Below are 57,671 nucleotides of genomic sequence, written 5' to 3'. Positions count from 1 at the left end.
CGGGCTCGCGAATGCGGGCGGCGTCGACCTGCAGCATCCGCCGCTCGCGTATCGGTGGGGGCTGTTCCAGGGCGAGAAGATCGACGAAGCCGTCGATGCCGTGTACCGGCGCGCGCTCGACGACGTGCTGCTGCCGATCGCCGCGAGCCGGATGGAGGCCGCGCTGCGCGACGCGCGGCCCGACGAAACCGACTACGCGTATGCGGCGCTTAAGGCGTACCTGATGCTGTACGACAGCGCGCACTACGATCCCGCGTTCGTACAGGCCGTCGTCGATCTGGAAATGGAGCGCTCGCTGCCGCCCGATTTCTCGCCGGCCGAACGGTCCGCGCTGCGCGCGCATCTCGCCGCGCTGTTCGGCAACCGCGTCGCGGTGTCGCCGTATCCGATGAACGAGCGGCTCGTGGCCGACGTGCGCGACCGGCTGCGGCAGGTGCCGTTCTCGCAGCGGCTGTACCGGCAGCTCACGCGCACGCTGCGCCCGGCGACGTCCGCGTTCGACTTCAGCGTCGCGCGCGCGGTCGGCCCCGACGCGTCGCTGGTGTTCCGCCGCCAGGGCGGCAAGCCGCTGTCGGAAAGCGTGCCGGGCCTCTATACGCGCAACGGCTATCGCAACGTGTTCGCGCCGCGCCTGGCCGGCGAAGTCGAAGCGTACGGGCGCGAGGAAGTGTGGGTGCTGAACCTCGGATTGTCGGAGATCCCCGGGCCGAACGACGCGGCCGCGTTGGCGCGCGATATCCGCCAGCTCTACTTGAACGACTACCTGAAGATCTGGGACGACTATCTTGCCGACATCAAGCTGCAGCGCACGGCCACGCTCGCGCAGAGCATCCAGGTGGCGCGCGCGCTGTCGTCGGCCGATTCGCCGCTCACGCGGCTGATGGTCGCGCTCGCGCGCGACACGGCGCTCGGCGATGCGCCGGGCGGGGCGCGCAATCTCGCGGCCCGTGCGCAGGACAAGGTCGACGAGGCGCGCAGCTCGCTGTCGCAGATCTTCGCGGGCCAGGCAGGCGACGCGACTCCGTCCGCGGCGGCGCCCGCGAGCCCCGAGCAGATCGTCGACAGCCACTTCGCCGGCTTGCGCGCGTTCGCGCCGGGCAGCGGCGACCAGGCGCAGGGATTCGACACGGTGCTGAAGTCGATCGACGCGCTGTACACGTATCTGACGGCCACCGACGACGCGCTGCGCAGCGGCGCGCAACCGCCGCCATCCGACGCGCCCGCGCGGCTGCGCGCGCAGGCCGGCCGCCTGCCGACGCCGTTCCGCGAAGTGCTCGACGACCTGTCGAACGTCGCGAACGGCAGCGTCGCGACCGTCGAGCAGCGCAGCGTCGCGCTGCGGGCCGGCGCGAATGTCGGCGATTTCTGCCGGCAGGCGATCGCGGGCCGCTATCCGTTCGCGCGCGGATCGTCGCGCGACGTCGCGCCGGCGGATTTCGCGCAGATGTTCGCGCCGGGCGGCCTGATGGACGATTTCTTCCAGAAGAACCTGCAGTCGATCGTCGATACGACGTCGCACCCATGGCGCTTCGCGAACCGCAATGCGGACGCCGATCCGGCGGCGGCCGCGATGCTCGCGTCGTTCGAGAAGGCCGCGGTGATCCGCGACGCGTATTTCGGCGGCGGGGCGCGCACCGCACAGTTGAAGGTGCAGATCCAGCCGCTCGAAATGGACCCGTCGATCACGGAGATGGTGCTCGACGTCGACGGGCAGATCGTCCGCTACGCGCACGGCCCGCTCGTGCAGAGCGCGGTGGACTGGCCGGGCCCGCGCGGCAGCAACCAGGTGCGGCTGCAGGTGTCGGCGCAGGCCGGCGCGGCCGACGGCTTCACGACCGGCGGGCCGTGGGCGCTGCACCGGCTGTTCGACCGCGCGGCGGTATCGGCCGGCCACGGCTCGGACCAGATGATTGCGCGCTTCACGGTCGACGGCAAACCGATCGTGCTGCAGGTGAATGCGGGCAGCGTCCGCAACCCGTTCAGGCTGGCCCAGATGGAGTCCTTTACATGCCCTCCGAAGCAATGAGCCCCACACCGCCGCTCACGAGCACCGCCGGCGACGCGCCGGCCTGGTACGGGAAGATTCCCGGCGCCGGCGACTTCGTGAACAGCCGGCTGCCGCATGCGCTCGCGCTGTGGTGGGAACGCTGGCTCCAGCAGGGGATGGCCGCGATGCGCCAGCTCGGCGCGGACGAGATCGAGCGCCATTACACGGTCGCGCCGGTCTGGAATTTCCTGATCCCGACGGGCGCCGGCGCGTCGTGCGTGCAGCCGGGCTGCCTCGCGCCGAGCTGCGACCGCGTGGGGCGCTACTACCCGGTGATCGTCACGCTGCCGATGCGCGCGGCCGATTACTGGAACGGGCTGCCGGACACCGCCGACGCGTTCTACTGGCAGGTCGGCCATGCGCTGCTCGACGCGATCCGCCATGCGCGCGCGCCGGGCGATCTCGAACGGACACTCGAACGCGTGCGGCTCGTGCCGGGCAGCGGCAGGTACGCGGAGCGCGTCGACGGCATGCCGGCGACGCTGTCGGAGCAGCCGGCGCCGGCTGCGTGGCCGGGGCTGTCCGGCTATTTCGATCCGCACGGCGGCACCAGCTTCTGGTGGACCAACCGCGCCGACGGATCGCCGCTGCGCACGCATGCGCATACGGGCACGCCCGACAACGCGCTGTTCCTGACGCTGTTCGGCGGCGGTCAGCAGCCCGGCTGAAGCGCGGCGGGCAGAAGGCACACGGTTTCATGAGGTGGACATGAAGGACGCTGGATCGAGAGACAACGAGCACGACACGGCGACACGCGGCGACGCATCCGAATTCACGGTGCGGCCGCTGCCGCTCGGCCATCGCCTCGGTGAACTGCAGCTCGACGAGGTGCTGGGGATCGGCGGCTTCGGGATCGTTTATCGCGCGTTCGACCGCACGTTGCGGCGCGCGGTCGCGATCAAGGAATACATGCCGTCGATGCTCGCCACGCGCGGCGGCGACTACACGGTGTCGCTGCGTTCCGAGCGGTTCGCGCAGGCGTTCGACGCGGGGCGCGGCGCGTTCCTCAACGAGGCGCGCCTGCTCGCGCAATTCGATCATCCGGGGCTCGTCAAGGTCCTGCACTTCTGGGAAAGCCACGGCACCGCGTACATGGTGATGCCGTTCTACGAAGGGCGCACGCTCAAGCAGCTGCTCGACGGCGGCATGCGGATCAGCGAGACGCAACTGCGCAACATCGTCGGCGCGCTGCTCGGCGCGCTCGACACGCTGCATCGCGCGCAATGCTTCCATCGCGACGTCGCGCTCGACAACGTGCTGATCCGCCCGAACGGCAGCGCGATCCTGCTCGACTTCGGCGCGGCGCGCAAACGGATCGGCGATCTCGTCGACGACGGCGCGATGATGATCAAGCCCGGCTACGCGCCGATCGAGCAGTACACCGACGATCCCGCGTTCAGCCAGGGGCCGTGGACCGATCTCTACGCGCTCGGCGCGGTAATGCACGCGATGATTACCGGCGAATTGCCGCCCGCGGCCGTCGTGCGCAGCATCAAGGACACGTACCGGCCGCTCGCGTCGCGCGAGTTGCCGGCCGGCGAGGTATACAGCCCGGCGTTTCTCGCGGCCGTCGATCATGCGCTGCAGCTGCGGATTCCGGATCGGCCGGAATCGGTCGCGGCGTTCGCGGCGGAGCTCGGGTTGCGGGACTTCGACCGGACGGGCGCCGGGTATGGCGCGGCGGTCGTGCCGCCGGTGGGGGATGCGGGCAGCGGCGGGGAAGGGAAGACGGAGGCTTCGGTGGGTTCCGCTGCGGCGGGCATCGCGTCGGCTGCTGCTGCCGCTGCTGCTGCGATCGGCGAGGGCGGGACGGCTTCGGGCAAGACTGTGTCGGATGTGCAGTCGTCAACGCCTGAGCGTCAGGACGGTATGTCGACGCCGACGGACACCGCATCTGCTGCATCTGCCGTGTTCGGTGCCAAGCCGGGGGTGGGTGCGCCTTCAACGTCGAAGACCGCTGCGCAGGGCGCCGCGATTGCGGCAACGGGCGCGCTGGCATCGTCGGCCTCGCATGCTTCGCAGCCCGCGGCGAAGCCGGTTGAATCCGGTGCGCCGAACGGAAACGCCGAGCGTGCAACGGAGCCAGCCGCTGCCAGAACCGATACGCACCACGAAGCGGATACACGATCCACGCGTGCCGACGCAGACATCGGCAAGCGCAGCGCAGCGGATTCCGGGAACACGAACGGGAACGCGTATGCGGCTGCCGGTGCCGCCGATACGACTGCACCGCATTCCGCCGCATCGGCATCAAGCCGGGCATCCGCGCCGTCCGGCACCCAACGCAGCCCCGTACCCGCAGGATCGCGCCGCCGCATACCGGTCTACGTCGGCGGCGCGCTCGTCGCGCTGATCGCCGTCGGCCTCGCAGCGAGCTATCTGTCGCGTCCCGCGCGTGTCGCCGACGAGGCCGCACCGGGCGCGAGCCAGCCGCTGGCCGGCACGTCGTCGCCCGCCAGCACGCCGGACACCACGCTGGCCCAGCACGGGCCGACGCCGATCGTCGTGCCGCCGTCGAGCCTGCCGGCCGGATCGTCGGCTCAGGTTCCGCCGCCGCCCGTTGCCGCCGCGCCGGCCAGCACACCGGCCGTCGAGGCCACCGTCCCCACACCGCAGGTCGCGACCGCCGTCACGAACCCGGCCCCGTCGCAATCCGGCTCCAGTTCCGCCATCGCGCCCGCCGGCAGCCTCGACACGTCGGAGCGCGTCGTCAGCGTGCCGCCGTCGGAAGCGGCCGCGCGACCGGCGACGACGCCGGCCCCGAAGCTGCCGTCGGAAGCCGAGACGGCCGTCGCCGCCGTAAACGTGCTGCCTGCCGAGCAACGTCCGCCGAAGACGCAGGAAACCGTCCAGGTGCGCTTCAACGTGCGGCCGTGGGGCGACGTGTACGTAAACGGCGCGCGGCGCGGCGCGAGCCCGCCGCTGCGTTCCGTGTCGCTGACGCCGGGCGTCTACCAGATCGAGATCCGCAACGGCTCGCTGCCGCCGTTGCACCGCACCGTGGCGGTCGATTTCGGCAGCAAACCGATCAATATCGACTATGCATTCGAATGACATCAGCCAGGCGGCGCTGGCCGCCGTCGCGCTTTCCCCGGGGCCGCCCGGCATACCGTGGGCAACGCCGCGCGCCGACCTGATCGGCCGGCTGCTCGCGGACGTCGCGCCCGATGCGCCGTGCGGCGCGAATCTCGAATACGACGCCGAGTTCCTGCAGTTGCAGGAGTGCGCGACGCCGCGCGCCGAGCAGCAGTACGGCGACACCGTGATCCCGGCCGAGGCGCCCGACTGGGGCGCGGTCGAGCGGCTGGCGCTTGCGCTGTCCGCACGCACGAAGGACCTGCGCGTCGTTGCGCACCTCGCGCGCAGCTGGATCGAGCAACACGGCCTGCCCGGCTATGCGGACGCGCTCGCGGTCGTCGCGAACCTGCTCGAGCGCAGGTGGGACGACCTGCATCCAAGGCTCGACGCCGACGACGAACCGGACCCGACACCGCGGATGAACGCGCTCGCCGACTTGGCCGGCGCGCACGACTGCGCACGTGCGGCGCGCCGCCAGCCGCTGTTCGACGGCGGCCCGAGCGTGCGCGATGCCGAACGGCTGCTCGACGGCCGCGACGAAGCCGGCGGCCGCGCAAGCCTGATTGCCGCGCTGTCGGCCGTGCGCGGCGACGGCACGACGCCGCTCGACGCTGCGCGCGCCGCGTTGCAAGCGCTGGACACGATCCGCGCGTGCGTGATCGACAAGCTCGGCCGCGAGTGGGCACCCGATCCGGGCGATGCGGAGAAGGCGTTGCAGCGGATCGTGCGCGAAGTGCCGGTGCCCGAATCGCAGCCGGGCGCGTCGGATGGAGCGAACTCCACGCCGCAGGCCGCATCCGGTGACGCATCGCAGGCCGGCACCGTGCCGGCCGCGCCCGCTGCGATGCCGAACGCGCACGCATGGCGCGATGCCGAGCTAACGAGCCGCGACGACGTACGGCTCGGCCTCGACAAGATGTGCCGCTATTTCGAGCTGCACGAGCCGAGCCATCCGGCGCCGCTGCTGCTGCGGCGCGCGCAGCGGCTGCTCGCGCTCGACTTCTACGAAATCATCCGCGATCTCGCGCCGGAGAGCCTGCCGAAGCTGGACCTGCTGAGCGGAGAGCGAAGCGAATGAACCGAACGAAGCGAACGAGGGAAGCCGCCACGCGGGCGGCGGCAACGTACCGCGCAACCTGATCGACGTGAAGGAGTGGACGATGACTGACAGAACCAAGGCAGCGGGCAGCGGACAGAAGTTCATCGCGCGCAATCGGGCGCCGCGCGTGCAGATCGAGTACGACGTCGAAACCTACGGCGCCGAGCGCAAGGTGCAGCTGCCGTTCGTGATGGGCGTGATTTCGGACCTGGCGGGCAAGCGCGCCGAGCCGCTGCCGGATCTGCCGGAGCGCAAGTTCCTCGAGATCGACGTCGACAACTTCGATGAGCGGATGAAGTCGGTCGCGCCGCGCGTCGCGTTCCAGGTGCCGAACACGCTGACGGGCGAAGGGATGCTCAACGTCGACATGACGTTCGAGCAGATCGACGATTTCTCGCCGGCCGCGATCGCGCGCAACGTCGACGCGCTGCGCCGGCTGCTGGAAGCGCGCACCGAGCTGTCGAACCTGCTGTCGTACATGGACGGCAAGCACGGTGCCGAACAACTGATCGAGCGCGCGATCAACGATCCCGACCTGCTGAAGACGCTCGTGCGCAATCCGCACGAATCCGCGCAGCGCGGCGATGCGACCCAACCGGAGGCCCGCGATGAATGACCCCGTCCAAACCCGCGCCGACACGCGCGACGCCGCGCAGCCGGCCGTCGCGCACGACGAGTTCGCCGCGCTGCTGCAAAAGGAATTCAAGCCGAAGACGGCAGAAGCGCGCGAATCGGTCGAGCGCGCGGTGCGCACGCTCGCGCAGCAAGCGCTCGAACATACGGTCGGCATGACGACCGACGCGTACGGCAGCGTGAAGCAGATCATCGCGGAGATCGACCGGAAGCTGTCCGACCAGATCAACCAGATCCTGCATCACGAGGAGTTCCAGACGCTCGAAGGCGCGTGGCGTGGCCTGCATTACCTCGTCACGCATACCGAGACCGACGAGCTGCTGAAGATCAAGGCGCTGCCGGCATCACGCAACGAGGTCGCGCGGATGCTGAAGCGCTACAAGGGCGTCGCGTGGGATCAAAGCCCGCTGTTCCGCAAGATCTACGAGGAGGAATACGGGCAGTTCGGCGGCGAGCCGTTCGGCTGCCTGGTCGGCGATTTCCATTTCAACCACAGCCCGCCCGACGTCGAAATGCTCGGCGAGCTGTCGAAGATCGCGGCGGCCGCGCACGCGCCGTTCATCGCCGGCGCGTCGCCGGAGCTGATGCAGATGGATTCGTGGCAGGAGCTGTCGAACCCGCGCGACCTGACGAAGATCTTCCAGAACACCGAATACGCGGCGTGGCGCAGCCTGCGGCAGTCGGAGGATTCGCGCTACGTCGGCCTCGCGATGCCGCGGTTTCTCGCGCGGCTGCCGTACGGCGCGCGCACCAATCCGGTCGACGAATTCGACTTCGAGGAAGACACCGACGCCGCGAACCACGACCGCTACACGTGGGCAAACTCGGCATACGCGATGGCCGCGAACATCAACCGCTCGTTCAAGCAGTACGGCTGGTGCTCGTCGATCCGCGGCGTCGAATCGGGCGGGGCGGTCGAAGGGCTGCCGAGCCACACGTTCCCGACCGACGACGGCGGCGTCGACCAGAAATGCCCGACCGAGATCGCGATCAGCGACCGCCGCGAGGCCGAGCTCGCGAAGAACGGCTTCATGCCGTTCGTACACCGGAAGAACTCGGATTTCGCGGCGTTCATCGGCGCGCAGTCGCTGTACCAGCCGGCCGAATACCACGATCCCGACGCGACCGCGAACGCACGGCTGTCCGGCCGCCTGCCGTACCTGTTCGCATGCTGCCGCTTCGCGCATTACCTGAAGTGCATCGTGCGCGACAAGATCGGCTCGTTCCGCGAGCGCGACGACATGGAGCGCTGGCTGAACGACTGGATCATGAACTACGTCGACGGCGACCCCGTGAACTCGTCGCAGGAAACCAAGGCGCGCAAGCCGCTCGCGGCCGCGCAGGTTGTCGTCGACGAGGTCGAGGACAACCCCGGCTACTACACGTCGAAATTCTTCCTGCGGCCGCACTACCAGCTCGAAGGGCTCACCGTGTCGCTACGGCTGATCTCTCGGCTGCCGACCGCGAAAGCGGCGAACGAATGAGCGAAGAAGTGAGCTGAAAAATAAGCGGAAAGCGGCTTTCAACACGGCATTCAACCTGAATTCGAACCGAAACGGAGACGGCAATGGGCGTAGCAATGTTTATGAAGGTGGACGGCGTGACCGGCGAATCGGCGGACGCGCAGCACAAGGGCTGGACCGACATCCAGTCGTTCACGTGGGGCGCGAGCCAGCCGGGCGCGATGGCGAGCGGCAGCGGCGGCAACGCGGGCAAGGCGAGCTTCAACGATCTCGTCGTCGCCGCGTACATGGACAAGGGCGCACCCGCGATCATCAAGAACTGCGCGAACGGCAAGCACCTGTCGACGGTCGAGATTTCCGCGTGCAAGACGGGCGGCACGCAGGTCGAGTTCATGCGCGTGACGCTGCAGGAGGTGCTCGTCACGTCCGCGCAGGTGGCGGGCGTCGATCCGGGCGATGTCGCCGACCGGCTGATGATGCATTACGCCTTCCAGGCTGCGAAGGTGAAGAAGCAGTACTGGCAGCAGAACGACAACGGCGGCAAGGGCGCCGAGGTGACGGTCGGCTGGAACATCAAGGAAAACACCGAGATGTGACGGGCCGGGCAGGCACGGAGACGACGATGGACGACCCGCGAACCCGTGACGGACGCGAGGGCCGGGACGGCAGCCTGCGCGACCGGCTGCAGCCCGCGCTGCTCGACCGGCTCACCGACGACGCGCCGCAGCGCGCAACCGAAGCGCCCGGCGCGCAATGGATCGGCACCGAGCGGCTGCGCGCCGCCGTGCTGCGCGATCTCGCGTGGCTGCTCAACACGCGCAACGCCGAGGACGGTTTCGTCGACTGGTCGGCGTTCGCGCACGCGCAGGCGTCGGTGCTCAACTACGGGATGCGGCCGCTCGTCGGCAAGCCGATGTCGGGCGTCGAGCGGATGTCGGTCGAGGCGTCGATCCGCGATGCGATCGTTCGCTTCGAGCCGCGCATCGCACCCGACAGCGTCGAGGTGCGCAGCGTGATCGACGCGCCGGGCGGCCGGGCCGGCGAACGGCGCCACAACGTGCTGCTGTTCGAGATCCGCGGCACGCTGTGGTCGATCCCGCATCCGCTCGAATTCGTGCTGCGCTCCGACCTCGATCTGGAAACGGGTGCGATGTCGCTGCAATCCGTGGCGGGGGCCTGACGCGATGGATACGCGCCTGCTCGACTACTACAATCGCGAACTCGCGTATCTGCGCGAGCTCGGCGGCGAATTCGCGCAGCAGTTCCCGAAGGTTGCCGCGCGGCTGCGGCTGCATGAATCGGGGCCGCCCGACCCGTACGTCGAACGGCTGCTCGAGGGTTTCAGCTTCCTCACCGCGCGCGTACAGCTGAAGATGGACGCCGAATTCCCGCGCTTCACGCAGGCGCTGCTCGATGCCGTGTATCCCGGTTACATCTCGCCGTTACCGTCGATGGCGATCGTCCGGTTCGCGCCGCTGATGAACGAAGGCAGCCTTGCGCAGGGCTGGCTGCTGCCGGCCGGCACCGCGCTGCGCGCGCGGCCGGCCGGGTCCGAGCAGACCGCGTGCGAATTCCGTACCGCGCACGACCTGACGCTGTGGCCGCTCGAACTGACCGATGCGACCGTCACCGGCGCGCCGTCGTGGCTGCCGCGCGGCGCCGTCGCGGCGCGACAGGACGTGCGCGGCACGCTGCGCATCCGGCTGAAGGCGCGCGGCGGTGCGAAGCTGTCGCAACTGCCGCTCGACCGGCTGACGTTCCATCTCGCGGGCCCCGAGCGCGACGCGCTGCATCTGCTCGAACTGATCGCCGCGCATGCGCTCGGCGTCGTGTGTCACGACCCGGCGCAGCCGCCGCGCTGGCTGCATACGCTCGACGCCGACGCGATCGTCCACGAGGGTTTCGATCCGGCGCAGGCGATCCTGCCCGACGACGGCCGCAGCTTCCACGGCTACCGGCTGCTGCGCGAGTATTTCGCGTTTCCGGCGCGCTTCCTGTTCTTCAGCATCGGCGGGCTGCGTGCCGCGCTGGCGCGCGCGACCGGCGACGAGTGCGAGCTGACCGTGCTGTTCGATCGCCACGACGCGGCGCTCGAAGCGGCCGTCGACGCGCGCCATCTCGCGCTGAACTGCACGCCGGCCGTGAACCTGTTCGCGCGCCGCGCCGATCGGATTCCGCTGCAGCCGGGCGCTCGCGAGCATCATGTCGTCGTCGACCGCAGCCGGCCGCTCGACTACGAGGTCTATGCGGTGCAGCGGCTCGCAAGCGAGCAGCGCGACGACGGCCAGTCGCGCGAATTCCGGCCGTTTCACGCATCGTTCGCCGGCGATGACGGCAACCACGGCGCGTACTACACGGTGCGGCGCGAGCCGCGGCTGGTGTCCGCGCAGGCGCGCGCGAACGGCACGCGCACCGGCTATGTCGGCAGCGAGACCTATGTATCGCTGGTCGACAGCCAGTGCGCGCCGTACGACGAAACGATGCGCTACCTGTCCGCCGATACGCTGTGCACGAACCGCGATCTCGTGCTGCTGCAGCCGCCCGGCGACGCGAACACGTTCACGTTGCGTGTATCGGCCCCGGTCGAGCGCATCGTCGCGATCCGCGGCCCGTCACGGCCGCGCCCGCCGATCGCCGATGCGCAGACGGCCTGGCGATTGATCCGCCATCTCGGACTCGCACGCCACACGCTGACCGATCTCGACGACGACGAGGGCGCGCATGCGCTGCGCGAGTTGCTCGGCCTGCATGCCGACCCGGCCGACGCCGCGATGCGTCGGCAGATCGACGGCGTGCAGCGCGTCGCGTTCTCGCCGGTGTTCCGCCGGCTGCCGGCGCTCGGGCCGCTGATGTTTGGGCGCGGCGTGCAGGTCGACGTGACCGTCGACGACCATGCGTTCTCCGGCGACAGCCCGTTCCTGCTCGGCGCGGTGCTCGAACAGTTCTTCGCGCGCCATGTGTCGATCAACGCGTTCGCCGAATGCGTGCTGACCAGTGCGCAGCGCGGCACGCTCGCGCACTGGCCCGCGCGCATCGGCAGGCGGCCCGCGATATGAAACGCGATACGACTCCCGGCGTGCAGCCGACCGCCGGCGACGCCCGCCGCGATGCGTGGTGGGCTCGCTTGCGGGCCGCGCCGCACGGCTACGACCTGTTCCAGGCGCTGCGCTGGCTCGACGCGCTGTCGCCCGGCCGCGCGCCGCTCGGCCATGCCGCGCGACCGCGCGACGAGCCGGTGCGGCTCGGGCAGCAGCCGTCGCTCGCATTCGCGGCGTCGATGCTGGCCGGCGTGCACGAGAACGGCACCGCGCCGCCGCGCATCGCGATCCACGGTTTCGGGTTGTTCGGGCCGAACGGGCCGCTGCCGACGCACCTGACCGAATACGCGCACGAGCGCGCGGCCCAGCACGACGACCCGACGTTCGCCGCGTTCGCGGACCTGTTCCATCACCGGCTGATCCTGCTGTTCTACCGCGCGTGGGCCGACGCGCAGCCGACGGTGAGCCTCGATCGCCCGGAACGCGCACGGTTCGACGGCTATATCGCGAGCCTGATCGGGCGCGCGGCGCGCGGCGACAGGCCGGCCGCTCAAGCCGGTGCCTTGGCCACGGCAACCGCCGACACGCTCGCGCCGCATGCACGCTATTTCCATGCCGGCCATCTCGTGCGGCACACACGCAACCCGGAAGGGCTCGTGCAGATCCTGCGCCAACATTTCGGCGTCGATGCGCGCATCGTCGAGCACGTGCCGCAGTGGGTCGCGATCGAACGCTCGCAGCGTTGCACGATCCGCGCGACGCGGCCGACGTTGCGTGTCGGCGCCGTCGCGCTCGGCGTCGCGGTGCGCGATGCGCAGTCGCGCTTCCGGATCGTGCTCGGCCCGCTATCGCTCGACGCGTACCGCCGTTTCCTGCCGGGCGGCCCGCATGCCCGGCAGCTTGCGCAATGGGTGCGCGAATACGTCGGCATCGAGTTCGACTGGGACTTGCAGCTCGAACTGGCCGCCGACGCGGTGCCGGCGATCGCGCTCGGCGGGCGGCAGGGAATCGGCCGCACCGCGTGGCTCGGGCAGCGTCTCGAACCGGGCCCCGCGCGCGACCTCGTCGTCCGCTACGACGTGCGGCGTGGCGGTGCCCCCCTTCATCGCGAAACCGCCTAAACGGGAGCCGTCATGTCCGATATCGGCCGCGTCAACCTGTTCGGAAAACTGAATCCGTTCCTCTACGAGACGCTCGAGCAGGCGACCGGGTTCTGCCGGCTGCGCGGCAATCCGTACGTCGAACTCGCGCACTGGTTCAAGCAGATGCTGCAGCGGCCCGACGGCGACCTGCAGCGCGTGCTGCGCCGCTTCGACATCGACACGGATGTGATCGACCGCGCGCTGGTCACCGCGCTCGACCGGCTGCCGCGCGGCGCGGGCTCGGTGTCGGACCTGTCCGTGCACATCGACGACGCCGTCGAACGCGCGTGGGTCTATGCGACGCTGAAGTACGACGCGACACGGATTCGCGGCGCGGTGCTGCTGCTCGCGATCCTGAAGACGCCGCAGTTGCGCAACGTGCTGATTGCGATCACGCGCGAATTCGAGCGCATCGTGCCTGATCTGCTCGCCGACGAACTCGAATCGATCGTCGCCGGCTCGCCCGAGGCGCAACCGGCCGCGCAGGCTACGAAGGCTGGCAACGCATTGCGCGCCGCGCCCGCCGACGGCTCGGCGCTTGCGCGCTTCGCCGTCGACCTGACCGAGCGCGCGCGGGCCGGCGAGATCGATCCCGTCGTCGGCCGCGACGCCGAGATCCGCCAGATCGTCGACATCCTGCTGCGGCGCCGCCAGAACAATCCACTGCTGGTCGGCGAGGCCGGCGTCGGCAAGACGGCCGTCGCGGAAGGCTTCGCGCTGCGGATCGCTGCCGGCGACGTACCGCCGTCGCTGCGCGATGTCGCGCTGTACCTGCTCGACATCGGGCTGCTGCAGGCCGGCGCGAGCGTGAAAGGCGAGTTCGAGAGCCGGCTGCGCGGCGTGATCGACGAAGCGATGTCGTCCGAGCGGCCGGCGATCCTGTTCATCGATGAAGTGCATACGCTCGTCGGCGCGGGCGGGGCGGCCGGCACCGGCGACGCCGCGAACCTGCTGAAGCCCGCGCTCGCGCGCGGCCTGCTGCGCACGGTCGGCGCGACCACGTGGTCCGAGTACAAGCAGTACATCGAGAAGGACCCCGCGCTGACACGGCGCTTCCAGCTCGTGCACGTGCTCGAGCCGGAAGAAGAGGCCGCGCTGACGATGCTGCGCGGCCTGGCCGCGAAGCTCGAGGCCCATCACCGCGTGCTCGTGCTCGACGACGCGCTGCAGGCCGCCGTCACGCTGTCGCACCGGTATATCCCCGCCCGGCAGTTGCCGGACAAGGCGATCAGCCTGCTCGATACGGCCTGCGCGCGCGTCGCCGTCAGCCAGCACGCGGTGCCCGCGCCGATCGAGGACGCGCGCCGCCGCATCGACAGCCTGCGCGTCGAACAGGAGCGAATCGCGCGCGAGTGCGCGCTCGGCACCGGCGACGCCGCGCGACGCGACGCGATCGACACCGACATTGCCGCCGCGCAAGCCGCGCTCGACCAGCTCGACGTGCGCTGGCAAACCGAACGCAACGCATTGGCGGCGATCGTCGAATCGCGCGCCGCGTTGCTCGACGACGATCCGTCGCGCGAACTCGACGCCGCCACGCGCGCCGATATCCAGGCGCACCTCGCCGCCGCGCAGCAGGCGCTGGCCGACGTGCAGGGCGATGCGCCGCTCGTGCTGCCCGCCGTCGACACGCACGCGGTGGCGGCCGTAGTCGCCGACTGGACCGGCATTCCGCTCGGCCGGATGGTGCGCGACGAGACGCAGGCCGTGCTGAAGCTAGCCGATACGCTCTGCGAACGCGTCGTCGGCCAGCGGCATGCGGTCGAACTGATCGCGCAGCGGATCCAGACCGCTCGCGCGAAGCTCGATGACCCGACGAAACCGCACGGCGTGTTCCTGCTGTGCGGCCCGTCCGGCGTCGGCAAGACCGAGACCGCGCTCGCGCTGGCCGACACGCTGTACGGCGGCGAGCACAATGCGATCACGATCAACATGAGCGAGTTCCAGGAAGCGCATACCGTATCGACGCTGAAGGGCGCGCCGCCCGGTTATGTCGGCTACGGGCAGGGCGGCGTACTCACCGAAGCCGTGCGCCGCCGGCCGTACAGCGTCGTGCTGCTCGACGAGATCGAGAAGGCGCACCGCGACGTGCACGAGATTTTCTTCCAGGTGTTCGACAAGGGCTGGATGGAGGACGGCGAGGGGCGCGACATCGATTTCCGGCACACCGTGATCCTGCTGACGTCGAACGTCGGCGCCGATCGCGTGATGCAGCTCTGCCGCGACTCCGAGCACCTGCCCGACACGCAGACGCTTGCCGATGCGCTGCGCGCGCCGCTGCTCGACGTGTTCCCGGCCGCGCTGCTCGGTCGGCTGACCGTCGTGCCGTATTACCCGCTCACCGATGCGACGCTCGCGCGGATCGTCGCGTTGCAGTTGCGGCGGATCGAGAAGCGGATCGACGCGCATCACGGCATCCGGCTGCGCTGCACCGACGCGGCGACCGCGCTGATCGTCGAGCGCTGCAGGACGATCGAATCCGGCGGCCGGATGGTCGACGCGATCCTCACGCACACCGTGATGCCGCGCATCAGCCGCGCGATCCTGCAGGCCACGCTCGGAGGCCGCGCGCTGTCGTCGATCGAAGTGAGCGCGGCCGATGGGGAATTCGCTTACCGGTTCGACGAGGAGGCAACGACGTGAATCGCGTATTCACCCTCGACAGCCCGCACGGCGACGACCTGAAATTCCACACGCTCGACGGCAGCGACGAACTCGGCCGGCTGTTCGAATTCCGGATCGAGGCGCTTGCGGACAGTCACAGCCTGTCGCTGAAGGACATGCTCGGCAAGCCGGTGACCGTCCGGATCGAACAGCAGGACCAGTCGACGCGCTACCTGAACGGCATCGTTGCGCGCGCATCGCTTTCCGGCAGGCGTGCCGAGCGGTACTACGGCTACGAGCTGGTCGTGCGCCCGTGGCTGTGGCTCGCGACGCGCCGCTCCGATTGCCGGATCTTCCAGAACAAGACCGTGCCGGAGATCGTGCAGGAAGTGCTGTCGACGTACGGCTTTCCGATCGAGAACCACCTCGCCGAATCGTATGTGCCGCGCGCGTATTGCGTGCAGTACAACGAGACCGACGCCGCATTCGTGTCGCGGCTGATGGAGTTCGAGGGCATCTATTACTGGTTCCGGCATGCCGAGGACACGCATACGCTGATGCTGAGCGACGCGATGTCGTCGCACACGGCGCTGCCCGGCTACGAGACGATTCCGTACATCGCGCGCGACCGCACCGCGATCGCCGACGAAGAGCACATCGACGGCTGGCTGCCTGCGCAGGAGGTACGCGTTGGCAAGCACCAGACCACCGACTACGACTATACGAAACCGCGCGCCGATCTTTCCTCGCAGAAGGTCGATCCGCGCGGACACGATCACGACAGTTTTGCGACGTTCGAATGGCCGGGCGGTTATCGCGACGATGCGCCGGGCGCGCATTACAGCCGTGTAAGGCTCGAGGAACAGCAGGCAGAACACGAGCGTGCGAGTGCCGATACGGATGTGCGCGGTGCCGCGCCGGGGTATCTGTTCACGCTCGCGCATTGCCCGCGGGCCGACCAGAACCGCGAGTACCTGATCGTGCGGTGTCAGTACCGTTTTCAGGAGAACGCGTATGCGAGCGATCAGGGTGCGGAGGCTGTGGTGCATCAGACGATGATGCTCGTGCAGCCGTCGAGTCTGCCTTACCGGTCGCCGCGTGAGACGCCGCGGCCGCGCACCAACGGGCCGCAGACGGCGACTGTCGTCGGGCCGCCGGGTGAGGAAATCTGGACCGATCAGTATGGGCGGGTGAAGTTGCAGTTCCGCTGGGACAGGTATGGGCAGAGCAATCAGGATTCGTCGTGCTGGGTGCGTGTGTCGAGCCCGTGGGCCGGCGGTGGGTTTGGAGGCGTGCAGATTCCGCGTGTGGGCGATGAGGTCGTGGTGGATTTCCTGAACGGCGATCCGGATGAGCCGATCGTGACGGGACGCGTTTATAACGGCGAGAAGATGCCGCCGTGGGGGCTGCCGGGGAGTGCGACGCAGAGCGGGATGCTGTCGAGATCATCGCCGGGCGGGACGACCGAGCATGCGAATGCGTTCCGGTTCGAGGACAAGAAGGGCGCCGAGCAACTCTGGATGCATGCGGAAAGGAACTTCGATGCGGAGACGGAGGCCGATCACACGCTTTCCGTCGGGAACAACCATACGCATACGGTCGGCAACGACGAAACGATGCAGGTGAAGAACAACCGGCAACGGAGTGTCGGGCAGAACGAGACGGTGAATATCGGCAAGAACCGGGTCGCGCAGATCGGGGTGGATGAGACGCATGGGGTGAAGGGCAATCGCAGTGTGACGGTTGACGGCAATAGCTCGCATACGGTGACGAAGGGCAATCACAACCTCGCGGTGGTCGCCGGCACGCATGACGTCTTTGTCGAAGGAAACAGCACGCATGTCGTCGGTACCGGGTCGTATGCGACGAAAGTCAATACAGGCGACCATTCCGTAGACGTGGCCAAAGTCGCTTCATTGGCAGCCGGCAAATACATCGACATGGATGCAGGAAAAAGCGGTGTGTCGATCAACAAGAACAACATCGGCGTCTCCATCGGCGGAACCGCAAGCGATACCGGTGTCGGGATCAGCGGCCAGGATGGCGGTGTGGTCATCGCCGGATACGGCAAGGGCGTCAACATTTCGGGCTATGCACCGGGCGTGACGATTTACGGCGAGAACGATCTCAATCTTTCCGGCAAGTCGACAGCCAATCTTCATGCGCCGACGGTCAACATCGACAATGGTAAGAGTAGCTGCACCGTCAACGTCAATGCGACAAAGATCGTCCTGGCGACCGGTGGCGGCTCGATCACGCTCGACGGTTCGGGCGTGACGATCCAGGGAACGATTGCCCACATCAATTGAATTCGAGCCGCGCCTGGCGGCTGCCGATTGAATTCGAAGCATGGGAGACGTGCGATGGAAAACGAATCGGATCAGATGACGGTCGACGAAGCGCTCGAGGCGGAAACGGTCGACGCACTGCGTCGGCTATTTGCCAACGACGCGACGCCGGATCGCTCCCCGCCAAGCGAGCGTCGCGACTCACCGACATTGATCGGCGAAGTGACGGATACGCACCACCCCGATGCGATGGGCCGGATTCGCGTGAAATGGTCGATGCAGGATGGCGGCACACGCGAGCACTGGCTCGAATGCGTGGATGGTGTGAAGCCTGAGATCGGTGATCGTGTGCTGCTGCAATCGCCTGCGAATTGGCCTGAATACCTGATCGCCGGTTTGCTGAAGCGCAGGGGTTCCGGCGTGCCGGTCGAACCGGTTGTCGAGCCTGCGATGGCACTCACGCTTGAAGCGGAAAAGTGCGTGCAGATATCGGATGCGTCAGGGTGCCCGTTGTTGCAGGTGCGTGCGTCGCCGGACGGCCCGGTCGTGACGCTGCTGAATCGGAACGTGAACATCGAGGTTGCCGGCAAGCTGAGATTGAGCGCGCAGACACTCGAACTCGAAGGCGGCCGTGGCGGTGTCGACATCCGGACCGAGGCCGACACCGTCGTGCGCAGCCGCTACGTTCGGCTGAACTGAGAGGATGGCCTGACGTCATGCATCGCGAATTCTCAGCCATCGAATCGTCGATCGAAACGTTCATCGATCAGCCTGACGATCCGACATTGTTGATCGAAGCGACCGACAACGACGTCGTGCCGGTTTTGAAGATGATGCAGTCGCTCGACGAGCGCGTTGGCGATGCGATTTTCCTGATCTTCCCGTTTCCATGCGATTCGGCCGACATGTACCTCCAGACTTGCATGGAGAGGCTCGCCCGTCAGATCGACGAAGAGAGTCGCGCGCGCGTCGAACGTGGAGAAGCAGGCTGGTCGCCGTTGCCGTTGACGTGTACCGACCCAAGGCACGCGCCGGCGCAGCGGCTGCGTGATGCCGTCATGCACGTTCACACGCTGATGCCGGAAGGCACCAAGGTCGTTTGGGCCTGGTTGCCATCGCCAATGGGCGACTTCGGCGGCTTTGCGAAGCTGATGCTGCAGTGCCTGGCACTGAACGGCTTTGAAGACTGGATGGAAGGCCACCGGTTCTGCATCCGCGACGACCGGAAGCATCCGTGCCTGATTCCGCTCGCTCGCGAGAAAAAGGCAGAACATGTGTTGATCCTACCGGTGGATTTCTCGTCCGAGAAGGCAACCCGCAATCTGGTCGACATGGCGAACGACGCTGCGCATCCGATCGAGCAGCGCATGAGCGCGTTGATGCAGATTGCCGGGATCGATCTTGCGCATGGCAGGCTGCCCGAAGCGCAGCGCAAGTATTACGCGCTCTTTGCATTTCATGCGGAGCGAAAGGATTCGACGGGTTGCGCAGTCGCGTTGCACGGCCTGGGCGATGTGGCGTTGCGCCACGGATCGCCGAGCGATGCCCGGGACTGGTACCTGCGCGCACTTCCTGCCGCGCTCGATGGCCGCAATCTGCTGGTCGTGCTCAATGCGCTGATGGCGACCGGAAGCTGCTGCAGCACGCTAGGCGAGCATGCGAAGGCGGCGACCTATTTCGATCTCGCGAGCGGCGCCGCCGGCAGGTTGATGCTCGTGCATACGAAGATTGAGGCGATGGAGAAGGGCGGTGTCGCGTTGCTGGCATGCGGCCAGGCAGCGGAGGCTGCGAAGAATTGGATCGCCGCGAAGGGCCTGTGCGAGCGGTTCGGCTGCGAACGACAGCGCATCGGTGTGCTGGATCGGCTCGTGTCGCTCTATGGAAACGCCGGGCTGAAAACCGAGGCGAGGGCGTACGAGCTGGAAAAGGATCCGCTTTACATGGCTCGCCTGCGTGAAACAGTAGCGCCGGCTGCTCACGCCGAATATAAACGGGCACGCCAATGAGTGAGTCCGAAAGCCGCTTGACGCGCGCATCAGAGTCGTCCGAGAGTCACACGACGCAATCGGAATCCAAGGCGGACACTGCGTGCGACTCCCTGCTCGATACGGTCAAGTCGACCTTCGATCCGTTCAAGGAAACGTTCTCGTCGGACGGTAGCGTACTGCATCACCTCAGCGCAGGTGTGAATTCACTCGCGTCATTGCAGGGCATGCCATCGCAGTTGCTCAACACCGGCATCGCGGAGATCCCGCTGCTCGACAAGGTACCGGGGATGCCGGCTGCCACCATCGGTGTGCCTCATCTGGGTACGCCGCATGCACACAGTCATCCCCCGAGTAGCGGCTTCCCTTTGCCGAGTTCCGGCATGACGATTGGCGCCGGCTGCCTGAGCGTGTTGATCGGCGGTATTCCGGCCGCCCGGGTGCTGGACATTGGCTTCGCGCCGACTTGTGGCGGACTGACGCCTTACTTCGACATCCAGACGGGGTCGAGCAATACATTCATCGGCGGAATGCGTGCCGCGCGCATGGGCATCGACATGACGCGACACTGCAATCCGATGGGGCATGCGGGGAAGTCGGGCGGCGAAGCGGCAAGCGCAGCGGAGAAAAGCGAGGAGGTGGCAAGCGAGGCGGCTCAGGTAACGGGCCGGGCGAAGGCGCTGGGGCTGACGGGCAAGGCATGGTCGGTTGGCAACGCGGCGGTCGGTCCGGCGTCCGGCGCGGCAACCGCTGCCAGTGACATCAAGCATCACGAGGCTTTGGCGGCCGCGATGACGGCTGCGCAGACGGCTGCCGATCTCGCGTTCATGATGCTCAGCAATCTGATGGGCAAGGATCCCGGTATCGAGCCGAGTATGGGTACGCTGCTAGCAGGCGATCCAACAGTATTGATCGGTGGGTTTCCGCTACCCGACTCGCAGATGATGTGGCATGGGGCGAAGCATGGAATCGGGAAGAAGGTGCGACCGAAGTTGTCGAAGTGGGCGCAGAAACTGGCCTGTGAGATGTTTGGTGAGCCGGTCTGCGCGGTAACTGGAGAGGTCGAGAACGATTTCACAGACTATGAGACCGACGAGGTGGTGCCATTCAAATGGGGGCGACACTACTGCAGCGGCTGGAACAAACGCACTGGCGCGCTAGGCTTCGGATTCCGGCACACGTGGCAGCACGAACTGCAATTGCTGCGCACACAAGCGATTTATACGAATCCAAGCGGGACCGATTACGCGTTCAGTAGAAGCGCAGATGGTACGTACCGTGGCATCTGTCAAGGTTATGTGCTTGAACAACAGAATAATCGGCGATTTATCGTACAGCACGCCCTAGTTGGCGAAATTATATTCGAACGATATGACGATGCAAGTCGAACCACCCACTGCGTAAACGTAAATCTCAATGGTATATGCAACATCTTCGACTGGCATACCGACGGATATATCAAGAGGATCACTCAGTCTGATCAAAGCGGCTACGTCCGCCGCCTAGTCACCTTGAAAATCGACGACGTTGGGCGAATTGTTGAAGTTTTACTGACCAATTCGGATGGTCGAAATAATCAGATTGCGCAGTATACCTACGACGCAGTGGGTTGTTTACGTTCGTTTCGGAACGCGATAAACGCACTTTTCGCCTACGAATACGATTCACGTCGACACATGGTGAAGTCCTCAAATGCAAACGACTATGCTTTTTTCTATCGCTACGATCATAACGGGCGATGTGTTGAGAGTACTGGTCAAGACGGAATGTGGCACGTCAGGTTCCAGTATGAGCTCGGCCGGACCATAGTCACCGAGGGCGATGACGGAAGATGGATTGTTATCTATAACGATGTGGGCACGATTACTCGCGTCGTTGATCCGTACGGTGGCACAACCGAGTATGTCCTCGGCAAAGATGGACGCATTCAAAACGAGATTGATTCGGGAGGGCAAGCGATTTTCTGGCTTTACGACAGCCTCACACGTAACACGGGTCGGCTTGACCGCTGGGCTAATGTTTGGCCCATCAAGGATGACTCACCGAATCTGCCGAATCCACTTTCACTCAAGGTGTCAAGTACAGCGCTAGGACTGCAGTGGGGTGACAACCCAGAGACCTCACGGCACTTATCATCGCTCGCCCCGGAAATCACCAGCCTTGCTGAGACGATCCTCGTAAACAATGTTTCTATGGCGATGCCAGTAAAGCAACGCGATGAGGCCGGGAGAATCATTGCTCACACTGACGTATACGGCCGCACCGAACAGCAAAGCTACGACGACAGCGGAAATCTTTCTCGCCGCAACGACCAGGACGGACGGGATTACCACTACAGTTTCGTGTCCTGGAGTCTGCGCGAGAGCAAAACTGATCCGTTGGGTAATACAGTCCGATTTCAATATACATCGAAAAGGAAAATATCGACCGTTGTCGACGCCAACGGCAATGAAAGCAATTATATTTACGACCTCAAAGATCGCATCATCGGTATTAGGCGCCACGGGGTGCTGCGGGAAAAATACACGTACGACCATGGCGACAGACTGATCGAGAAACGAGATGGCGCGGGTAATTTGCTGCTGCATTTCGAGGTAGGAAACAATGGCCTGTACAGCAAGCGCGTGCTTTCAAGTGGTGAAGTGCATAGCTTCGCGTATGACCGCCATGGTCGCTTCGCAAAGGCATCTACAAAAAAGTTCGATGTAGAGATAACGCACAGTGCCCTCGGCCAGCGCACTACCGACAAGCGAGACGGCAAAGGTGTCGATCACGTCTATGATGGTCGCCATCAGAGCGCTATGACGTATCTCGGCCGCTTCACAGTGCGCTATGAAGTGGCCGAAGACAGCGTGCGAATACACACGCCTACGGGTGGCACCCACATTCTTCAACGCACCCCGAATGGACAAATTCTGCTGCGTTTGGGCAATGGCACCAATACTCTCTATGGATTCGATGGGCTAGGTCGGCGTACAGGACGGCTCGTCTGGCCTGATGGCGATACGAAACGCGTCCATCTTGTGCAGTACCAGTACAGCGCGACAGGGGAACTACGACGCGTGATCGACAGTGCGATCGGCACCACCGAGTACCACTATGACGCGACTCATCGACTGATCGGCGAGACTCGCGATGGATGGCCGGTGCGACGCTTTGAATACGATAATGGTGGAAATCTATTATCAACCCCAGTATGTACGTGGATGCGTTACACCGAGGGTAATCGGCTTGCCAGTTCATCGACGAGCGCCTTCCTCTACAACCAACGGAATCACTTGGCCGAAGAGATCGACAAGAACAATCGTCGAACAACCTATCACTACGACAGCATGGATCTGCTAGTGAAGGTAGGGTGGAGCGATCGAGACGAGACGTGGACGGCGGAATATGACGGATTATGTCGACGCGTCGCAAAAACGATGGGGGATGAACGCACAGACTACTACTGGGATGGCAACCGCTTGGCAGCAGAGATAGGGGCGAATGGGCGGTTGCGAATATTTGCCTATGTCAACAACGAAGCATTGCTGCCGTTTATGTTCATCGAATACCCCAGCATTGATGCCTCACCTGCAGCTGGGCACGCGTACTACGTGATCTCAAATCAGGTCGGCCTACCAGAGTGGATTGAAAGTCATGACGGTGAACTGGCATGGTGGGCTAACGATATTGATCCATATGGAGCGATTGACGTTGCCCTGGGAAGTTCGATCAACTACGACATGCGCTGGCCTGGGCATTGGCTCGAACGCGAAACAGGGCTACACTACAATAGATTTCGATCCTATAGTCCCGTGCTCGGAAGATATCTACAGTCAGATCCGAAAGGGCAGGCCGGTGGAGTCAATCTCTATGCCTACATCGCAAACCCCCTTGTTGCTGTTGACGTTCTGGGGCTTCATGACTCACGAGAAGATATCTCTGACATATCGGATCCAGACGCATCCGGGTCACATCGAGAAGCAGCAATCCTTCACGAACTGCAAAATTTCGAACATGATCATCCGGACCCAGACGTGCCATTATCGGAAGAAGACTACGAACGTCGCGCCGCACTTTACGACGCACTCGACAGCCTACAGAACAATGGCTCTCCAATTGATTTTGGTCGAATCACTCCGGAAGACTTCAACGTCAAATCAATTGCCGACGACCCTCGACTCCTTCGCATGTGGGAGGACTCGACAAGAGAGCTATACAATGGAAACGGCCGAACAGGAAAAGCATTGCGCGAATATCTATCAACAATTGAAATGGGAAAAACACCAACGACCGACCAAGCTCGAGCGGCATTTAATTCCATTCGCGCAAAGTTTGTTGACAAAGTCAACTTCGAACACGGTACGGGACAGTCGTTTGACGGATATTCATTCGATGAAATTCATCATTGGAACTGGCCCATGAGCGACAATTCATTCCACGCCCTGGACCCACGGCACCTCTTCCCGGTCGACGAATCAACTCACGACTTGATTCATAGTAGAGTGACGTCCGGCCCACATCCGACTTATAATCCAATCGACCCTCGACACAAAATTGACCTAGACGATTCGCACCCATTGGCTCCGACGAAATAGGAAGATGCAAAATGTACACGACTGCACAAGATTCCTTACAAGCCATTGAACAATTAGGCCTGCCGGCATCCGTTATTGACATATTAAACAACAAAGGACCCTTTAGATTTAGACAGCAATATCGCCCTCCCATCCGGTATTTCAATATAGCGGAATCGATATTGAAGAAAAATCCAGAATCCGAAAACTACATTCCAATCTTTGAGATGAATCGGGAGGTGGTTTACGCATTCGATACGAAGATAAAGAAATTCGTCGAGTACTACTATTCCGATGAAAGTGCGGCTGTTATTGGAGACAACTACCAACAATTTATCGGGTCAATTTTTGTTGACCTAATATATGCGGACCTGTATCCAATAGCCACTGAAGTTGCAGAATTCCTCGAATTCAAGCATATGAATAAGCTGCGAGAGTTCTCTGAACGAGACGACGAGTCAAGCGCCGCAGACGCAAAAAAGAAATTTGTGATGAGTTTAGAGGAATAGATCCCCGTTCTATACCGTGAAAATCTTGTTCCCCGTCTGGGGTTGCATGCGCACCTACATCTGACGATATAGTATGACTTTATATAATTTTACATAACATGAATTATCGAACTTCCTGGTGTAAGAGCAAAGTTGAAATGTCGCGTTTGGACCTCGGTAAGCTTGCCGGCTCCCCGTCAGATCATGGAGCCGGCGATGCACCGAACAGCACTGGTGACATTGAACATGCGAGAACTCGACCGTCTGAAGGTAATCCAGGCTGTAGTGGATTTGGGCCTGAAGCCTGGCCGCGCGGCCGAACGGCTGGGCCTGACGGTCCGGCAGATCGACCGGTGAACGCATTGCGCGCCGGCACCCCGCCCACGCGCACGCTCGCCGGCCGCCACGAAGCAGCCGGCTGCCACCCGTTCAAGGCTCGATCACACGCGGCGTCACGAGAAAGAGCCGCTCACTATGGCCGTCCTGCCTGTCGGTCGAGCGGAACAGCGCGCCGACGAGCGGCAGCTTCGACAGCACCGGTATGCCCGATTGCGTGCTCGAGCGCGCATCCACCTTGTAGCCGGCGATCAGCAACGCCTGCCCCTGCTCGATGAACGCCTGCGTGTTGATCTCGTTCGATACGATCACCGGAATGTTGTCGACCGTTTGCTGCGACAGCTCGCCGTCGACGATCCGCACGTCGAGCTTGATCTGCGTGCGCCCGCCCTCCTCGACGACCATCGGCAGCACGCGCAGCGACACGCCCGTCGAGATGCTGTACAGGTCGGCCGACGTGTAGCCCGCGACGCGCACGAAGAACTGCTTCTTGTTGTCCATCACCGCTTCGACGTTGTCGAGCGTCGTGACTTTCGGGCTCGCGTCGGTGCGCGCCTGGTTCGACGATTCGAGCGCGTTGATCCGCGCGAGCAGATAGCGGCCCGCGTCGCCGAGCACGGCCGTCAGCGACAAACCGAGCGGGCTCGCCGGCAGGCCAACCGAATCGTTGCCAGGCAGCGTGATCGAACCGAATGTCGGATTCAGCGAACCGTTCGCATACGAGTTCTGCGACGTGAGCCCCGTGCCCGTCTGCAGATCGATATGGCTGTTGTGCGCGCGCCAGTCGACGCCGAGCTGCTTGAGCGCGCCTTCGTCGATCTGGATGATGCGCGCCTCGATCTCGATCAATCGCGGCTTCACGTCGAGGAGCGCGATCAGGTCCGGATACTGCGCCATGTGTTCCGGCACGTCGCGCACGAGAATCGAGTTCGTGCGCGGATCGGCCTGGATCACCGGCAGGTCGGTCGAATCGCTCGCGCCCACCGGTACGCCGTTCGCACCGCCGCTCGCGTCGGGCCAGCCGGCGCCCGACACGCGCGCCGCGCCCGGATTGGCGATCGCGGCGGCAACCATGCCGCTCGGACGCGGATCGCCGCCCTGACCGCCGAGGCCGCCGGCCGGCATGCCCGCGCCATCGCCCGACTGCGCGCCCTGCATGTACGGCGGCAGCGGCGGCAATTGCGGCACGCCGCCGCGCCCGCCGCCGAGATCCGTCATCGGTGCAGCGCGGCTGATCGGCTTGCCGACGGTCGTCTGCGACGCGCGCTTGCCGTCGCCCGGGTGATACATCCGGTTCAGCAGCGACGCGACGCCCGGCATCGTCACCGTCGTGCCGTCGACGTTGACGTCGCGGTCGGCGGCCCACGCGTGCTTCAGCGAAAACACGCGGATCGTCGTGCCGCCCGTGCGCGCGGAATTCTCGTCGAGCCGCGCGGCGACGCTCGTCACGAGCTCGACGTAGCGCGGCGGCCCCGCGACGAGCGCGGTGCGCTGCTGCGCGTTGTAGGTGACCGGATAGCGCGGATCGGCGACCTTCATCTGCTCGAGCAGGTCCCGCAGGTCGCCCATGTTCGCGTGATCGAGCTTGACGAGCGTGCTCTTCATGTCGCTCGCGGGCGTCACGTACAGCACGGTGCCGTCGTAGTACCAGACGAAGCCGAACGACGCGGAGAGCGTGTCGAGGAAGCGCTGAGGCGACATCTTCATCTTGCCGCTGACGGCGCCGCTCACGCCGGGCGCGACGTTCGCCGCGATGTTCTGGCTCGCGGAGAGGTCGCGCAGGACGTCCTTCACGTCCTTGCCTTCCGCCGCGTACTGGATTTCGGTGCTGCGCCAGCGGATCGGCGCGGCATCGACGGAAAGGCTCGCAAGCGAGCACATCAGGGACAGCAAAATGGAAATCTTGGCCTTCATGGGTCCGTCCGGTGAGGACGCGCGGCCGTCGGTCGGACAGGCGCGCGCCGCGAATGGGAGACCCGTGCAGTTAACCGCATCCGGCCGCGGCGGCGGCCGCGCGCGGCGAAGGTCCGTTCAATAGAACGAATTGATGGTCCAGCCGGTTGCGAGCGGCGTCTGGAGGAAGGTCTGGCCGCCGCCGCAATAAGAGGACGTCCACGGCGTCTTCGCGTAGCTGTCGTACGTCGCCCATTTGCTCGAAAGCCTGACCGTGTATCCGCTGCGCGGCTCGGCGGCCACGTTCAGCGTGACGTTGATCGTCGCGGCGTCTTCGCGCAATTTCGGCGACTGCGCCTCGTTGTGCGCGATCACCTTGTCGCCCTGACGGTCGATGACTTCGACGACCAGGCGCATCTGCCCTTCCCGCCCCTTCAGGTCGCAGGTCGCATAGCTCATGTGCATGTATGCGCTCACCGCGATCAGCCCGTTGTTGTCGAGCTTCACCGGCCGGTCGATCGTGTACGTGTACGTGCCGTCCCGTTCGTAGGTGATGAGCGGCGGATTCGGATACCCGCCACGGTAGGTGAACCCGCACGAAAAATCACTCGCGCCAGGCGTCTCCATCAGGATCGCGCATGCCGTTTCGGTGCCGCCGATCTTGATCCCTGACTGCGGCAGCCACTTGCCGTCCTGGCATGACAACACTTGTCCGTCCTGGCCCATCGATATGAGGCCGGCAGTTGGACGATCGTTACCGGGCGCGCACGGCGTGTTGACGACGACGCGCCCGGTAATCTCGTACTGGTTCGCGGAGACGACACCGGGCACGATCAGGTTGTCGTTCTGATCGACCGCGAGTGCCTGCCAGGCGGCGCCCGTCCACGCATAGGCGCGGAATGTGTCGAGCGTGAGGCGCACGTCGCCGACTTCGTTCGATGCATCGGTGGGCAGATCGTTGGTCCTTTTGACAGGATCCTTCCAGTGGCCGCCAGCGCCGCGCCAAACGCCACTCTTGCAGCTCAGCAGATTGCCGAGTGCGTCCGCGCCAAGCTTGCCGTTCGTGAAGTTGCCGGCCGTTCCGCAGTTCGCCGCGTCGGGGTTGCCGTCCGTGAACGTGTGCGTGAGCCAGATCGGCACCTGCATCGCGTTCGCCTCCGGGTGGCCGCCGACGCCAACGCGGTACAGGTAATCGCTGTTGATCTGCTGGCCCGGACCGTTGAAGAAGATCTCGTTCGCGAGGTGTCCCACATTCGGCGGCGTGGCGCCGTTCGGACCGCAGGTTGGCGAGCTGCCGCCGAGAAACGTGCCGAGCGGCATCCGCCACGCGTCGAATGCGCCGCGCACTTCATTCGGAAACGCCCTGCTGATCGAACCGCCACCCGGCCCCGCACTCGCGGCGACGAGCCCGAGTTCCTTGTCGCCGATCGTCTCGCCGCCGGTCGTCACGACCAGCGCGTCGAGCCCGGTGCCGAGCGCGCTCCGCTTGACGAGTACGCACGTGTTCTGGCCGTATGCATTCGTTGGCCGAAGTGCTGCAGGCAGATCATTCGTCGCCTGCAGATCGGCAAGCTTCATCACGATGGGCGTCTGCTGGTTCGCGCGCTGCAGCCAGGTATCGTAATCGCGCTTCAACGCCCGCGTGGCGGCGGCCGTCACCTGCGCCTGGTATTGCGCGGCCTGCTCCGCACGCACGTCGTCCAGCGACGAATCCATCATCATCGCGATGCCGGCGAGCATCACTGCGGCGATCGCCAGCGCGCCGAGCACCTCGATCAGCGCGATGCCGCGCGCGCGGCGACGGGAAGACTTGAAATGCATCAGTACGCTTGCCCCATCCAGACCGGCATGCCGTTCGCAATCTTCAACCCGGCTGGCAGCGGCACGCCGCTCACCGGCGCGTTCGGATTCGCGTTGCCGGGGCGCACGACCGCATTGCGATACGCGACGCCCGCGAACAGCGAACCGTCGGCGAGCGTCGTGATTTCGCCGGTGATATTGACGGACGGCGCCGCCGACGCATACGCGACAACGGTGCCGTCCATGACGTAGTTGCGCCATAGCGGGTTCGCGCCCGGATACCACGTCGGAAACGGCAGCCGCGTATTCGGCACCGCGCCGCGCGTGCCGGGATGCACGCGCGCGTAGTCGAGCGTCGCCTGCCGGTAGATGGCGAGGTTTTCGGCGAGCGCCTGCGCGGTGCGCGCCGGTTGCAGCGCGGGAATGGCGGACGGGTCTTGCAGCGTCGCATAGACAGCGGCGATCGACGCGAAGGCCAGTGCGGCGGCGAGGGCGTACATAAGTGAAATGGGTGATGACGAATGAGTCTGGTGGCGTCAGTTCGACGTCCAGATAATGGTGGCGTTATCGGTGCAAGCGCCCGTCGCAGCGCTCGGCGAGACTGGATAATCGACGGACTTTTCGCCAATCTTCGCCGATTTCCAGTTTCCGCCGGCCGTCAACGTGTTGACGCAGACTTCTCTCGGCACCTGCGTGTAAGTGACTGTGAAAGTCTGGTTCGCACCGGTCACGGTCACAGTCCCTCCCCACGTATTCGAAACACCGCCGTTGCCGTCCGGTGTCAGCGTCCCCGGAAACACCTTCGCCGCACTCAAATTCGCGTTCATCGAATCCGAGCCGTAGTTGTTCACCTGCCCCATGTAAAGCTTTTTTGTGCCCGTCTGAATCGCATTCAGATCCTCAGTCAGCCGATTCGTATTCGCGCTCGAGAACGCCGACCCGAGCAGCGCGATCGCGCCGACGATCACGATCGCTGCGACGCCCAGATACGCGATGCTCTCGAGCAGCGACGCACCGCGCTCCTTGCGGTGCCTCCGGCAGAACGCCGGTGCATGTCGATAGGCGGGAGGGTTGGCGAGTGGTTTCATAGTGTGTTCTCCTGAATTGAAAATGCGCGACGTCAATGCATCGCGCGCGTCATCGTGGCGATTTCCTGCTGGATGCCGAAGAAGCCCGTCACGAGCCAGCCGATCACCATCGCGAGCGCGACGATCGCGACGCCGTTCAGCACGCGCATCTGCGCGGTAATCCGCGCGACGCCCTCTTCGAGCCATTCATCGGCGAGCATCTTGAGTGCCGCGTCGAAGCCGCCGTATTCGGCGTAGATGCACAAATCCTCGACGATCTCGCGCGACGGAAACTGATAACCGGCGTTGAGCAGCGCCTCGCCGGCGTTGAGGCCCGACTTCACGCCGACCAGCGTGTCGTCGATCCGCTCGCGCAGCCACGGCTCCGCGACCGCGCCGATCTTGAGCAGCGCCCTCTCGACCGTGACGCCCGACGCCTGCAGCGCCGAGAACGCGATCAGGAAGCCGCTGCCCGTGACGAGCCGGTAGATCGAATAAGGCGGCACGCGATCCGCATAGATGCGCAGCGGCCCACGCCAGCGCGGCAGCGACCACGCGAGCGCGGCGAGCACCGCGACGAGCGCCGCGACGACGACGAACATCCAGCCCTGCACGAACAGCGACATCAGGTACAGCGAGCGCGCGGCGCCGCGCCAGTGCGTCGGATCGGCGATCAGCGCGAACTTCGGGATCACGTGCGTGCCGAACAGGTACAGATAGCCGATCACCATCACGACGAGCCCGACCGGATACGCGACGCCGCCCGTGACCGCGCGGCGGATCTTGCGGCTCGACTGCACGATGTCGGCAACCGACACGAGCGCGTCCTCGATGCGCCCCGCCTGCTCGCCCGCCGCGACGATCATCTGCTCCGTCGCGGGCACCCATGCCTCCATCGCCTCCGACAGCATCCGGCCGTTCTGCACGGCGAGCCGCCAGTCGGACAGCACGATCGCGAGCGGCTCGCGCGGCTTGCGCCCTTCGCGCGACGCGCGCCATTCGAGTTCCTCCAGCACCTTGAGGAGCGGCAGCCCGTTGCCGAGCATCTTCGCGATCTTCCGATAGACGCGCAGCCGCTCGTCGGCATTCAGGCAGAACTTCGCCCAGCGGCGATTCAGCTCAAGTGCCATAGCTGAATCCGACGAGCGACAGTTGCTGTCGCGCTTCGCCCGCAACCGGCGCGAGCGTGCCGACGACGCGCTCGACGCCGCGCGGATCGACGAGCCCCGCCGCGACCTTGCGCAGCGCGTGCTCGCCAAGCGTCATCCCGCCGCGCGTGCCGGTCCAGTACTCGAGCGCGCCGACCTTGTCGCCGTCGCGCAGGAATTCGAACAGCCGCGCATCGGGCAGGATCACTTCGGCGACGACGGTGCGGCCGATCGTGCCGACCGTGCGGCAGTGCTCGCAGCCGTCGCCTGCGATGCACACGTCGTGCATCCGGCTGTCGAGCGCGAGCCGCAGCCGCGCAAACAGGCCCGGCTCGATCCGGTCCGGATGATCGACGAGCCGCAGCTTGCAATGCGGACACAGCAGCTTCACGAGACGCTGGCTGATGAGCCCGGAGATCACCGTGTGATCGGTGACCATCCGCGCGTGCAGGCCGAGATCGATCAGGCGGTCGGCGATCGCGAGTGCGCTGTTCGCGTGCACCGTCGTCCACACCTGGTGGCCCGTCATCGACGCGCGCAGCGCCGTCTGCCCGGACGCGCGGTCGCGGACCTCGCCGATCATGATCGTGTCCGGATCGAGCCGCATCGCGTTCGTGATCGCCGCCGCGAACGCGAGCGCGCGCGCGTCCTCGGTCGGCGCGTTCGCGACGGGCGTCTGCACCGCGCCGTCGATCGGATATTCGATCGGGTCCTCGACCGTGATCACGTGCAGGCTGCCGCGCGACTCGTCGATCTGCGCGGCGAGCATCCGCTGCAGCGTCGTCGATTTGCCGGAACCCGTCGGGCCGCTGATGATGTTCATCCCGTGCGGCTGTGCGCGCAACGCACGGAACGCCGCGACGTGCTCGGGCGCGAAGCCGAGCGCCGCGAGATCGGTCGCGTCGCCCGCATCGTTGTACAGGAGCCGCAGCACCATCAGGCTGCCTTCGTTGGTCGGCGTCGTCGCGATCCGCACGCCGTACAGATCGTCCGGCAGCTTGTCGCGGTCGCCAATGCTCGCGTCCTGACGTTCGCTCGGCCGGTAGCTGTTGTCCGATACGGTCGTCATCGCGCCGTACAGCGTCGCGAGCAGCCGCTCGCCGTGCTCGCGCGTGTGCTCGTTCACGCGCATGAGCTCGTTGTGGATTCGGAAGTAGACCTCGGTGCTGAAGCGGCGCACGCGGATATGGATGTCCGATGCGCGCTCGCGGCACGCGCGGCCGATCAGCTCCTTCGCGAGCACCTGCATCACCGTGTGATCGAGCCGCTCGCCGCCGCCCGCGGCGTTCTGCCGGTACGCCTCGCGCACCTGCATCAGCGTCGCGGGCGTCGGCCGGTACGGCCGGCCCATCCGGTCAAGCCGCGCGCGATACGACAGCACGAACGGATTCATCTCGTGGCCGTCGGCAATCAGGAGACGCCCGTCGTCGAACAGGCAGACGAACTTGCGTTCCTCGACGCTCGCAGCGAAGTCGCCCGCTTCGCTGACGGCGCGCGGGCCGCGCGGCGGCGCGGCATCGCCGCTGGCGGGCAGCGGCGCGCGCACGGGCGTCGCGTCGGGTGGTTGCGCGGCGTGGCTCATGATCCGCTCGCCGGCAGTGCGGGCAGCATCGGCGGCGGCGCGGCCGGGTCGGCCGGCAGCGGCGGATTGCCCGCGTACGACGGCGACGCCGTCGACAGCCTCGTGGTGCGCCCACGATTCGACACGACGACCGCACGCGGCTCGATCGCGACGACGCGTCCACCGTCCGGCAGCGCGTCGCCGCGCTGCACTTCGAATTCGGCGCCGCCGTTCATCCGCAGCGTCGCGAACGCACGCTTGCCGACGCCTTCGATCGCCGTCACCGCGAACTGCCCGGCCGGCGCGCCGCCGCGCACGCGCGCGAGCTGCGCGGACCGCTCGGCGACCTGTTGCTCGGTCTCGAGCTTCTTCAACTGCGCCTGCAGCAGCACCGTCTCGCTTTGCAACTGCGTGAGCCGCGCGGCGGTCGCGCCGTCCTCGTCGGACGACACGGGCCCCGCCGCGCGCACGGCGCCGGCGAGCACCGCCAGGCCAAGTGCGCACATCCATCGGACGCGACTATTTCGCATAGAGCACTCCTTCGAGAGTCCACTGATTGTTCTGGTAAGCGAGGCGCTGCACGCGCAGCCCCGGCACGTCGATCGCGCGCACGAACTCGGGCGGCGCGACGCCGCCGAGGCTCGCGTTCAGCCGGTACGCGCGCCACCCGACCGCGGCGGCCGCCTGCTGCGCGAGATTCGCGAGCGGGGCGCGCGCCGCCTGATCGGGAAGCAGCGGGTCCAGTTTAGCCACGGCATCGAGCCATTGGAGACGCGACAGAAGTTGCGTCCTGACAACCGAATCGTCGACGAGCGGCGTGTCGCCCGCCGTCGGCGCGGCGAGCGGCACCTCGAGCGTCGCGCGTTCGCCGTCGGTGTCGACGATCGCGTCGGGCTCCGCGGCGAGCAGGTAGCGCACGTTCGAGCCATTGCGCGCCCACGTGTAGTGCGCCGCGTCCGGCGTGCATTCGTAGCGATCGAGCCGCCAGCCGCCCGGCGCGAGCCGGCCGAAGCGCGTCGCGCACGCGCGCGCGAACCCGACTGCGTCGGGCAGCGCCGCCCACGGCGGAACGACGGGGCCGCTCTTCGCCTGCCGCGCGGCGAGTTCCGCGCGCACGCGTTCGAGCGCCGCCTCGCGTTGCTCGTCCTCGACCTTCGCGCGATGATGCCAATAGGCGAACGCGCCGCCGCCCGCGACGCACACGACCGCCGCGGCGACCAGCGCGGCGCGCGGCGACAAGCGCCGCTCGATGGGCCGCAACGCCCACCAGCGCTCGGTACGCGGCCGGCCGCCACGGCGCGGCAGCAGATCGTCGAGCCGCTTCGGCTGAAAATTCTGGAAGCCCTGCTTCTCGAGCTCCAGCTCGCCGATCACGACGTTCCAGCCGCCCCACGCGTAATCGGTATGCAGCCGTTCCAACGCTTCTTCGCGAGTGCCGACCCAGTCGCCGTTCGGCATGAACGCGTGGTCGCGCACCGCGAAGTACGCCCAGCGTCCGTCGGGCAGCGCGAACGCGCCGAGCCAGTTCGGCGCGGGCTGCCGGCGTCCGTTGTAGAACGCGCCTTCGAGCGCGATCGCGCGCGACACCATCGCGCCGAGCGACAGATGCCCGGGCGCGAAGCCGTCGCGCGTGTTCGCATAGCCCGCCGCCGCGCCGCCGCGATCGATCCGCAGCACCATCAGGTCGAACTTCAGCTTCTTCGCGAGCTCGACTGCTTCGGCGCGCAGCTCGTTGCGCCTCGACAGCGACTGCCAGAACAAGCCGCCGACGAAGCGCTGGCGGCCGATTTGAATCACCTGCGCGCTCATTGCCGGCTCCGTCAGGCGCCGCCGCGCTGCGTGACGGGCGTGATCAGGATCACGATCACCTCGCGCGAGCGTTGCGCCTCGTAGCCGCCGCCGAGCGCGATCATCTTCGGCGTGCCGATGCCGCGCTCGTCGAGCGAATCGTTCGTGCCTTCGTAGCCGCTGATGACGAGCGTCTCGCCCGACTTCATCGCGACCCGCTGCAGGAAGTTGCGCATGTCGACGTCGGGCGTCTGGATCCGCGTCGCGCCGCTGCCCGTACTGCTCGACACTTCCTTCAGCTGGAGCAGCGACGAGATGTTCGTCGAGAACTGCAGCATCACGGTGCCATCGTCGAGCACGTGCGGCAACAGCGTCATGTTGAAGCCCGTCGTTACGGTGCCCGGCGTGAGCGCGGTCGACGAGCCGACGTTCGCGGTGTTCGTCGTCGACACCGACGCGAGATAGCCCGTCTGCGTCGCGACTTGCACGGGCACCGGCTGGTTGTTGAGCGTCGTGACCGACGCCGACGTCTTGCGGCGCACCGTCCCCTGCTGCGACAACGCGCGAATCAGCAGCTTGGTGCCGTTGAAGCGGCTCGTCGGGCTGAGCACCGTCGCGGACAGGTCGCCGGGCGTCACCGCGGCCGGCGTGAACGGGTTGGAGATCCCGAATTGCGCCGACACCGTCTTGTAGACGAGGCTCCAGTCGATCCCGTATGCGTCGCCCGCCTTCAGCGACACGCTGAGCACCGTCACGTTGAGCATCACCTGCCGCGACAGCGAGCGGTTCTGCTGCGTCATGAACGCGGCGACGCGCTCGATCACGTCGGGCGTGTCGGTCACCGAGATCGAGCCGGTCGCGGGCGATGCGACCGAGCTGCCGTAGCGCGACAGCATCGACTGGATCGCGCTCTGCAGCCCGTTGAACACGGACAGCTGCGAATTCACCGCGGTGTTCGCCGTATTGTTCGCGGTGAGGCCCGTCGTGCCGGAGCCCGAGCCGCTCGCGCCGCTGCCCGAGCCGCCGGACTGCGAGCCGCCCGACGTGCCGTCGCTCGTCGCGCCGCTCACCACCGACGCGTTCAGCGACGAGTCGCCGGGAATCGCGTTGACCTGGAACGTGCGGGTATCGGTGAAGAAGAAGCGGATCGTCCCCTGCTCGTATTTCCAGAAGACGCCGAAGCGCGCGCATGCCGCGTCGAGCAGGCCGCGCAGCGTGCCGCCCGTGTACAGGATGCGCGCCGGCGCGAACGACGTGCCGGCGCCGCCGCCGTCCGCGCCGCTGCCCGCCTTGCCGCCGCCGGACGACCCGCCGCCCGGCATGCCGGGCGGCAGCGGCGGCATCGAGCGCCCGCCCGCCGCGTCGAGGAACGCGGGTGCGCCGCGCGCGACGCCGTCCGCGCCGCCGCCTTGCTGCGAACGCGCGGCCGCCTGCTGCGCGCTCGCGGCGACCTGCGTCGGCACCTGCGTGAGCCGCGTGATCTGCTCGGCGAATTCGGCTAACGAAGAGACCGCGCGGTCGAATGACGCCGGCTCGTCGAATAGCGCGGGGAGCTGTTCGCGGCTCTGCAGCTTCACGGCGCCCGCCGACACCCACAGCCCGTTGTCGACGACGACGGGCGACAGCGCGTGCACGCTGTTGTCGCCGTCGGCGGTGCGCTTGAGGAGCGCGCCGGATTCGTCCGAATCGCGTCGCACGTCCCGCTCGATGCCGCTGCGCAGCCCGGTGCAGCCGCTCAGCAGCGCGGCGGCCAGTAACGAAATGACGAAAAAGACGCGCATCAGCCCGCTCCCTGCGCGACGACGCGCAACACGTGATTGCCTTGATAGAGAATCGCCTGGATCGGCGTCGCCGTGCGGCCGAGACTCGCGACGAGCACTTGCAGCGCATCCTCGAACGAACCGCGCAGCGTCGCCTGCGCGTCGATGCTGAAATCGACCGGCGCATCCCAGACGAGCTGCCAGCCCGCCGTGCGCGCCCATCGCAACAAGACGCCGCGGATCGTGCCGTCGGACGCGCGCACGTCCCAGACGGGTGCGTCCGCAACGGGCAGTGACGCGGGCCGCGCGGCCCCGGCTGACGCCGATGGCGATATCGCGCGCAAGACGTCGACGCGCGTTGCCGTCAGCGGTGCGTGATCGAAGCGCTCGACAAATGGGCCGCCGATCGCCGGATCGGTGCCGGCGGGCGGGCCGCTCGCCGCGCAATCGGTTGCAAAAAGCGCGGTCGCGATGAACGCGGCCGCGGCGACCGTAGCGCCGTGCATCATGATTGTCCTCGTTACTCGACTGCTGCCGTGCGCCGCTGGCCCCCGCGCTTTGCTGCTCGATGATCCCGGATGCCGCGTCCGACGCCTCGGACCGCCTGCGCGGCCGGAAATGGCTTTCCGAACATGGGATTACCGCAGCGTTACATAATAGGTCTACGCACGCAGTCGCATTATTGAAGTGATTATTGCGCGGCAAATATACCCCGAACAGTTTGACAAAAGCTAGTTTGCATGCAAAATTAAATAGACCATTCAATTTCCTCTTTCACCGCGCGAAATGCGCCGCCCAATCCATTCATTCGAACTGCCAAGATGAACCAGCATGCCGCCGCCCCGCTGCGCGATCTCGCGGGCGAAGTGCTCGGCCTGATCGACCTGAAGCAGATGTTCACCGACATCCACATCGAGCAGGACCGCCCCGTCACGATCAAGACCCCGCGCGGCTGGGTCGAGACGAGCGACGAACCGGTGCTCCTCGACGACATGCGGCCGCTGCTCGACGCGATCGACGAGCATTGGGAAGCCGCGCTGCGTCAAGGCACGCTCGATCGCCCGTTCGTCCTCACGCGCTGCCGGCTGCGCTGCCACGTGTACCGCGCGGGCGGCGGCCGCAAGATCGTGATCTCGATGCGCCGGCTGCCGCTCAAGCCGCTGCCGCTCGAGGAACTCGGCCTGCCCGTCTACGTGCGCTCGATGCTCGACAACACGAAGGGCATCATCCTCGTCACGGGCCCGACGGGCTCGGGCAAGACGACGACGATCGCGTCGCTGCTCGAGCACATCAACACGACGCGCAACACGCATATCGTCACGATCGAGGAGCCGATCGAATACTATCTGGAGCGCCGCCAGTCAATCATCTCGCAGCGCGAAGTGCCGACCGACACGCCGAATTTCCCGCACGGGCTGCGCGAGGCGCTGCGGCAGAAGCCGGACGTCGTGATGGTCGGCGAGGTGCGCGACGCGCAGACGGCCGACACGCTGCTGCAAGCGGGCGAATCGGGGCACCTCGTGCTCGCGACGATGCACACGGGCAGCGCGGTCAGCGCGCTCAACAAGCTGCTGTCGTTCTTTCCGGTCGAGCAGCGCGACCGGCACGCGGTCGCGCTCGCCGAATCGCTGATCGGCATCGTCTGCCAGAGCCTCGTGCCGAGCGCGGACGGCGAAAGCCTCGTGCTCGCGAGCGAACTGCTGTTCAACAACAACAACCAGGTCGCGAAGCTGATCGCGGATCCGACGAAGCTGCACCTCGTCAACGAGTTCCTGCGGCGCCGCGAGGACAACATGTCGCGCTCCCTGAACGACGACCTCGCCGCGCTCGCGGCCCGCAACCGGATCTCGACGAAGGACGCGTTACGGGCGACTTACAATCGGATCGAGCTGAATGAAATGATGCAGTCGATTGTTAATCGTTAGGCACGCATCCGATCCGGTATTTTCCATGCCGATCTAAAATCGGAAAAAATCGTATAAACATGCCGAATCCCGTGTTAATCGGCTGGTGGAATTAATTTCAAAAGCCGATTGTCGTCGCGCGTCTAAATCATGCCAGACCGTCGTTTAATAATGCGTGGAGTTTGCATCAATTGCCGAGCAGGCGCGTCTGCATGCTGAGGCCGAGGCCGTCCGGCGGCGTCGCCGACGAATGCGCGCGTAACGTCGCGCGCGTTTGCGTCGCGGGATTCGCGGTTTCGGGGAAGCTGGCGATTGCGCTTGCCGCGGCCGGCGCGCGTCGCGCCTGCGCGGTCGGCGATGCCGGCGGCGGCCGGCGCACGGGATCGGCGGACGTCATGCGCGGCGTCACCAGCACGAGCCGCTGCGCCTCATGTCCGGCGGCAAGCGGCAGCGCGAGCGCCACGCATTCCCCTGCCGAGAGCGTCGCGCCGGATACGGTTTCGCGCGACGACGATGCGCCGGACGAGCGGCTGTCGCGGTCCGCCCAGCGCTCGACGATCCGCATGTCGAGCGAATAACGGCCCGCCTGCACGGTCTCGCGCGGCGTAACCCGCATCGCGAATCCGTTCCGCTGCGCGTCGAGCGATCGCGCATTGCCGTCGCCCGACGTGACGAACACCTGCCGCAGACGGCCGAAATCCGCGCTGTCGTCGGGGAGCGTCAGCGTCGAGCCGTCGGCGTCGATCGATGCGTCGCCGTGCGCGGCAAGCTCGGCGATGCGCGCGCGCATCGGCGCGCAGCCGTCCGGCGCGGGCGCGATCGCCACGCGCGGGGCGGATGCGCCGGAGGATACGGACGCCTGCGTGTCGTCGCGCCACCGCAACCCGAGCGCGTCGATCTGCGCGCGCGCGAGCGTCGCGCCGAACGCATCGATCCGAATCGACGCGGGCAGCGTATCGAGCTGCGCGACGAGCCGTGCATCGCGCGCCAGCCGCGTGGGCACGTCGCGGATCAGCACGGTGTTCGAGCGTGCATCCGCGTCGACGATCGGCAGCGACGCCGTGAATTCGCGCACGCCGGGCACCGCGCGCGGCGCGACGCCGTCCTGCTCGAGCCGGCGGCGCAGCCGCGTCGCGAGCCCCGGCAGCGACGCATCGCCCGCGTCGCCGCGCACGGCGCGGTCAGCCGCCGCGCGCGCATGCAGCCTGAACGCGCGCGTCTCGGTCCGCACGCGCGCCTGCGCGGCTTCGTCGAGCGCGCGCGCGGCGGCGAGCACGAGCGCGACATAGCGCGGCGGGCCGGCGACCCGCACGATCCGCGCCGCGTCGTCGTAGCCGGGCCGCCAGCGCTCGTCGACGATCCGCTGCCGTGCGAGCGTCGCGCGCAGCTCGGCCGGCGTCGCGTAATTGAGCCGCACCGCCGCACGCTCGAACGCATCGGGCGCGACGAGCTGCAGCACCGCGCCGTCGTAGTACGCCGCAAGTCCGCATGTGCGCGCAACCCAGTCGACAAAACGCCGCGGCGGCAGCGCCTCGCGCACGTCGAGCCGGCACGACGCGCCTGCGTCCACGTCGATCGCGACGCCCGAGCGGCGGCTCAGTTCGCTCAGCGCGGCGGCGACGCTCACCGGCCCGACGCGATAGTCGAAGCGCGCGAGCGGCCACACGAGCGGCACCGCATGGAGCGCCGGCGCATGGCTCGCGAGCGCGAGCGCGATGGCGGCAGCCGACGCGGCCGCGCGCCGCGTCACGATGCGCGATCCGCCGGCTCGGCGTCCGCGCCCAGGTTCAGGCGGTAGCCTGTCGCGTACGCCGCATGCACGGTCCAGCCGAGGCCCGCCGCTTTCAGCCGGCTGCGCAGCCGGCTCACGTACATGTCGACCGTGCGGGTTTGCGCGGACGCTTCCGCGCCCCACACGAGCCGCAACAGATCCTGCCGCTGCACGACGGTGCCGGGATGCTCGGCCAGATGCCAGAGAATGTCGAACTCCTTCGCGCTGAATGCATGCGACGCGCTGCCGTCGGACACGGTCAGCGTCGCGCGCGACAACACGCAGCCGCCGAGCTGCATGCGCCCGCTGTCGACCGACAGCGCCGCGAAGCGCCGCAACAACGCGCGCACGCGTGCGAGCAGCGTCTGCTTCTCGAGCGGCTTGATCAGGAAATCGTCCGCGCCGGCGTCGAGAATCTTCACGATGTCTTCTTCGTCCGAATGCACGGTCTGGAAGATCACCGGGACGATCGAGCGCGCGCGGCCACGCACCCACCCGAGCAGCCGCTCGCCCGTCATCCCGGGCAGGTCCCAGTCGAGCACCAGCAGATCGGCCCAGCTGTCGCCGAGGAAGCGGCGCGCGTCGAGCCCGTCGTCGAACGCCTCGACGCGGTAGCCCTCGGCCTTGAGCCAGGTGACGAGCAGCGTGCGCTGCACCGGATCGTCCTCGACGACGACGATCTGCTTGGGCTGCTGCACGGTGCGCTGCATGTTCGGTTCGGACATCGCGGAAATAGGGTTCGTCAAGCGAAAAGAAGCGAAAAGGAAAGGATGCCGGCGCTCAGCCGTCGGGCGTGACGCTCGCGCGCCAGCGCGCGATGCCGTCCGGCGCGGCCGAAGCTGCCGCGCCTGCCGGCGCGGGCATCGGCAGACGCATCACGAACGCCGTGCCGACGCCGCGATTCGATTCGGCGTACAGCGTGCCCGCATGCGCGGCGGCGACCTGCGCGGCGAGCTGCAGCCCGAGGCCGAAGCCCATCGAGCCACGCTTCGCGAGCGGCGCGAAATCGGTCATGCGCCCGTCCGTGGCGAGGCCCGGCAGGCCGCCGGCCCAATCGCGGATCGTCACTTCCGCGTGCGCGTCACGTACGTGCAGCCGGATCTCGACGCGCGCGCCCTGCCGCGACGCCTGCACCGCATTGTCGATCAGGTTCTGCAGCGCGCGGGCGACGAATACGCGCGCGCCGTGCAACCACAGCGGTACGGCGTCGTCGAGCCAGAGCTGCAACGCGACGCCGCGATAGACGGCGCCCACTTCGAGCTTCGGCACGAGCTCGCGCAGCATCGTGCGCAGGTCGAAGCGCATGAAATGGCGCTGCCGGAGATCGTCCGCCGCCGACGCGACGAGGTAGTCCTGGCCGAGCAGCAACGCGTGCCGCGCGAGCTGCGCGATCCGTTCGAGGCCGCCGCACGCGGCGAACGCGTCGGGATCGGCGTCGTGCAACTGGGTCAGCGCGAGTATCGAATTCTGCGGCGAACGCAGGTCGTGCGCCAGAAAGCGCAGCGACGCAACACGCTCGTCGAGCGCGCGGCGCAGCGGCGTGACGTCGGCGACCGTGACCGTCGCCGCGATCGCCGGATCGTGCTCAACCGGCTGCAGCGTCAGCCAAAGGATCGCGTCGTCGGTTTCGAATTCGAATCCTTGTTCGAGCGTGTCGAACAGCGCGGCGGGATCCGCGCCCGCCGCGTCGCCGAGCAGCGCGTGCAGCGGCAACCCGGCGGCGAGCGTGCGGCCTAACAGCGCGTGCGCGCGCTCGGTGGCCGCGACGATCGCGCCGTCGCGGTCGAGCGCGAGCGTGCCCCACGCCTGCCGGGCCTGCATCACCTCGAGGATTCGGGCGTCGGCCCGTTGCGACACGATCAAGTTCGACTCCGGCGGACGTCGCGGTCCGCGAATGATTGGACGGGCCGCGACGCGGCGGCGCGAGCGCGCAGTGTGCACCGATTCGAAAGCGCGTGTCCAGTGCCGCCGCGCCGCGCCGCCCGCGCGGTCAGAAGTCGTTCTTCTGGTCGACGTCGCCCGCGCTCACCGTCACTTCGTCCGGCGTGAACTCCATGTTGCCGCCGGCGCCGCGCTTGCCGACGTTCGCGTTCATGAGCGGATTGCCGCCCGTCTCGAGGCGCTCCAGCTCCTTCGTCGCACCGGAGTTCAGCTTCACGTTGCCGTCCTTGTCGACGACGCCGACCGAATTGCCGCTGCCGTTGTACAGGTTGCCCTGCGAGTCCATCTTCAGGTGCAGCGCCTCGCCGCCCGCCTTCGTGTTCAGCTTGACGTCGCGCATGTCTTCGCCGGGCTTGTCGCCCGTCGACGGCGTCACGTGGTTCGTCGGGGGGGTGTTGCCGGTCGGCGTGTTGCCGTTCGAATCGCCACCGATGTCCGTGTCGTCGCCGTCTCCCGAATCGTCCTGCATCAGCAGCGCTTCGATTTCGTGGAGCAGCTTGTCGATCTTCTGATCGCGGCTGCTCGACGACGTCGACGAGGAGTTGAACTGCGACGGGTGGATAGTCGTCGATGTAATGCCGTTAACGCTCATGATCGTCTCGCTATGAATGTGAATCGACTGAAGGAAAGGGAACAGAACGCGCACGGCGCTCATGCGCCCGCGGTTCGACGACAAGCTTAGGCAGCGCGTACGCGCGCGCCGCGAACCGCGCGAAGCGACGTCGCAGCGACCGAAACGATCGGTCGCGCATCGTGCGCCGCCGCCGCAACGCGAGCATCGCTTCGCCGCGCACGATGTCGCTTCGCACGCGCCGGCCGCTCGCGCGCGTACGACGGCGATCATCGCCGACGGATCATCTCTTCTCGACGCATCGCACCGACATGGCGATCAAATCGTGCAACAAAGCCGCATTGCGCGCGCTGCTCTCGGCCTTTTCGGTCGGGCTGCGCGCGAGCGCACACGCGGACCTCGATGAACTGCTGATCGCGCTGCGCGTCCTGCAGCCGCGCAACGCCGCGGTCGACCTGTGCGACGTGCGGCTGCGGATCAGCCGGCGCGACTGGATCGGCGCGCTGCACATTCTGCGCACGCTCGAAGACCAGGAGCGCGGCACGCCGCTGTGCACGGCGCTGCAGAGCTGGTGCCTGTACGCGCTGCAAGACGACGATTGGCGGCGCTATGCGCAGACCGTGGTGCTGTCGGGGGATCGGGCGTCGACGGTGCTCGTCGGCCGGTTCCTCAAAGTGGATGAGCTCGCGGAGGGCGCCGGCTCGCACGACGGCGACGTCGCCGCACGCATCTCGCAACTGCTGCGGCTCGACCGGTATCAATGGGCGCGGCATGTGCATGCGAGCGGGATGGGGTGAAGATCGGGCGGGCTTGTGGTTTGCGGCGATCGTGGCGAGCCGCACATCGGTCGTCACCGTGTCACGCGAACCCGAATGCCGAGAGCCCGGATACGCGCGACGTTCGACCCAGCGAACCCGCATCTCCGCCGCGACTTCCGTCATGGGTCGGACGCGCCGGCGAAAGTCAGCGAGACCGCACGAAATCCGCGATGCGCGTCGCGACGAATCGGACGCAGGCAATCAATGCCCGGCGCGAGCGTGGGCGCGGATCGTCGCGGCCACCCCGCCGCCCTGGCGCTCCCGTGCAAGCTCCTCGCCGGTTCACGCCGCCTGCCGCGCCGACGCCTGCGCGGCGCGGGTCGCGACGGCCTCGCCCAACGGCCCCGGCGCCCTGGTGATCGCGAACAGATAGCTGTCGCCCGCGCTCATCCCGCGATTCGGACGCGCCTCGTAGTTGCGCACGACGCCCTCGCTGACGAAACCCAGCTTCGGCATGAACGGCGCGGCGCGGCCCGTCACCGAGCAGAACGCCTCGATCCGGTATACGCCCGGCTGCGCGATCAGCCAGTCGAGAAACCTGCGCAGCATCTCCGACCACGCGCGGGTCCGCACGCGCCCCGGCGCGAAGCTCGTCACGAGCCCGATCTCGACGCGCGGCAGGCGACCGTGCATCTCGAGGGTGCCGATCAGACGGCCGTCGCGCTTCTCGAACAGTCCCCAGCTGAAAAACGCGCCGCTGCGCCAGCCCTCGGCGAGACGACCGATGCACGCGTGCGTTTCGTCGACGCTGCGATGCATCGGCCACGGCAGGTCGAGCGTCGTCGCCGGATCGCCGAACAGCGCGTCGAAGGCTTCACGTGCGTCGTCGGCGGTGAGCGGGCGCAGATGAAGGCGCTCGGTTTCGATCAGTTCGGGTGGGCGGATGGCGTTCATCGGCGGCTCCGGTTCAGGGAATGGACACGCCGATTGTCGGGCGCCGACGCGCGAGCGTGCCCCATGCGCGCGAAGCCGCGGCGGCGTAGGCGAATCGCGATCGCGCGAGCCGCGTCGCTTCGGCGACGTTCGCGCGCGGGTGTATCGCTTCGCACCGCGGTCGGCCGCGGCGAGCCTGTCGACGTACAGTGGCGCCACGTCGCCCTGTGCGCCCATTGCGCGGCAGTCGGGCGCCAAGGTCTACCTTCTTCAGGAGCCGGATTGTGCAGCCAGTATCGATCAAATCCCCCATTCAAACCGGGGGCTCGACTCCGCCTTCGCAGAACCCGCCGTCGATCGGCGCGCCCCTGTCCGGCGCCGCGGCTCCTCAACCGAAGCCGTCAGGCGTGCTGGGAGGCTTGCGACCGCAAGGCGAGTCGACGTCTCGACCCGAGGCCCGTCCGCTGAACGCGTCGGCACTGAAGCGCAGCGCCGTCAAGCCGGAAGCTACTGGAAACAATGCGTCGCTACTCGAAGCCACGCCCGCCGAATTGCAGACGGTGGCACACCATCCGGTCCTGCAACCGGTCGTGCTTCATTCCGCACACCCGCACGAAGGCGACCTCATCGACCTGAGCGACCCGCCCTCCACGACGAAGCCCACCGGTACGCCATCGTCGCTGCTCGAGGCAACGCCCGACGAATTGCAGACTGTCGCGCATCATCCGGTCCTGCAACCGGCCGTGCCTCATTCCGCACATATGCCGGAAGGCAATCTCATCGATTTGAGCGATCCGCCACCGGCACCGCAAGCCGCGCACGGGCAACCGTCGCCGCTCGGGGCCGAGCACGCTCAATCGCAGGCTGCGGGCACCCCGCCTTCGAAACCCGCATCCGCCGCCGCGCATGAAGCGCACGGCGCCCACGATGCACAGACGCTTGCCGCGGCCGGGATGCCGAGCATCCACCAGATCCATCACGAGACCGAGCAGACGATCAGGATGCAGCGTGCAATCCGTTTCGCGAACCAGCTGCTCGCGGTGGCGGAGATGATCAACAGCTTCCAGATGAAACTGATCGACATGATCAAGAAGGCGGTGTCGCGATCGTAATGCGTCGACGCGACATCGAGGCAACGCGGTGAGGCATTGGCGCGGCGAGCCCGCGCGCCGGCTTCGCCCGGCCAGAACGATCGCCCGGTGTGCAACAGCCGACCGGTAAGGACGCGCTGTGCGTCGCCCCCGCGTCCTCACCGGTCGAAGGTCTGCGAAGGCGCCTCGTCGAACATCCGCCGATAGCCGTTGACCAGCGTCGACCGATGCTGGATCCCCCAGCGGTTCGCGATCTCGAGCACGCTCGCCGCGCGCGGCCCTTCCGACAGCAGCTCGCCGCGAATCCGCTCCATCCGCTGCCGTCGGATCAGCTGGCTCGGCGACAACCCGAGAAACGTCTTGAACGCCGCCTGCAATGCGCGCTCGGTCACGTCGATGTGCGCGGCGATCTCCCGCACCGACAGGTCGCGCTGGTCGAGCCGCTCCATCAAATAGCGATACGCGCGCCGGTACTTGCCGGGCAGCCGCGCGCTGACGTCGTCGCTCGGCGCCGCCGCGTGCGTGCCGCACCGCGCGATCGCGAGCGAGGGCGCGAGCGCCGCGCCGTCCGAGCGCACGTGCCGCACCGAGGCGAGCGCATAGCGCGCATACAGCGACGACGATTCGCGAATCCGCCCCTGCTGCTCGCACACCTTCGCCGCGCAGTACAGATAGTCGAGAGTCCAACGCACGTGCGAGCCGCAGCGCCCGACCGCGTCGCGATACGGCGCGATCATCGCGTTGGCGACATTCGGCGCGTGCCCCGCGAGCGCCGCGAGCGCGACTTCAAGGCACACGCTGCGCTGGTAGTCGACGAGGCCCGTCTTCGCGCACCAGCTCACATGCGCATCGATCCGCGCGAGCGCCGCGTGGTCGCCGGCGGCGAGCGCGCATGCCTGGCGCATGTAGTCGACGCGCATCCGCAGCAGCGGCAGCGCATCGGCGTCGGCCGCCGGCGCGCCCGTTTCCGCAAACGCCGACAACGGCAGATCGGCCAGCGCGGAGCGCCAGTAGACGTGATCGCCGAGCGCGTCGGCGCGACCGATCCGGTATTGCAGCAGCAAGTCCGCGCGCAGCGCGCCGGCGAGCTGCCGCCAGCGCGGATCGGCATCGCGAGCGGCTGCGTCGAGCCCGTCGAGCGCCACCATCGCGTCCTCGGCGCGGCCAAGATGATGCATGACGACGCACGCGCCGACGAGGCTCTCGAGCTTCTGCCCGACGCTCGCCGCGCGATCGTCGGCGATCCGTCGGAAGCCCGCCTGCGCGACGCCGAAACGGTTCTGGAAGAACGCCTGCCAGCTCGCGTTGCGGCAGGTCATCACGCGCGTCTGGTCGCGCGAATCGCGCAGCAGCTTCAGCGCGCGGCGGAACGTGTCCTCGGCCTCCTCGAAGCGGCCGAGCACGAGCTGGATGTCCGCGTACGCGCTGACGTCGCGCACGTCGTTGGTCGGGTCGCCCGGGTCGGCTTCGCAGCGCGCGGCGACGAGCGTGGCCGCTTCGGCGAAGCGGCCGTCGAACACGCGCGCTGCGTAGGCGTCGTTCGACGCCGGATTGGCAAGCGCGGCGGCGGCGGCGAAATAGAGTGTCGAAAACATGGTGGATCCTCTCGGCAAGCGGGTTCGAATACGAAGTTCGGGCTCGATCCGCGCGCCGCGCCGCCGCTCGTCGCGGGGCGTAGCGCATGGATGCGTGCCGCTATCGTCTCGTTCGCGCCGGATCCGCGCAGCAATTTGTGACGTTCCGTTACGATTGGCCCGCCGGTTGCGCGTGCCGCCGTCGGGCTCCGCTACACCCGCAGCCAGAAATATTCGCCGGACGCGATACCGCTGAACATCTCGTCGCCCGATTCGATGATGTTCTGCCGCCAATAGCGGCCGTGCTCCGCATAGTGCGCGAACAGATCGGCGAGCGTCCCGCCCGTCACGTCCGGCGTGAGCGGCAATCGCATCAGCAGCACGATGCTGCCGGTGTCCGCGTCGATCCCGAGCTGCGCCTGGTCCTGCGCGTAGATCAGCAGGTTCGCCTCGAGCAGCAGCCGGTACACCGCGAGCGTGCGGCCCGCGCTGACGATGCCGTAATGGAAATTCACGTACATCGACTCCGGATCCTCGTCGAAGTACTCGATGCGCACGTCGAAGCCCTCGACGTCGATCATGCGCGTCTCGAGCACGTAATCGACGTCCGGCAAGCCGACGACCGCGCATACCTCCGCGACGACCTGTGCATAACGTTCCCAACTCATGACAGTTTCACCCCGGTATCCGGCGTCCCCAAAAAAATACAGCCGGCGCTCGCGCGCCGGCCGCCCAACACGATGCCGAATGGCAGCCGGCTTACTGCGCCGGCTTCGACGCGTCGCTGACCATCTTCGTGGCCTGCTTCTTCACGTCGTTCTCCGCCTTCGTCATCTCCTGCATCTGCTGCAGTTTCGTTGCCGCCTTCGAAAACGCGATGCCTGCCATCGTGTCCTTCGTCATTTCGCCCAGTGCACCACCTACCAATGCCGACATGATTACTCTCCAGAAAGTGCGTGATTCGATCACGCGTTGACAAAGTTCCGGCGCCGCCGCTTCATGTCGCGGCCCGCCGCTTTTTTGCCGCGCAGCGTGCGGCATCGTCGGGAACGGCTCGCGCCGCTCCGTCCGCCGCCGCACGCTGCGCGGCGAAACCATGGCCGCTATGCGGCCGTCGCGTTCGCCTCGTGCAACGTCGCGACAATCCGCTGCGCCGCCAGCAAGCCGCGATAGACCTTCTGCATCGCGTCGCGGTCGTAGTCGCTCGCCGCCTGCGCGGTGGCCACGCTCACCCGCTCGGCCGTCTCGCCGAGCGCCTCGCGGAGCACGCCGATCCGTACCGCCGCGTCAGGCGCCCCGAGCGCCTGCTCGAGCGGTCCGCATTCATCCGCTGCCCGTTCCAATGCTTCGTACATGCCGTTTCTCCCGTCAGTTGAGGTCCGGCGCGCCGTCCGCCGACGCGCCCGCAAACACGTGCTTCACGCCGTCCGGCGTCTCGATGTAGCGCACGTCGCCGATCTCGAGCATCCCCGAGTACGCGACTGGCACCGGTGCGCCGCCGGACTGGCGTGCATCGACGTCGATCGCGCGCACGTTCGGCCCGACGTCGGCGCGCACGCGCTCGACCGCCGCGCGTAGCTGCGCGATGTCCTGCACGACGCCCGACACCCGAAAGCGCCCCTGCCCCGCATACGCGACCGTCGCCCCCGACACGCCGAGCGATTCGCCGATGCTCTGCGCATCGTCCTGCGCGACGTCGTACTGGCGCTCGACGCGGTGCGCGGCGAGCCGGTCCAGCAGCTTGCGCGCGGCGAGGTCGTCGGCCGGCGTCGCGACCATCCCGGTGACCGCGATCATCGCGCCGCGCGGCGCCGTGTGCAGCTCCGCATAGCCCGCGCGCCGCAGCTCCGCGCCGATGCGCGTCGCGAGCGCGTCGGTACGCTCGACCGGGGGCGGCACGCCCGGATGGGCGCTCGCCAGCATGGCCCCCATCGCAAGCAGGCCGGCGACCAGCGCGCCGCCTGCCGCCGCGCACGCGGCGAGCTTGCGTTGCGCGCCCCGCCGCGCCGCATCGGCGCCAGGCGGCGGCGCCCACAAGGTCGCGAGCAGCTCGAGATCGCTCGGCCACTCGCCGTTCGCGGGCCCGACGCACAGCGCGGTCTCGCCGAACGGCACCGGCACGAAGTCGAGCATCAGGAGCGGCGAACCATCCGCGTCGAACGCATCGGCGGCCGCCTCGGCCGGCACGGGCGCCGCACGTCGTGCGCAGGTCGCGCCCTGCGCATCGATCGACAGCAGCAGATCGCCGTCGCGCCAGTCGGTGATGCGAATCTCCGCGTCGTCGCCCGCGCCGATCCGGTGCTCGCCGGCATCGAGCGCGATTTCCGCACCGGCATGCAGGCCGGTCAGGATTCGCAGCAGCTTCATCGGTTGCTCCTTATCCGTGCGTCGTGTGTTTCATTTGCGTCGATCGAATCGGTCGCGATCGGTGCATCCGTTCGATCGCGCCGCATCGTTCGTCCATGCAGCCAGAATAGTTCGACGCGGCATCGGTGTTCGTCCGTCGCGCGAATTCGCCGCCGCATTTGCGAAGCGTCGCGTGCGCCGCGACGTTCACGCTCGCTGAGCGGCCAACACGCCCTGGTGCAACGTCTCGACGCTTGCATACGCGCGTGCGAGCTGCGCGTTCGTCGACGGACGCTCCGCGTTGAACACGATGAGCGGCAGCAGAAAATAATGCGTGCTCGCACGCTCGCTACGCGCGGCCGACGCGTCGCGCGGCGCACCGCCCGCGCTTCGCATCGCGTCGAGCAGCAACTGCTTCACGCCGCTCCAGCCGATCGGCGTCCACGGCCCGGTGCGCAAGCGGGCGGCGAGCAGGTCCGCGTTGTGATTCAGCAGCGCGGCCGTGATGCGCGCGCCGGGTTCGGTATCGACGCGCCGGCCGAGCTGGAGCAGTATGTCGGCCCACAGATGCCGCAACGCATGCTCGCGCTCCATCGGGTCCGCGAGCGTATGCGCGACGTCGCGCAGCGCGCGCTGAGCGGGCACGGGCGCCGGACGCGCTCGCGACGCGCGCACGCGCGGCAGCGCGGCGACGTTCGCCGAATCGCCGTCGCGTTCGTCCTGCTCGCGCTGCTCCCGGCCGCCGCCCTGCCCGCCCGAATGCCGGTCGTGCTCGTCGTGCGGCGCGACGTGCGCGTGCGGCACCGTCGATTCCTCTCCCGCATCGGACGCTTCGCCCTGGCTGTCGGCGCGCCGGCGCCGCCGCGATCCCGCGGCGCCCGCCTTCGGACGCGGCTTCAGCTTCGCGAGCATCTGGCTGCGCGCGGCGAGCGCGGCCGCCTGATAGCCGTTCGAATACGTGAAGCGCGTGCCGTATTTGCCGTAGGTCGTCGCGGTGCGCGCGCGCACCGGCCGGCGTCGTCGCGGATCGGGCTTCGCCGCGTGGATGGTCTGCGCGATCGCGCGCGTGATGCGGCTCATGACGGCACCGCCGCCGCCAGCAACTGCTGCGCGAAATGCAGGATCTCGGCGGCCGCCCACGGCCCGGCGATCGCGACGGTCACCGTCACCGCAACCAGTTTCACGCCGTACGAGATGCTCTGCTCCTGCAGCGACGTGATCGCCTGCAGGAACGAGATCGCGAGCCCGGATGCGGCCGCGACGAGCACGACGGGCAGCGAGATGTAAAGACACAGCATCATGCCTTGCGAGGTGAGCCGGATCAGGTCATCGATTTCCATCGGACAAGCCTCCTCGGAATCGGGATTGGAATCGGGACATCAGGAATAGGTCAGCACGAGGCCGTGCACGAGCGTCGACCAGCCGTCCATCACGACGAACAGCATCAGCTTGAACGGGATCGCGACGTTGGTCGGCTGCACCTGGTTCATCCCCATCGACATCAGCACGTTCGCGATCACGAGATCGACGATGATGAACGCGATATAGAGGATGAAGCCGATGCGGAACGCGTCGGTCATCTGCGCGAGCGTGAACGCGGGCGCGAGCACGATCAGGTCGTCCTCGCGCAGTTGCGCGGCCGCGGCCTTCGGCCAGATCACCGACGCGGAGCGCAGGAAGAAGCGCTTCTCGCGCTCGCGCGAGTGCGCGGCGAGGAACTGGCGGAACGGCTCCTTCGCCGCGCCGAACGCCTGCAGCATCGCCTGCGTCGGCTGCGGCGACAGCGCCTGCCCCTGTAGCTGCTGCTGCGCGGCGAAACCGATCGGCGCCATGATGTACAGCGACACGAGGATCGCGATGCCGTTCAGCACCATGTTCGGCGGCACCTGCTGCACGCCGAGCGCGTTGCGCAGCAGGCCGAGCACGACGACGATCTTCGCGTACGACGTGACGACCATCGCGATGAACGGCACCATGCTCATCACGAGCACGGCGATCAGCAGGCCGGTGATGTCGTTAAACTGAACCATCGTCGCCCGCCATCCGATCGATCCGCACGCCGAGATGCGCGCCCACCGCGACGAGCCTGCCGCCGCCGATCGCCTGGCCGTATGCGACGAGCCGCACCGGCACGTCGCGCGCGGCGAGCGGCAGCTCGAGCACGTAGCCCGGCCGCAGCGCGGCCAGCTCGGCGATCGACAGCGACAGCGTGTCGATCTCGACGTGCACGGGCAGGTCGACGTCGCCGAGCGCGGCCGGCTCGGGCGCCGCGAGCGGCGCGTCGTCGTCCGGCGCGGCGTCCGGCAGGTCGCCCGCGACGATCGGCTCGTCGAGATCGTCGGCGGTGTCTGGTGTTTCGGTCATCGTCATCGTGGTTCCCTCGATCAGAACGGTTGCATGCCATTGCGTCGCGCGACGCGCGCCCCACCACGCGTGCAGCGGGCCCGCCCGCGCGGCGCCGAGCGCGGCCGGCGCCATGTCCAGCAGCACGTCGCCCGGCCGCAGGCTGCGCAGCACCGACAGCGGCAGCGCACGCGAGCCGAGCCGCACGCGGCCGGGCAGGCGAATGCATGCGAGCAGGCTCGCCGTATCGCCCGTCCGCTCGCGTCGCAGCCGGGCCGCGAGTGCGTCGAGCCATGGCGTCTGAGCGTCGAGCAGCGCGCAGCGCATCGGCGCGCCGTCGAGCGCGAACGACAACACGCAGCGCGTCGCGTCGAGCGCCGTCGGATGCACGGCGCGCAGCCCGCCGATCGTCACGTCGTCGAGCCCCGCCGCCGCGAACGCGGCGACGAGCGGGGCCAGCAGCGTCGACGCGAGCGCCGTGCGCAGCGACACGCTCGCGTCGCCGGGCGCGTCGGGCGTCGGCGCGGCGACGACGTCGAGCGCCGGAAACGCCGCGAGGTCGATCGCGACGCGCGCGGTCGCGCCGTTCAGTCGCAGGTCGAGCACGCCGGGGCGCTCGAAACGCGGCCGCTCGCCCGGCGCCGCGCGCCAGTCGGACAACGCCGGGAAGCGCGCGAGCCACGCGGCGAGCCGCGCATCGGCGACGATGCGCGCGAGCGCCGCGTCGAACGCGTCGCACGCGAGCAGCGGCAGCGCGGCGTCGATGCCGCGCGGCGCGGCGGCGGCGAGTTCCAGTTCGATTGTCTCGGGTTCCATCGTCGCGGTCGGTCGGGTTCGGTTGTACGGGCGCTCAGTCGACGTCGATCTCGATCGTGCGCGGCGCGCCGCGATGGGCGAGCAGCGTGTCGAGTCGCGCGTGCAGCGTTGCGCCATGCGTGCAGAGTAAGTGCCGCGTCGCCGGGTCCGGCGTCTCGAACCGAAGCCGCAAGTCGAAACGCGAAAGAACGAGGTGCAGCACCGTGTCCGGCAGCAGCGCGGCGTCGAGCGGCAGGCTGATCTCCCAGTGGCCCGACGCGTCGTCGCCGCACAGCGCCGCAATCTCGGCCACGAGCGCCTCGGCAACGCGCACCATCCGCTCGCGCTGCGCGAACACCTGATTGACGAACGCATCGGAGCCCGCGCACGCGCGCGCCATCGCTTCGCGCCCGGCCGCGTCCGGCAGCGCGGCCGGATCGCGTTCGAACGACGGCATCGCGCCGTCGTGCCAGGGCATCGACGCGTCGTGTCGCCGCTCGTCGTCGGCCGCGGCTCGCCCGCCGGCCGGCGCGACGCGCGAGCGCCGCATCAGTTGCGCATAGTCGAAGCCGCGCCGCGCCGTGCGCGACGCGCACGCGCCGTCCGGCCCGGCGGCAGGCTCGCCCGCGATGATTCGCACCGGCCTCAGATCGGCGGCGCTCATGCGTGGGCCGCCGCCGGCATCGTCACGCGGCCGACCGGCTTCAATTCGACCTGGTCGCCGAGCTCCTGATACGAGTAGACGGGCAGCCAGCCGAGCCGCGCCTCGATCATCCGTCGCGTGTAGCGGCGCACGTCCATCGACGTGACGAGCGCGACGTCGTCGCGCGGCGTCTCGCCGACGAACGACGCGACGCTGTCGACGAGATAGCGGACCTGCTCGGGCGGCAGCGCGAGGAAGTTGCCCGCGGGCGTCTGCTTGATCGATTGCCGGATATGCTGCTCGACCGGCAGATCAAGCAGCACGGCCGGCAGTTGCCGCGCGCCGCGCGCGGCGCGATACGCGAGATAGCGCGACAGGTCGCCGCGCACGTATTCGGCGAGCATCAGCATGTCCTTCTCCTTCGGCCCCCACGCGACGAGGCTCTCCATGATGTCGCGCGCGTTGCGGATCGGGATGTGCTCTTCGAGCAGGCGACGCAGCACGTCGGCGATCCGCTGCGTCGGCAGCGCCTTCTGCACTTCGGCGACGAGCCCCGGATAGTCGGTTCCGAGCTGGTCGAGTATCCATTGGGTTTCCTGGATGCCGAGGAACAGATGCGCGTTGCGTCGCAACAGCGCGATCGTCTCGTGCGCGATCACCTGCTCGGCACGCCACGCGCGCGCGCCGGCCGGCACCTCCTTGTCGTCGATCCAGTAGCTCTCGGCGAGCCCGCCCGCCGGGCCGCGCTTGGTGCAGCGGCCGGCGAGCGCCGGGTCCGACGCCGCGTCGGGCAGCATCGTCTGGTCGGCCGGCAATTCGAGCCGCGTCTGCGGCACGTCGCGCATCAGGATCTCGCACGTCGCTTCGGGCAGCGCGTCGCTCGTCCACAGCGTGATGCCGGGAAACGGCAGCCCCTGCTCTTCCTGCAGCTTCGCGCGCTCCTCGTCGAACGCGCGATCGAGCGCGGCGGGCGCGAGCCGCGCGACGAGATCCGGCGACACCCGCACGCCGATCGCGCACGTGAAGAGCGGCGCGCGCGGCAGGATCGACGGCGTGCTGCTTTTCGCGCCCGCGCGCTGCAGCGCGATCACCGGCTCGCCGCGCGCGGTCGTGCGGCGCGCACCCTTCTGCAGCCGGTAGCCGGAAAACGCGAGAATCGCCGACAGCAGCACGAACAGCGCCGCCGGGAAGCCCGGCACCGCCGCGAAGCCGATCAGCAGCACCGCCGCGAAGTACAGCGCGCGATAGCTGCCGCCGAGCTGCTTCGCGATCTCGGAGCCGAGCGACGTGCCTTCGCCTTCGTCGTGATCGTCCGCGACGCGCGTGATCATCACGCCGGCCGCGACCGAGATCAGCAGCGACGGAATCTGCGACACCATCGCGTCGCCGACCGACAGGATCGAGAAGCGGTTCGCCGCTTCGCCGGCCGTCATCCCGTGATACATCACGCCGATCGCGATGCCCGCGACGATGTTGACGAGCGTGATGATGAGCCCCGCGATCGCGTCGCCCTTGACGAACTTCATCGCGCCGTCCATCCCGCCGTGCAACTGGCTCTCCTTCGCGAGCGTCGCGCGCTTGCGGCGCGCCTCGTCGGGCGTCAGGATGTTCGCGCGCAGGTCCGCGTCGATGCTCATCTGCTTGCCGGGCATCGCGTCGAGCGTGAAGCGCGCGCCGACTTCGGCAACGCGCTCCGAGCCCTTCGCGATCACGATGAACTGCACGGTCGTGATGATCAGGAACACGACGAGGCCGACGACGAGATTGCCGCCGACGACGAGCTCGCCGAAGCTCTCGATGATGTCGCCCGCGTTCGCGTGCAGCAGGATCGACTTCGTCGACGCGATGTTCAGCGACAGCCGGTACAGCGTCGTGAACAGCAGGACCGACGGAAACACCGACAGCGACACGATGCTGCCGACGTACATCGTCACCATCAGCAGCGTGACGCTGATCGCGATGTTGATGCCGAGCAGCACGTCGATCACCTCGGGCGGCAGCGGCAGGATCATCAGCGAGACGATCGCGACGACCAGCACCGTGATGCCGACCTCGCCGCCGGCGGGGAGTTTGAGGGTTTTCAGCGTCATGACGACCTCTCGGAGGGAACGGCGGCGTCGGTGCGCGCGCCCGCGACCGACTCGACCCAGCGCAGGATCGCGGCCACCGTTTCAAACAGTTCTTCGGGAATCGCCGCGTCGCGCTCGACGCGGTACAGTGCGCGCGCGACGGGCGGATTGCCGACGATCGGCACGCCGAGCGCGTGCGCGTGGCGGCGCAGCGCGAGCGCGCCGTCGTCGACGGCTTTCTCGATCACCCGCGGCAGCGGATGCTCGTCGGGCGCATAGCGGATCGCGACCGCGTAATGCGTCGGGTTGACGACGAGCACGTTCGCCTGGCCGACCTTCTGCCGCGCCGGCGCGCTCGTCGCGATCTCGCGCGCGAGCCGGCGGCGCTCGCCCTTCGTGTGCGGATCGCCTTCGCTCTCCTTGTTCTCGCGCTTCGCCTCTTCCTTCGTCATCCGGTTGTCGCGCATGAACATCATGCGCGCGATCTTGTAGTCGGCCGCCGCGAACACCGTGACGACGAGCGCGACGACGCCGAGCAGCTTCATCAGCACGGTCCACAGCACGCGCGACAACTGCGGCGTCGCCTCGTACACGCTCGCGACGACCAGCGGAAACAGCGACATCATCATCTTCCAGATCACGCACGCGAGCACGACCGCCTTGACGATCATCTTCACGAGCTCGAGCAGCGACTTCATCGAGAAGATCTTCTTGATGCCCGCCATCGGATTGATCGCGTCGAACTTCGGCATCACGGGCTCGAGCGTGATCATGAAACCCGCCTGCGGCGCCTGCGACACGATGCCCGCGACGATCGCGGCGACGACGAACGGCAGCATCGTCAGCGCGGCGCTCGCGGCGAGGTCGTGCAGCGCGGACAGCGTCGCCTGCGGCGTGCGTTCGCCATTCACGAAATCGAGCGCGGTGCGGATCGTGCGCGACAGGCCGCCGGTGAGCATCGATTCACCCGCCGTCAGCACGCCGATCGCGGCGCCCAGCGTCACCGCGTCCGCGACGTCCTTGCTCTTTGCGACCTGGCCCTTCTCGCGGACCTTCTTCAGCTTCCGTTCGGAGGGTTCTTCGGTTTTCTCTTCGGCCATCGCCGCCGTTCCTGTCGAGAGTCGGACATGGCGCGTACGTTAGCGGCACGCGGCGGCGGCCGCGCGCGCCGACCCGAAGCGGCGCCGTCCGGCGCGAAGCGCGTGCGGCGCTTCGCCTCGCGCGCGCGCACTTCGCATCGGCGGCCGGGCGGGCGCGGCGCGCTGCTACCTTGCGCTCCATACGCCATTTCCTCAACGACATGCGCCGCTCGCGCGGCGACACGGAGCGCACACCATGGACGAATCCCGGCCGACCTATCTGCGATGCAACCAAGCGGCGCTGAACGAACTGATCGACGCCGCGAGCCTCGCGCTCGGCGGCGCGCTCGACGGCCCGGCCGCCGATCCCTACGACATCGGCCTGCTGATCGACGCGCTGCGCGTGCTCGCGCCGCAACTGCCCGCCGCCGACATGTTCGACGGCATGCTGCACGTCGCGCTCGGCAACTTCGACGACGCGGTGCGCGTGTTCGCGGAGATCGCGAACGGCACGACGAACACGATCTACGGCAAGGCGCTGCTCGCGTTCGCGCTGCAACTGAAGCGCGATCCGGAATGGCGGATCGCCGCCGACGAGGTGCTCGCGGCCGGCAGCCCCGCGCAGGCGGTCGCGCTCGTGCGCGCGCTCGAGCGGCAGCACGACGTGATGCTCGCGAAGGAACACGCGGATCGCACGGGTGTCTGGGAGCTTCCTGAATCGGCCGCGGCGGCCAACGGCGACACGCCCGATGCGCCGCCCGCGAACCCGGCGGGCGGCTTCGATGCGCAGGCCGCGTTCGCGCATCAGCAATATCTGCGTCTTTGACGAGGAGGCCCGCATGAATGCCCCGCTTTCCCCGGTCGACCTGACCCGCGCGCTCGACGTCGCGTTCTCCGACGCGGCGGCGGCGCCAGCCGGCGCGACCGCCGCGCCGACGCCCGACGTCCCGGCCGACGTCGCCAGCCGTTTCCAGGCGCTGATGTCGAACGCGACGCCGACGCCGCCCGTCGCGCATACGCGCGAAGCAAGCGCCGTGTCGAAGCTCGTCGAGACGTCGGACGCCGCGATCAAGCAGGTGCTCGACAACTCCGCCTACCTGAGCCAGCACGCGGACGAACTGTCGATGAACCAGATGTTCGCGGCGTCGATCCAGGCGTCGGCCGAGGCGACCGCGATGCAGATCGACCTGCAGGCGAAGATGGGCGTCGTCACGTCGACGAAGGACGCGATCGGCTCCCTGATGAAGAACCAGTGACCATGGAACGACTCCCTTCCCCGATCGCCGCCGGCGGCCGCCGCCGCGCGGCCCGGCTTGCCGTGCTGCTCGCGTGCGCGGCGCTCGTCGCCGGCTGCCAGCAGGAGCTGTACGGCGGCCTCGCCGAGCGCGACTGCAACGAGATGATGGCCGCGCTGCTGCAGAACGGTGTCGACGCGCAGAAGAAGACGCCCGACGGCGGCAAGACGTGGACGCTCGCCGTCGACGACAAGCAGATTGTCAAGGCGATGGAAGTGCTGCGCGCGCGCGGGCTGCCCGCGACGCGCTACGACGATCTCGGCGCGCTGTTCAAGAAGGACGGCCTCGTGTCGACGCCGACCGAGGAGCGCGTGCGGTTCATCTACGGCGTGTCGCAGGAGCTGTCGGACACGCTGTCGAAAATCGACGGGGTCGTCGTCGCGCGCGTGCACATCGTGCTGCCGAACAACGATCCGCTCGCACAGGTCGCGAAGCCGTCGTCGGCGTCGGTGTTCATCAAGTACCGGCCGAACGCGAATCTCGCGACGCTGACGCCGCAGATCAAGAACCTCGTCGTCCATAGCGTCGAAGGGCTGACGTACGACGAAGTGAGCGTCACGTCGGTCGCCGCCGATCCGGTCGATCTCGTGTCGGCCGCGCAGCCGAGCGCGCAGAAGTCCGGCGGCGCGACGCTCGTCGGCCTGCTGATCGCCCTCCTCGTGTGCGTCGTGCTCGCGGCCGCGGGCGGTGTGCTGTGGTGGCGCGCGCGCAAGCACGGCGGCGCGGGCGTGGGCGGGCTGGCCGCGCGGCTGCGCGGCGGCAACGACGCGCAGGCCGCGGC

50 protein-coding genes (1 of these 50 running past the window's edge) are annotated in these 57,671 nt (G+C 67.4%); 23 read left to right on the top strand and 27 right to left on the bottom strand.

Annotated features, from left to right (window positions below; all coding sequences use genetic code 11):
* From tssM to AC3WLY_RS11805, 17 genes are all read left to right on the top strand, one after another.
* A protein-coding gene (gene tssM / locus AC3WLY_RS11885; protein ID WP_492308350.1) for a type VI secretion system membrane subunit TssM crosses the window boundary here: on the top strand, positions 1–2,026 show its 3' portion. 1,607 nt of this gene lie to the left of the window's left edge; only the last 2,026 of its 3,633 coding nucleotides appear in the window; its start codon lies beyond the left edge, outside the window; the stop codon is at positions 2,024–2,026.
* A complete protein-coding gene (tagF, locus tag AC3WLY_RS11880; protein WP_175959131.1) occupies positions 2,008–2,715 on the top strand; it encodes a type VI secretion system-associated protein TagF in 708 nt (235 codons plus the stop codon). The genes tssM and tagF overlap by 19 nt, the downstream gene beginning before the upstream one ends.
* 40 nt (positions 2,716–2,755) lie before the next feature.
* Positions 2,756–5,101 (top strand): serine/threonine protein kinase, encoded by a 2,346-nt coding sequence (locus AC3WLY_RS11875; protein WP_492308351.1) that lies wholly within the window; start codon positions 2,756–2,758, stop codon positions 5,099–5,101.
* The gene (gene tssA, locus AC3WLY_RS11870) at positions 5,088–6,203 is read left to right on the top strand and encodes a type VI secretion system protein TssA (protein WP_310140064.1); all 1,116 of its coding nucleotides are present in this window, start codon (positions 5,088–5,090) and stop codon (positions 6,201–6,203) included. The genes AC3WLY_RS11875 and tssA overlap by 14 nt, the downstream gene beginning before the upstream one ends.
* 82 nt (positions 6,204–6,285) lie before the next feature.
* Positions 6,286–6,840 carry a type VI secretion system contractile sheath small subunit gene (gene tssB, locus AC3WLY_RS11865; protein WP_034179510.1) on the top strand — a complete coding sequence of 185 codons (555 nt, stop codon included), beginning with the start codon at positions 6,286–6,288 and terminating at the stop codon, positions 6,838–6,840.
* The gene (gene tssC, locus AC3WLY_RS11860) at positions 6,833–8,341 is read left to right on the top strand and encodes a type VI secretion system contractile sheath large subunit (protein ID WP_425130930.1); all 1,509 of its coding nucleotides are present in this window, start codon (positions 6,833–6,835) and stop codon (positions 8,339–8,341) included. The genes tssB and tssC overlap by 8 nt, the downstream gene beginning before the upstream one ends.
* Before the next feature lie 83 nt (positions 8,342–8,424).
* Positions 8,425–8,916, top strand: a complete 492-nt coding sequence (locus AC3WLY_RS11855) for an Hcp family type VI secretion system effector (protein WP_175959136.1) — start codon at positions 8,425–8,427, stop codon at positions 8,914–8,916.
* Positions 8,917–8,942: 26 nt separating this feature from the next.
* On the top strand, positions 8,943–9,500 hold the full coding sequence (gene tssE, locus AC3WLY_RS11850) for a type VI secretion system baseplate subunit TssE (protein ID WP_310140073.1): 558 nt from the start codon (positions 8,943–8,945) through the stop codon (positions 9,498–9,500).
* A gap of 4 nt (positions 9,501–9,504) precedes the next feature.
* A complete protein-coding gene (tssF, locus tag AC3WLY_RS11845) occupies positions 9,505–11,376 on the top strand; it encodes a type VI secretion system baseplate subunit TssF (protein WP_492308352.1) in 1,872 nt (623 codons plus the stop codon).
* On the top strand, positions 11,373–12,479 hold the full coding sequence (tssG, locus tag AC3WLY_RS11840) for a type VI secretion system baseplate subunit TssG (protein ID WP_492308353.1): 1,107 nt from the start codon (positions 11,373–11,375) through the stop codon (positions 12,477–12,479). The genes tssF and tssG overlap by 4 nt, the downstream gene beginning before the upstream one ends.
* A 12-nt stretch (positions 12,480–12,491) precedes the next feature.
* A complete protein-coding gene (gene tssH, locus AC3WLY_RS11835) occupies positions 12,492–15,143 on the top strand; it encodes a type VI secretion system ATPase TssH (RefSeq protein ID WP_492308354.1) in 2,652 nt (883 codons plus the stop codon).
* The gene (locus tag AC3WLY_RS11830) at positions 15,140–17,413 is read left to right on the top strand and encodes a type VI secretion system Vgr family protein (protein WP_492308355.1); all 2,274 of its coding nucleotides are present in this window, start codon (positions 15,140–15,142) and stop codon (positions 17,411–17,413) included. The genes tssH and AC3WLY_RS11830 overlap by 4 nt, the downstream gene beginning before the upstream one ends.
* A 54-nt stretch (positions 17,414–17,467) precedes the next feature.
* A complete protein-coding gene (locus tag AC3WLY_RS11825) occupies positions 17,468–18,091 on the top strand; it encodes a hypothetical protein (protein ID WP_492308356.1) in 624 nt (207 codons plus the stop codon).
* 17 nt (positions 18,092–18,108) lie between these two features.
* Positions 18,109–19,398 carry a hypothetical protein gene (locus AC3WLY_RS11820; RefSeq protein ID WP_492308357.1) on the top strand — a complete coding sequence of 430 codons (1,290 nt, stop codon included), beginning with the start codon at positions 18,109–18,111 and terminating at the stop codon, positions 19,396–19,398.
* Positions 19,395–23,957 (top strand): RHS repeat-associated core domain-containing protein, encoded by a 4,563-nt coding sequence (locus tag AC3WLY_RS11815; RefSeq protein WP_492308358.1) that lies wholly within the window; start codon positions 19,395–19,397, stop codon positions 23,955–23,957. Before AC3WLY_RS11820 ends, AC3WLY_RS11815 begins: the two co-directional genes overlap by 4 nt.
* Before the next feature lie 11 nt (positions 23,958–23,968).
* Positions 23,969–24,445, top strand: a complete 477-nt coding sequence (locus AC3WLY_RS11810) for a hypothetical protein (protein WP_492308359.1) — start codon at positions 23,969–23,971, stop codon at positions 24,443–24,445.
* Positions 24,446–24,640: 195 nt separating this feature from the next.
* On the top strand, positions 24,641–24,781 hold the full coding sequence (locus tag AC3WLY_RS11805) for a hypothetical protein (protein ID WP_208457402.1): 141 nt from the start codon (positions 24,641–24,643) through the stop codon (positions 24,779–24,781).
* Between the two features lie 72 nt (positions 24,782–24,853).
* Here the strand turns inward: AC3WLY_RS11805 and sctC are convergent, their stop codons facing one another.
* The 10 genes from sctC to AC3WLY_RS11755 form a co-directional block, all read right to left on the bottom strand.
* Positions 24,854–26,674: a type III secretion system outer membrane ring subunit SctC gene (gene sctC, locus AC3WLY_RS11800; protein ID WP_492308360.1), complete on the bottom strand. Its 1,821-nt coding sequence runs from the start codon at positions 26,672–26,674 to the stop codon at positions 24,854–24,856.
* 117 nt (positions 26,675–26,791) lie between these two features.
* On the bottom strand, positions 26,792–28,474 hold the full coding sequence (locus tag AC3WLY_RS11795; protein WP_492308361.1) for a type II secretion system protein: 1,683 nt from the start codon (positions 28,472–28,474) through the stop codon (positions 26,792–26,794).
* Positions 28,474–28,953, bottom strand: a complete 480-nt coding sequence (pilM, locus tag AC3WLY_RS11790) for a type IV pilus biogenesis protein PilM (RefSeq protein ID WP_072436839.1) — start codon at positions 28,951–28,953, stop codon at positions 28,474–28,476. The genes AC3WLY_RS11795 and pilM overlap by 1 nt, the downstream gene beginning before the upstream one ends.
* 36 nt (positions 28,954–28,989) lie before the next feature.
* Positions 28,990–29,541, bottom strand: a complete 552-nt coding sequence (locus AC3WLY_RS11785) for a type 4 pilus major pilin (RefSeq protein WP_175959146.1) — start codon at positions 29,539–29,541, stop codon at positions 28,990–28,992.
* Positions 29,542–29,573: 32 nt separating this feature from the next.
* Positions 29,574–30,650 carry a type II secretion system F family protein gene (locus AC3WLY_RS11780; protein WP_425130917.1) on the bottom strand — a complete coding sequence of 359 codons (1,077 nt, stop codon included), beginning with the start codon at positions 30,648–30,650 and terminating at the stop codon, positions 29,574–29,576.
* Positions 30,640–32,250 carry a GspE/PulE family protein gene (locus AC3WLY_RS11775; RefSeq protein WP_204422934.1) on the bottom strand — a complete coding sequence of 537 codons (1,611 nt, stop codon included), beginning with the start codon at positions 32,248–32,250 and terminating at the stop codon, positions 30,640–30,642. Before AC3WLY_RS11775 ends, AC3WLY_RS11780 begins: the two co-directional genes overlap by 11 nt.
* Complete coding sequence (gene pilP, locus AC3WLY_RS11770; RefSeq protein ID WP_175959216.1) at positions 32,247–32,735, bottom strand: type IV pilus biogenesis protein PilP; 489 nt, start codon at positions 32,733–32,735, stop codon at positions 32,247–32,249. Before pilP ends, AC3WLY_RS11775 begins: the two co-directional genes overlap by 4 nt.
* A 13-nt stretch (positions 32,736–32,748) precedes the next feature.
* Positions 32,749–34,038 carry a type 4b pilus protein PilO2 gene (gene pilO2, locus AC3WLY_RS11765; protein ID WP_072436843.1) on the bottom strand — a complete coding sequence of 430 codons (1,290 nt, stop codon included), beginning with the start codon at positions 34,036–34,038 and terminating at the stop codon, positions 32,749–32,751.
* A gap of 11 nt (positions 34,039–34,049) precedes the next feature.
* Positions 34,050–35,798, bottom strand: coding sequence for a PilN family type IVB pilus formation outer membrane protein (pilN, locus tag AC3WLY_RS11760; RefSeq protein WP_492308362.1), 1,749 nt, complete (start codon positions 35,796–35,798; stop codon positions 34,050–34,052).
* Positions 35,798–36,286, bottom strand: a complete 489-nt coding sequence (locus AC3WLY_RS11755; RefSeq protein ID WP_492308363.1) for a toxin co-regulated pilus biosynthesis Q family protein — start codon at positions 36,284–36,286, stop codon at positions 35,798–35,800. Before AC3WLY_RS11755 ends, pilN begins: the two co-directional genes overlap by 1 nt.
* 312 nt (positions 36,287–36,598) lie before the next feature.
* On the opposite strand from AC3WLY_RS11755, the gene AC3WLY_RS11750 reads away from it, so the two are divergent.
* Positions 36,599–37,702, top strand: coding sequence for a type IV pilus twitching motility protein PilT (locus AC3WLY_RS11750; protein WP_006762531.1), 1,104 nt, complete (start codon positions 36,599–36,601; stop codon positions 37,700–37,702).
* 166 nt (positions 37,703–37,868) lie between these two features.
* Here the strand turns inward: AC3WLY_RS11750 and AC3WLY_RS11745 are convergent, their stop codons facing one another.
* The 4 genes from AC3WLY_RS11745 to AC3WLY_RS11730 all read right to left on the bottom strand — a co-directional run bounded on the left by AC3WLY_RS11745 (position 37,869) and on the right by AC3WLY_RS11730 (position 42,048).
* Entirely contained in the window at positions 37,869–39,431 is a 1,563-nt protein-coding gene (locus AC3WLY_RS11745) for a secretion protein (RefSeq protein WP_492308364.1), read from the bottom strand.
* A complete protein-coding gene (locus AC3WLY_RS11740; RefSeq protein ID WP_072436848.1) occupies positions 39,428–40,177 on the bottom strand; it encodes a response regulator transcription factor in 750 nt (249 codons plus the stop codon). The genes AC3WLY_RS11745 and AC3WLY_RS11740 overlap by 4 nt, the downstream gene beginning before the upstream one ends.
* 55 nt (positions 40,178–40,232) lie before the next feature.
* A complete protein-coding gene (locus tag AC3WLY_RS11735; RefSeq protein ID WP_175959217.1) occupies positions 40,233–41,309 on the bottom strand; it encodes a sensor histidine kinase in 1,077 nt (358 codons plus the stop codon).
* Positions 41,310–41,442: 133 nt separating this feature from the next.
* Positions 41,443–42,048, bottom strand: coding sequence for a hypothetical protein (locus AC3WLY_RS11730; protein ID WP_492308365.1), 606 nt, complete (start codon positions 42,046–42,048; stop codon positions 41,443–41,445).
* Between the two features lie 227 nt (positions 42,049–42,275).
* Between AC3WLY_RS11730 and AC3WLY_RS11725 the strand changes: the two genes are divergently transcribed.
* Positions 42,276–42,761 (top strand): HrpB1 family type III secretion system apparatus protein, encoded by a 486-nt coding sequence (locus AC3WLY_RS11725; protein ID WP_175959153.1) that lies wholly within the window; start codon positions 42,276–42,278, stop codon positions 42,759–42,761.
* Between the two features lie 303 nt (positions 42,762–43,064).
* On the opposite strand, the gene AC3WLY_RS11720 is transcribed toward AC3WLY_RS11725, so the two are convergent.
* A complete protein-coding gene (locus AC3WLY_RS11720; protein ID WP_175959154.1) occupies positions 43,065–43,676 on the bottom strand; it encodes a GNAT family N-acetyltransferase in 612 nt (203 codons plus the stop codon).
* Between the two features lie 263 nt (positions 43,677–43,939).
* Here AC3WLY_RS11720 and AC3WLY_RS11715 point away from each other — a divergent pair, with 263 nt between their 5' ends.
* A complete protein-coding gene (locus tag AC3WLY_RS11715; protein ID WP_492308366.1) occupies positions 43,940–44,767 on the top strand; it encodes a hypothetical protein in 828 nt (275 codons plus the stop codon).
* A gap of 137 nt (positions 44,768–44,904) precedes the next feature.
* On the opposite strand, the gene AC3WLY_RS11710 is transcribed toward AC3WLY_RS11715, so the two are convergent.
* From AC3WLY_RS11710 to sctU, 12 genes are all read right to left on the bottom strand, one after another.
* Positions 44,905–46,341, bottom strand: coding sequence for a helix-turn-helix transcriptional regulator (locus AC3WLY_RS11710; RefSeq protein ID WP_175959155.1), 1,437 nt, complete (start codon positions 46,339–46,341; stop codon positions 44,905–44,907).
* A 191-nt stretch (positions 46,342–46,532) separates the two neighbouring features.
* On the bottom strand, positions 46,533–46,988 hold the full coding sequence (locus AC3WLY_RS11705; protein ID WP_175959156.1) for a CesT family type III secretion system chaperone: 456 nt from the start codon (positions 46,986–46,988) through the stop codon (positions 46,533–46,535).
* Positions 46,989–47,079: 91 nt separating this feature from the next.
* Positions 47,080–47,256, bottom strand: a complete 177-nt coding sequence (locus tag AC3WLY_RS11700) for a hypothetical protein (RefSeq protein WP_006762820.1) — start codon at positions 47,254–47,256, stop codon at positions 47,080–47,082.
* A gap of 167 nt (positions 47,257–47,423) precedes the next feature.
* On the bottom strand, positions 47,424–47,675 hold the full coding sequence (locus tag AC3WLY_RS11695) for a type III secretion protein (protein WP_492308367.1): 252 nt from the start codon (positions 47,673–47,675) through the stop codon (positions 47,424–47,426).
* Positions 47,676–47,688: 13 nt separating this feature from the next.
* The gene (gene hrpD5 / locus AC3WLY_RS11690; protein WP_492308368.1) at positions 47,689–48,687 is read right to left on the bottom strand and encodes an HrpD5 family protein; all 999 of its coding nucleotides are present in this window, start codon (positions 48,685–48,687) and stop codon (positions 47,689–47,691) included.
* A 186-nt stretch (positions 48,688–48,873) separates the two neighbouring features.
* A complete protein-coding gene (locus AC3WLY_RS11685) occupies positions 48,874–49,746 on the bottom strand; it encodes a type III secretion system protein (protein WP_175959159.1) in 873 nt (290 codons plus the stop codon).
* On the bottom strand, positions 49,743–50,006 hold the full coding sequence (gene sctS, locus AC3WLY_RS11680) for a type III secretion system export apparatus subunit SctS (RefSeq protein ID WP_174416992.1): 264 nt from the start codon (positions 50,004–50,006) through the stop codon (positions 49,743–49,745). The genes AC3WLY_RS11685 and sctS overlap by 4 nt, the downstream gene beginning before the upstream one ends.
* A gap of 39 nt (positions 50,007–50,045) precedes the next feature.
* Complete coding sequence (gene sctR / locus AC3WLY_RS11675; RefSeq protein WP_010109702.1) at positions 50,046–50,696, bottom strand: type III secretion system export apparatus subunit SctR; 651 nt, start codon at positions 50,694–50,696, stop codon at positions 50,046–50,048.
* Positions 50,683–51,825 (bottom strand): type III secretion system cytoplasmic ring protein SctQ, encoded by a 1,143-nt coding sequence (sctQ, locus tag AC3WLY_RS11670; protein WP_492308369.1) that lies wholly within the window; start codon positions 51,823–51,825, stop codon positions 50,683–50,685. Before sctQ ends, sctR begins: the two co-directional genes overlap by 14 nt.
* Positions 51,826–51,859: 34 nt before the next feature.
* Positions 51,860–52,468: a type III secretion system protein SctP gene (gene sctP, locus AC3WLY_RS11665; RefSeq protein WP_175959161.1), complete on the bottom strand. Its 609-nt coding sequence runs from the start codon at positions 52,466–52,468 to the stop codon at positions 51,860–51,862.
* The gene (sctV, locus tag AC3WLY_RS11660) at positions 52,465–54,537 is read right to left on the bottom strand and encodes a type III secretion system export apparatus subunit SctV (protein WP_175959162.1); all 2,073 of its coding nucleotides are present in this window, start codon (positions 54,535–54,537) and stop codon (positions 52,465–52,467) included. Before sctV ends, sctP begins: the two co-directional genes overlap by 4 nt.
* On the bottom strand, positions 54,534–55,616 hold the full coding sequence (gene sctU, locus AC3WLY_RS11655; RefSeq protein WP_492308370.1) for a type III secretion system export apparatus subunit SctU: 1,083 nt from the start codon (positions 55,614–55,616) through the stop codon (positions 54,534–54,536). The genes sctV and sctU overlap by 4 nt, the downstream gene beginning before the upstream one ends.
* A 235-nt stretch (positions 55,617–55,851) precedes the next feature.
* On the opposite strand from sctU, the gene AC3WLY_RS11650 reads away from it, so the two are divergent.
* The 3 genes from AC3WLY_RS11650 to sctJ all read left to right on the top strand — a co-directional run.
* The gene (locus AC3WLY_RS11650) at positions 55,852–56,421 is read left to right on the top strand and encodes an HrpB1 family type III secretion system apparatus protein (RefSeq protein WP_072436862.1); all 570 of its coding nucleotides are present in this window, start codon (positions 55,852–55,854) and stop codon (positions 56,419–56,421) included.
* A gap of 13 nt (positions 56,422–56,434) precedes the next feature.
* A complete protein-coding gene (locus tag AC3WLY_RS11645) occupies positions 56,435–56,851 on the top strand; it encodes a type III secretion protein HrpB2 (protein ID WP_175959164.1) in 417 nt (138 codons plus the stop codon).
* Positions 56,852–56,853: 2 nt separating this feature from the next.
* A partial coding sequence (gene sctJ, locus AC3WLY_RS11640; protein WP_492332672.1) for a type III secretion system inner membrane ring lipoprotein SctJ occupies positions 56,854–57,671 on the top strand: 818 nt, incomplete at its 3' end.

This window comes from Burkholderia sp. FW306-1C-G01B (genome assembly GCF_058781685.1).
Note: the sequence above shows the minus strand (reverse complement) of the source record. Positions and strands in the feature narration are given on the sequence as shown.

Coding starts and splice junctions, on each gene's coding strand:
- AC3WLY_RS11815 (WP_492308358.1), top strand. CDS start 19,395: ATGAGTGAGTCCGAAAGCCGCTTGACGCGCGCATCAGAGTCGTCCGAG.
- AC3WLY_RS11795 (WP_492308361.1), bottom strand. CDS start 28,474: ATGCATTTCAAGTCTTCCCGTCGCCGCGCGCGCGGCATCGCGCTGATC.
- tagF (WP_175959131.1), top strand. CDS start 2,008: ATGCCCTCCGAAGCAATGAGCCCCACACCGCCGCTCACGAGCACCGCC.
- AC3WLY_RS11720 (WP_175959154.1), bottom strand. CDS start 43,676: ATGAACGCCATCCGCCCACCCGAACTGATCGAAACCGAGCGCCTTCAT.
- AC3WLY_RS11725 (WP_175959153.1), top strand. CDS start 42,276: ATGGCGATCAAATCGTGCAACAAAGCCGCATTGCGCGCGCTGCTCTCG.
- sctC (WP_492308360.1), bottom strand. CDS start 26,674: ATGAAGGCCAAGATTTCCATTTTGCTGTCCCTGATGTGCTCGCTTGCG.
- sctU (WP_492308370.1), bottom strand. CDS start 55,616: ATGGCCGAAGAGAAAACCGAAGAACCCTCCGAACGGAAGCTGAAGAAG.
- AC3WLY_RS11750 (WP_006762531.1), top strand. CDS start 36,599: ATGAACCAGCATGCCGCCGCCCCGCTGCGCGATCTCGCGGGCGAAGTG.
- AC3WLY_RS11740 (WP_072436848.1), bottom strand. CDS start 40,177: ATGTCCGAACCGAACATGCAGCGCACCGTGCAGCAGCCCAAGCAGATC.
- sctV (WP_175959162.1), bottom strand. CDS start 54,537: ATGACGCTGAAAACCCTCAAACTCCCCGCCGGCGGCGAGGTCGGCATC.
- AC3WLY_RS11805 (WP_208457402.1), top strand. CDS start 24,641: ATGCACCGAACAGCACTGGTGACATTGAACATGCGAGAACTCGACCGT.
- AC3WLY_RS11820 (WP_492308357.1), top strand. CDS start 18,109: ATGCATCGCGAATTCTCAGCCATCGAATCGTCGATCGAAACGTTCATC.
- pilP (WP_175959216.1), bottom strand. CDS start 32,735: ATGTGCGCACTTGGCCTGGCGGTGCTCGCCGGCGCCGTGCGCGCGGCG.
- pilO2 (WP_072436843.1), bottom strand. CDS start 34,038: ATGAGCGCGCAGGTGATTCAAATCGGCCGCCAGCGCTTCGTCGGCGGC.
- AC3WLY_RS11785 (WP_175959146.1), bottom strand. CDS start 29,541: ATGAAACCACTCGCCAACCCTCCCGCCTATCGACATGCACCGGCGTTC.
- AC3WLY_RS11730 (WP_492308365.1), bottom strand. CDS start 42,048: ATGAGCGCCGTGCGCGTTCTGTTCCCTTTCCTTCAGTCGATTCACATT.
- AC3WLY_RS11825 (WP_492308356.1), top strand. CDS start 17,468: ATGGAAAACGAATCGGATCAGATGACGGTCGACGAAGCGCTCGAGGCG.
- tssG (WP_492308353.1), top strand. CDS start 11,373: ATGAAACGCGATACGACTCCCGGCGTGCAGCCGACCGCCGGCGACGCC.
- sctR (WP_010109702.1), bottom strand. CDS start 50,696: ATGGTTCAGTTTAACGACATCACCGGCCTGCTGATCGCCGTGCTCGTG.
- tssE (WP_310140073.1), top strand. CDS start 8,943: ATGGACGACCCGCGAACCCGTGACGGACGCGAGGGCCGGGACGGCAGC.
- AC3WLY_RS11685 (WP_175959159.1), bottom strand. CDS start 49,746: ATGAGCCGCATCACGCGCGCGATCGCGCAGACCATCCACGCGGCGAAG.
- AC3WLY_RS11700 (WP_006762820.1), bottom strand. CDS start 47,256: ATGTCGGCATTGGTAGGTGGTGCACTGGGCGAAATGACGAAGGACACG.
- AC3WLY_RS11695 (WP_492308367.1), bottom strand. CDS start 47,675: ATGTACGAAGCATTGGAACGGGCAGCGGATGAATGCGGACCGCTCGAG.
- hrpD5 (WP_492308368.1), bottom strand. CDS start 48,687: ATGAAGCTGCTGCGAATCCTGACCGGCCTGCATGCCGGTGCGGAAATC.
- AC3WLY_RS11875 (WP_492308351.1), top strand. CDS start 2,756: ATGAAGGACGCTGGATCGAGAGACAACGAGCACGACACGGCGACACGC.
- AC3WLY_RS11650 (WP_072436862.1), top strand. CDS start 55,852: ATGGACGAATCCCGGCCGACCTATCTGCGATGCAACCAAGCGGCGCTG.
- tssA (WP_310140064.1), top strand. CDS start 5,088: ATGCATTCGAATGACATCAGCCAGGCGGCGCTGGCCGCCGTCGCGCTT.
- sctQ (WP_492308369.1), bottom strand. CDS start 51,825: ATGGAACCCGAGACAATCGAACTGGAACTCGCCGCCGCCGCGCCGCGC.
- tssB (WP_034179510.1), top strand. CDS start 6,286: ATGACTGACAGAACCAAGGCAGCGGGCAGCGGACAGAAGTTCATCGCG.
- tssF (WP_492308352.1), top strand. CDS start 9,505: ATGGATACGCGCCTGCTCGACTACTACAATCGCGAACTCGCGTATCTG.
- AC3WLY_RS11775 (WP_204422934.1), bottom strand. CDS start 32,250: ATGAGCCACGCCGCGCAACCACCCGACGCGACGCCCGTGCGCGCGCCG.
- pilM (WP_072436839.1), bottom strand. CDS start 28,953: ATGTACGCCCTCGCCGCCGCACTGGCCTTCGCGTCGATCGCCGCTGTC.
- AC3WLY_RS11710 (WP_175959155.1), bottom strand. CDS start 46,341: ATGTTTTCGACACTCTATTTCGCCGCCGCCGCCGCGCTTGCCAATCCG.
- AC3WLY_RS11645 (WP_175959164.1), top strand. CDS start 56,435: ATGAATGCCCCGCTTTCCCCGGTCGACCTGACCCGCGCGCTCGACGTC.
- AC3WLY_RS11705 (WP_175959156.1), bottom strand. CDS start 46,988: ATGAGTTGGGAACGTTATGCACAGGTCGTCGCGGAGGTATGCGCGGTC.
- AC3WLY_RS11855 (WP_175959136.1), top strand. CDS start 8,425: ATGGGCGTAGCAATGTTTATGAAGGTGGACGGCGTGACCGGCGAATCG.
- tssC (WP_425130930.1), top strand. CDS start 6,833: ATGAATGACCCCGTCCAAACCCGCGCCGACACGCGCGACGCCGCGCAG.
- tssH (WP_492308354.1), top strand. CDS start 12,492: ATGTCCGATATCGGCCGCGTCAACCTGTTCGGAAAACTGAATCCGTTC.
- AC3WLY_RS11780 (WP_425130917.1), bottom strand. CDS start 30,650: ATGGCACTTGAGCTGAATCGCCGCTGGGCGAAGTTCTGCCTGAATGCC.
- sctS (WP_174416992.1), bottom strand. CDS start 50,006: ATGGAAATCGATGACCTGATCCGGCTCACCTCGCAAGGCATGATGCTG.
- pilN (WP_492308362.1), bottom strand. CDS start 35,798: ATGCGCGTCTTTTTCGTCATTTCGTTACTGGCCGCCGCGCTGCTGAGC.
- AC3WLY_RS11755 (WP_492308363.1), bottom strand. CDS start 36,286: ATGATGCACGGCGCTACGGTCGCCGCGGCCGCGTTCATCGCGACCGCG.
- sctP (WP_175959161.1), bottom strand. CDS start 52,468: ATGAGCGCCGCCGATCTGAGGCCGGTGCGAATCATCGCGGGCGAGCCT.
- AC3WLY_RS11810 (WP_492308359.1), top strand. CDS start 23,969: ATGTACACGACTGCACAAGATTCCTTACAAGCCATTGAACAATTAGGC.